The 57444-nt window shown below is 63.9% G+C and carries 53 protein-coding genes (2 of these 53 only partly in view); 23 read left to right on the top strand and 30 right to left on the bottom strand.

Annotated elements, in window-relative coordinates; all coding sequences use genetic code 11:
* Nucleotides 1-980: the final stretch of a hopanoid transporter HpnN gene (gene hpnN / locus BG57_RS10795; RefSeq protein ID WP_035962898.1), read on the top strand. Its footprint begins 1681 nt before the window's first position; only the last 980 of its 2661 coding nucleotides appear in the window; its start codon lies beyond the left edge, outside the window; it ends in the stop codon at nt 978-980.
* Entirely contained in the window at nt 977-1972 is a 996-nt protein-coding gene (locus tag BG57_RS10790) for an MlaA family lipoprotein (protein WP_081850869.1), read from the top strand. The genes hpnN and BG57_RS10790 overlap by 4 nt, the downstream gene beginning before the upstream one ends.
* 48 nt (nt 1973-2020) lie before the next feature.
* On the opposite strand, the gene BG57_RS10785 is transcribed toward BG57_RS10790, so the two are convergent.
* The 12 genes from BG57_RS10785 to BG57_RS10730 form a co-directional block, all read right to left on the bottom strand.
* Complete coding sequence (locus BG57_RS10785; protein WP_035962896.1) at nt 2021-2491, bottom strand: acyl-CoA thioesterase; 471 nt, start codon at nt 2489-2491, stop codon at nt 2021-2023.
* A 103-nt stretch (nt 2492-2594) separates the two neighbouring features.
* On the bottom strand, nt 2595-3251 hold the full coding sequence (locus BG57_RS10780; RefSeq protein ID WP_081850872.1) for a phosphorylase: 657 nt from the start codon (nt 3249-3251) through the stop codon (nt 2595-2597).
* Between the two features lie 53 nt (nt 3252-3304).
* Entirely contained in the window at nt 3305-5284 is a 1980-nt protein-coding gene (shc, locus tag BG57_RS10775) for a squalene--hopene cyclase (protein WP_035963054.1), read from the bottom strand.
* Nucleotides 5284-5925 (bottom strand): FAD-dependent oxidoreductase, encoded by a 642-nt coding sequence (locus BG57_RS10770; RefSeq protein ID WP_052005713.1) that lies wholly within the window; start codon nt 5923-5925, stop codon nt 5284-5286. The genes shc and BG57_RS10770 overlap by 1 nt, the downstream gene beginning before the upstream one ends.
* Nucleotides 5925-6773, bottom strand: a complete 849-nt coding sequence (hpnD, locus tag BG57_RS10765) for a presqualene diphosphate synthase HpnD (RefSeq protein WP_035962893.1) — start codon at nt 6771-6773, stop codon at nt 5925-5927. Before hpnD ends, BG57_RS10770 begins: the two co-directional genes overlap by 1 nt.
* A gap of 461 nt (nt 6774-7234) precedes the next feature.
* A complete protein-coding gene (locus BG57_RS10760) occupies nt 7235-8086 on the bottom strand; it encodes a hypothetical protein (protein WP_035962892.1) in 852 nt (283 codons plus the stop codon).
* Between the two features lie 4 nt (nt 8087-8090).
* Nucleotides 8091-9038: a hypothetical protein gene (locus tag BG57_RS10755; RefSeq protein ID WP_152562560.1), complete on the bottom strand. Its 948-nt coding sequence runs from the start codon at nt 9036-9038 to the stop codon at nt 8091-8093.
* Complete coding sequence (locus BG57_RS10750; RefSeq protein ID WP_081850871.1) at nt 9035-12088, bottom strand: type VI secretion system Vgr family protein; 3054 nt, start codon at nt 12086-12088, stop codon at nt 9035-9037. The genes BG57_RS10755 and BG57_RS10750 overlap by 4 nt, the downstream gene beginning before the upstream one ends.
* Nucleotides 12089-12093: 5 nt before the next feature.
* Complete coding sequence (locus tag BG57_RS10745) at nt 12094-12345, bottom strand: PAAR domain-containing protein (RefSeq protein WP_035962890.1); 252 nt, start codon at nt 12343-12345, stop codon at nt 12094-12096.
* Nucleotides 12346-13696: 1351 nt separating this feature from the next.
* A complete protein-coding gene (locus BG57_RS10740) occupies nt 13697-14638 on the bottom strand; it encodes a sensor domain-containing diguanylate cyclase (RefSeq protein ID WP_035962889.1) in 942 nt (313 codons plus the stop codon).
* Between the two features lie 11 nt (nt 14639-14649).
* Nucleotides 14650-15273, bottom strand: a complete 624-nt coding sequence (locus BG57_RS10735) for a chemotaxis protein CheC (protein ID WP_035962888.1) — start codon at nt 15271-15273, stop codon at nt 14650-14652.
* Nucleotides 15266-15634 (bottom strand): response regulator, encoded by a 369-nt coding sequence (locus BG57_RS10730; protein ID WP_035962887.1) that lies wholly within the window; start codon nt 15632-15634, stop codon nt 15266-15268. Before BG57_RS10730 ends, BG57_RS10735 begins: the two co-directional genes overlap by 8 nt.
* Before the next feature lie 602 nt (nt 15635-16236).
* On the opposite strand from BG57_RS10730, the gene BG57_RS10725 reads away from it, so the two are divergent.
* Together BG57_RS10725 and BG57_RS10720 are read left to right on the top strand one after the other, a co-directional pair.
* Entirely contained in the window at nt 16237-18486 is a 2250-nt protein-coding gene (locus tag BG57_RS10725; RefSeq protein ID WP_035962885.1) for a hybrid sensor histidine kinase/response regulator, read from the top strand.
* Nucleotides 18487-18652: 166 nt separating this feature from the next.
* Complete coding sequence (locus tag BG57_RS10720; RefSeq protein ID WP_035963050.1) at nt 18653-20086, top strand: hypothetical protein; 1434 nt, start codon at nt 18653-18655, stop codon at nt 20084-20086.
* A gap of 56 nt (nt 20087-20142) precedes the next feature.
* On the opposite strand, the gene BG57_RS10715 is transcribed toward BG57_RS10720, so the two are convergent.
* From BG57_RS10715 to BG57_RS10705, 3 genes are all read right to left on the bottom strand, one after another.
* Nucleotides 20143-20697: an NADPH-dependent FMN reductase gene (locus BG57_RS10715; protein ID WP_035962884.1), complete on the bottom strand. Its 555-nt coding sequence runs from the start codon at nt 20695-20697 to the stop codon at nt 20143-20145.
* Between the two features lie 317 nt (nt 20698-21014).
* Nucleotides 21015-21152 (bottom strand): hypothetical protein, encoded by a 138-nt coding sequence (locus BG57_RS33340; RefSeq protein WP_167569255.1) that lies wholly within the window; start codon nt 21150-21152, stop codon nt 21015-21017.
* Nucleotides 21153-21282: 130 nt separating this feature from the next.
* Entirely contained in the window at nt 21283-22245 is a 963-nt protein-coding gene (locus BG57_RS10705; RefSeq protein ID WP_152562559.1) for an AEC family transporter, read from the bottom strand.
* A 436-nt stretch (nt 22246-22681) separates the two neighbouring features.
* Between BG57_RS10705 and BG57_RS10700 the strand changes: the two genes are divergently transcribed.
* Nucleotides 22682-23251: a lipocalin family protein gene (locus BG57_RS10700; protein WP_035962882.1), complete on the top strand. Its 570-nt coding sequence runs from the start codon at nt 22682-22684 to the stop codon at nt 23249-23251.
* Between the two features lie 387 nt (nt 23252-23638).
* On the opposite strand, the gene BG57_RS10695 is transcribed toward BG57_RS10700, so the two are convergent.
* Nucleotides 23639-25081: a sigma-54 interaction domain-containing protein gene (locus BG57_RS10695; RefSeq protein WP_035962881.1), complete on the bottom strand. Its 1443-nt coding sequence runs from the start codon at nt 25079-25081 to the stop codon at nt 23639-23641.
* 265 nt (nt 25082-25346) lie between these two features.
* On the opposite strand from BG57_RS10695, the gene BG57_RS10690 reads away from it, so the two are divergent.
* From BG57_RS10690 to BG57_RS10675, 4 genes are all read left to right on the top strand, one after another.
* Nucleotides 25347-26747, top strand: coding sequence for a GntP family permease (locus BG57_RS10690; RefSeq protein WP_035962880.1), 1401 nt, complete (start codon nt 25347-25349; stop codon nt 26745-26747).
* Between the two features lie 26 nt (nt 26748-26773).
* Nucleotides 26774-27565: a 3-hydroxybutyrate dehydrogenase gene (locus BG57_RS10685; protein WP_035962878.1), complete on the top strand. Its 792-nt coding sequence runs from the start codon at nt 26774-26776 to the stop codon at nt 27563-27565.
* Nucleotides 27566-27941: 376 nt separating this feature from the next.
* Nucleotides 27942-29519 carry a methyl-accepting chemotaxis protein gene (locus BG57_RS10680; RefSeq protein ID WP_035963047.1) on the top strand — a complete coding sequence of 526 codons (1578 nt, stop codon included), beginning with the start codon at nt 27942-27944 and terminating at the stop codon, nt 29517-29519.
* Nucleotides 29520-29581: 62 nt separating this feature from the next.
* The gene (locus BG57_RS10675; protein ID WP_035962877.1) at nt 29582-29815 is read left to right on the top strand and encodes a hypothetical protein; all 234 of its coding nucleotides are present in this window, start codon (nt 29582-29584) and stop codon (nt 29813-29815) included.
* 76 nt (nt 29816-29891) lie between these two features.
* Here the strand turns inward: BG57_RS10675 and BG57_RS10670 are convergent, their stop codons facing one another.
* The gene (locus tag BG57_RS10670) at nt 29892-31904 is read right to left on the bottom strand and encodes an AI-2E family transporter (protein ID WP_229754032.1); all 2013 of its coding nucleotides are present in this window, start codon (nt 31902-31904) and stop codon (nt 29892-29894) included.
* Here BG57_RS10670 and BG57_RS32970 point away from each other — a divergent pair.
* The 7 genes from BG57_RS32970 to zwf all read left to right on the top strand — a co-directional run bounded on the left by BG57_RS32970 (nt 31903) and on the right by zwf (nt 38052).
* The gene (locus BG57_RS32970) at nt 31903-32052 is read left to right on the top strand and encodes a hypothetical protein (RefSeq protein ID WP_160174722.1); all 150 of its coding nucleotides are present in this window, start codon (nt 31903-31905) and stop codon (nt 32050-32052) included. The two genes, BG57_RS10670 and BG57_RS32970, sit on opposite strands and share 2 nt — an antisense overlap.
* 18 nt (nt 32053-32070) lie before the next feature.
* Nucleotides 32071-32253 carry a DUF1289 domain-containing protein gene (locus BG57_RS10665; RefSeq protein WP_035962875.1) on the top strand — a complete coding sequence of 61 codons (183 nt, stop codon included), beginning with the start codon at nt 32071-32073 and terminating at the stop codon, nt 32251-32253.
* A 67-nt stretch (nt 32254-32320) separates the two neighbouring features.
* Complete coding sequence (locus tag BG57_RS10660; RefSeq protein ID WP_052005725.1) at nt 32321-32587, top strand: hypothetical protein; 267 nt, start codon at nt 32321-32323, stop codon at nt 32585-32587.
* Between the two features lie 128 nt (nt 32588-32715).
* Entirely contained in the window at nt 32716-33336 is a 621-nt protein-coding gene (locus BG57_RS10655) for a glutathione S-transferase family protein (protein WP_035962872.1), read from the top strand.
* Between the two features lie 24 nt (nt 33337-33360).
* Entirely contained in the window at nt 33361-35412 is a 2052-nt protein-coding gene (locus BG57_RS10650; protein WP_035962871.1) for a 2Fe-2S iron-sulfur cluster-binding protein, read from the top strand.
* 80 nt (nt 35413-35492) lie between these two features.
* A complete protein-coding gene (locus BG57_RS10645) occupies nt 35493-36392 on the top strand; it encodes a LysR family transcriptional regulator (RefSeq protein WP_035963044.1) in 900 nt (299 codons plus the stop codon).
* 184 nt (nt 36393-36576) lie between these two features.
* Entirely contained in the window at nt 36577-38052 is a 1476-nt protein-coding gene (zwf, locus tag BG57_RS10640) for a glucose-6-phosphate dehydrogenase (RefSeq protein ID WP_035963042.1), read from the top strand.
* 1 nt (nt 38053) lies between these two features.
* Here the strand turns inward: zwf and BG57_RS10635 are convergent, their stop codons facing one another.
* Nucleotides 38054-39307: an FUSC family protein gene (locus tag BG57_RS10635; RefSeq protein ID WP_081850868.1), complete on the bottom strand. Its 1254-nt coding sequence runs from the start codon at nt 39305-39307 to the stop codon at nt 38054-38056.
* A gap of 176 nt (nt 39308-39483) precedes the next feature.
* Between BG57_RS10635 and wrbA the strand changes: the two genes are divergently transcribed.
* Nucleotides 39484-40086 carry an NAD(P)H:quinone oxidoreductase gene (gene wrbA / locus BG57_RS10630; protein ID WP_035962870.1) on the top strand — a complete coding sequence of 201 codons (603 nt, stop codon included), beginning with the start codon at nt 39484-39486 and terminating at the stop codon, nt 40084-40086.
* A 344-nt stretch (nt 40087-40430) separates the two neighbouring features.
* Here the strand turns inward: wrbA and BG57_RS10625 are convergent, their stop codons facing one another.
* Nucleotides 40431-41201, bottom strand: a complete 771-nt coding sequence (locus BG57_RS10625; RefSeq protein ID WP_035963040.1) for an IclR family transcriptional regulator domain-containing protein — start codon at nt 41199-41201, stop codon at nt 40431-40433.
* 247 nt (nt 41202-41448) lie between these two features.
* Here BG57_RS10625 and BG57_RS10620 point away from each other — a divergent pair, with 247 nt between their 5' ends.
* From BG57_RS10620 to BG57_RS10610, 3 genes are all read left to right on the top strand, one after another.
* The gene (locus BG57_RS10620; protein WP_035962868.1) at nt 41449-42855 is read left to right on the top strand and encodes an MFS transporter; all 1407 of its coding nucleotides are present in this window, start codon (nt 41449-41451) and stop codon (nt 42853-42855) included.
* Nucleotides 42856-43051: 196 nt separating this feature from the next.
* A complete protein-coding gene (locus BG57_RS10615) occupies nt 43052-43345 on the top strand; it encodes a hypothetical protein (protein WP_035962866.1) in 294 nt (97 codons plus the stop codon).
* A gap of 98 nt (nt 43346-43443) precedes the next feature.
* Nucleotides 43444-44358 (top strand): LysR family transcriptional regulator, encoded by a 915-nt coding sequence (locus BG57_RS10610; RefSeq protein ID WP_035962865.1) that lies wholly within the window; start codon nt 43444-43446, stop codon nt 44356-44358.
* A gap of 8 nt (nt 44359-44366) precedes the next feature.
* On the opposite strand, the gene BG57_RS10605 is transcribed toward BG57_RS10610, so the two are convergent.
* The 4 genes from BG57_RS10605 to BG57_RS10590 form a co-directional block, all read right to left on the bottom strand.
* Nucleotides 44367-44579, bottom strand: a complete 213-nt coding sequence (locus tag BG57_RS10605) for a hypothetical protein (protein WP_035962864.1) — start codon at nt 44577-44579, stop codon at nt 44367-44369.
* A 10-nt stretch (nt 44580-44589) separates the two neighbouring features.
* Nucleotides 44590-45966, bottom strand: a complete 1377-nt coding sequence (locus BG57_RS10600; protein ID WP_035962863.1) for an ATP-binding protein — start codon at nt 45964-45966, stop codon at nt 44590-44592.
* Nucleotides 45963-46625 carry a response regulator gene (locus BG57_RS10595; protein WP_035962861.1) on the bottom strand — a complete coding sequence of 221 codons (663 nt, stop codon included), beginning with the start codon at nt 46623-46625 and terminating at the stop codon, nt 45963-45965. The genes BG57_RS10600 and BG57_RS10595 overlap by 4 nt, the downstream gene beginning before the upstream one ends.
* A 326-nt stretch (nt 46626-46951) precedes the next feature.
* Entirely contained in the window at nt 46952-47338 is a 387-nt protein-coding gene (locus BG57_RS10590) for a YkvA family protein (RefSeq protein ID WP_035963039.1), read from the bottom strand.
* A gap of 194 nt (nt 47339-47532) precedes the next feature.
* Between BG57_RS10590 and BG57_RS10585 the strand changes: the two genes are divergently transcribed.
* Nucleotides 47533-48528 carry an SDR family oxidoreductase gene (locus BG57_RS10585; RefSeq protein ID WP_035962860.1) on the top strand — a complete coding sequence of 332 codons (996 nt, stop codon included), beginning with the start codon at nt 47533-47535 and terminating at the stop codon, nt 48526-48528.
* On the opposite strand, the gene BG57_RS10580 is transcribed toward BG57_RS10585, so the two are convergent.
* From BG57_RS10580 to BG57_RS10555, 6 genes are all read right to left on the bottom strand, one after another.
* Entirely contained in the window at nt 48529-48858 is a 330-nt protein-coding gene (locus BG57_RS10580) for a GlpM family protein (protein ID WP_035962859.1), read from the bottom strand.
* 135 nt (nt 48859-48993) lie between these two features.
* Nucleotides 48994-49944: an NAD(P)-dependent oxidoreductase gene (locus tag BG57_RS10575; protein ID WP_052005711.1), complete on the bottom strand. Its 951-nt coding sequence runs from the start codon at nt 49942-49944 to the stop codon at nt 48994-48996.
* 14 nt (nt 49945-49958) lie between these two features.
* Nucleotides 49959-51194, bottom strand: coding sequence for an alpha-hydroxy acid oxidase (locus tag BG57_RS10570; protein ID WP_035962857.1), 1236 nt, complete (start codon nt 51192-51194; stop codon nt 49959-49961).
* A gap of 61 nt (nt 51195-51255) precedes the next feature.
* Nucleotides 51256-52551 carry an MFS transporter gene (locus tag BG57_RS10565; protein ID WP_035962856.1) on the bottom strand — a complete coding sequence of 432 codons (1296 nt, stop codon included), beginning with the start codon at nt 52549-52551 and terminating at the stop codon, nt 51256-51258.
* Nucleotides 52552-52616: 65 nt separating this feature from the next.
* Nucleotides 52617-53540: a dihydrodipicolinate synthase family protein gene (locus BG57_RS10560; RefSeq protein ID WP_035962854.1), complete on the bottom strand. Its 924-nt coding sequence runs from the start codon at nt 53538-53540 to the stop codon at nt 52617-52619.
* Nucleotides 53541-53595: 55 nt separating this feature from the next.
* The gene (locus BG57_RS10555) at nt 53596-55179 is read right to left on the bottom strand and encodes a UxaA family hydrolase (RefSeq protein ID WP_035962853.1); all 1584 of its coding nucleotides are present in this window, start codon (nt 55177-55179) and stop codon (nt 53596-53598) included.
* 116 nt (nt 55180-55295) lie between these two features.
* On the opposite strand from BG57_RS10555, the gene BG57_RS10550 reads away from it, so the two are divergent.
* A complete protein-coding gene (locus tag BG57_RS10550) occupies nt 55296-56225 on the top strand; it encodes a LysR family transcriptional regulator (RefSeq protein ID WP_420912086.1) in 930 nt (309 codons plus the stop codon).
* Between the two features lie 36 nt (nt 56226-56261).
* Here the strand turns inward: BG57_RS10550 and BG57_RS10545 are convergent, their stop codons facing one another.
* The gene (locus BG57_RS10545; protein ID WP_035963036.1) at nt 56262-56792 is read right to left on the bottom strand and encodes a hypothetical protein; all 531 of its coding nucleotides are present in this window, start codon (nt 56790-56792) and stop codon (nt 56262-56264) included.
* A gap of 180 nt (nt 56793-56972) precedes the next feature.
* Between BG57_RS10545 and BG57_RS10540 the strand changes: the two genes are divergently transcribed.
* Nucleotides 56973-57444: the 5' portion of a YceI family protein gene (locus tag BG57_RS10540; protein WP_035963034.1), read on the top strand. The gene runs 161 nt beyond the window's last position; 472 of the gene's 633 nt are visible here — the first part of the coding sequence; the start codon lies at nt 56973-56975; its stop codon lies off the right edge, out of view.

The raw sequence follows: 57444 nt of genomic DNA, 5'->3' as shown, positions 1-57444 counted from the left end.
CGCTCGATCAGCCGGTCGCGTCGCCCGTAACGGACGCGGTGCGCGTCGCGACCTTGAAGCGCGTGTCGAACCAGCTATCGCTTGCCGCCGACGAGCATCCCGGCGCGGGCGCCGCCGAAGCAAAGCACTTGTCGCAGACGCTTGCCAGGCTCGCCCAGGCCGATGCCGCCGCCCGCGATCGCGCCGAGCACGCGATGGCCGAGCCGCTGCGTCTCGCGCTCGCGCAACTGCGCGCGCTGCTGCAGCCGACGGAGATCACCCGCGAGACGCTGCCGCCTTCGATGGTCGAGAACTGGGTCACGGCCAACGGGCAGGCGCTCGTCAACGTGTCGCCGAAGGCCCCGCCCGGCGTCGACCGGAACGACGACACCCTGCTCGCCCGTTTCGCCGATGCCGTGGTCAAGGCGGAGCCGAACGCGATCGGCGGGCCGATCTCCGTGCGTCATTCGGCGGAGGTCATCATCAAGGCGTTCGAGCATGCCGCGCTCTATTCGCTCATCGCGATCACCGTGCTGCTGTGGATCGCCCTTCGCCGTTTCGGCGATGTTTTGCGAACTTTGGTACCGTTGCTCGTCTCGGCCGTCGTGACGCTGGAGTTGTGCGTCGTGTTCCGCATGCCGCTCAACTTCGCGAACATCATCGCGTTGCCGTTGATGCTGGGCGTCGGCGTCGCGTTCAAGATTTACTTCGTGATGGCGTGGCGGTCGGGGCAGACGCGCCTGCTGCAATCGAGCCTCACGCACGCCGTGATGTTCAGCGCGGCGACCACCGCCACCGCGTTCGGCAGTCTCTGGTTCTCGCATCACCCCGGCACGTCCAGCATGGGACGGCTGCTCGCGCTGTCGCTCTTCTGCACGCTGATTGGCGCGGTGGTCTTTCAGCCGGTGCTGATGGGCAAGCCGCGCAAGGTGCGCGCGGCGGAGCGGGCAAAGCTGCGCGCGAGCCAGCGACACGACAACCTAAGAGGAATTGAAGAATGAGAATGGCCTCAGCGGCGCCTGCCGCTGCCGCGCTGCGCAAGGTGACGACGGGCGCTGTCATCGCAGGCGCGCTTCTGATGACGGGATGTGCAACCGGCCCTGATCGCAATCCGCGCGATCCGCTGGAACCGATGAACCGCACCATCTTCAAGATCAACGACGGGCTCGACACGTACGTCGCGCGGCCCGTCGCGCAGTTTTACGTCGACTGGACGCCGAGTCCGTTCCGTACGGCAGTCAGCAACTTCTTCTCGAATCTGGGCGACTTCAGCAACTTCGCGAACAACCTGCTGCAACTGAAGATCACCGATGCGACGCAGGACTTGATGCGTATCGCGATGAACTCGGTGTTCGGGATCGGCGGGTTGATCGACATTGCATCGCCGGCGGGGCTGCCGAAGCATCATCAGGACTTCGGACTGACGCTCGGGCACTACGGCATGCCGTCGGGGCCGTATCTCGTGCTGCCGCTGCTCGGGCCGAGTTCGGTACGCGATTCGACGACGTGGCTCGTCGACTGGCGCGTGAATCCGGTGAGCTACGCCGGTTCGGAGATTCGCTGGCCGCTGTACGGCGTGAACTTCGTGAGCGCGCGGGCCGATCTGCTGGGCGCGACCGACCTGCTTTCGCAGGCTGCGCTCGACAAGTACGCGTTCGTGCGCGACGCCTACACGCAGCGCCGCCAATATCTGCTGACGGGCGGCGGTTCGTCCGCGACACTGCCCGACTACGGCGACGAAGGCGTCAGCGCGCCGGAGGGCGCGAGTGCGCCGGGCGCGACGGGCGGCGGCAGCAGCGAGCAAGGCTTGCCGACTTATGTCGATCCGGGCGCGGCGGCGTCGCCGGCCGGAGGCATCGGGCCGAAGTCGCCCGCGCCGGGCGCGGGGGAAAGTTCGACGCAGGCTCCGGCCACGAGTAAAGGAGCGCCATCGCCCAGTTCCAGCGAAGGCCAGGGTTTGCCGAAATACGAGGACCCGGCGGAGAACAAGTAGGCTTGTCGGTGAAACTGAAACGGGCGCTCAGGCGCCCGTTTTTATTTCTCAATGCGCTTCCGCGACTTCTTCGCGAGTCAGGTCGTCGCTGGAAACGGTCGGCGCTTCCACCGCGCGCTGATCGCGTCGATAGGCTTCGAACAGTTCATCGGCATAAAGAATCTGCGTGCGGCCATGCGGCTCCGGCTCGCCCTGCTCGTTCAGATTGACGAAAACCATCTTCTCGACGGTCAGAATGCTCTTGCGCGTGATCTTGTTGCGCACTTCCGCGCGCAGCGTGATCGACGTACGGCCGAAGTGCGTAGCGGTAATGCCCAGTTCGATGATGTCGCCCTGACGCGCCGAACTGACGAAGTTGATTTCCGACATGAACTTCGTGACGACGCGCTGGTTGCCCAGTTGCGAGATGGCGTAAATGGCCGCTTCTTCGTCGATCCAGCGCAGCAGGCTGCCGCCGAACAGAGTGCCGTTTGGGTTCAGGTCTTCCGGCTTGACCCACTTGCGAGTGTGAAAATTCATTTGCGTTGTCCTTGCGTTCCCGTGGCGACGCATCCACCGCGTCATCACCTAGGGTTTTCCCTGATTATACCGAATTGAGGGTTAACCCGCAGAATGCAAGGCTCTAGGCGAAGGAAAGCGCCCCTGCTGTCTCCATTGCCTGCCGCGCCAGCACGAGCGTCGTGCGGGCCGCGCGCGCATCGCCCGCGAGCTTGAGCAGCGCGCCTAACTGCGACGGCTGGCGCGCAAGTTCGCGGAGAATCGGGCCGATGGCCGTGGTGCCATTGTCGCGCAAGCCCGCGGTCGCGGCGGGCGGCAGCGTGCGCCATGCGGGATCGACGACCGCGCGGCATACGGCGAACGGAAGCCCGCGCGCCGTCGCGATAGCCCCGGCGATATGCGATTCCATATCGACGGCGAGCGCGCCCGTCGACGAATGCAGCGAGCGCTTGTCGGCCTCGCTTTTGACAGGCGCGGTGACGCCCGCCATCGGGCCGCGCCGCGTGATGCGCGCGAGCGGCGTGCCGGCGAACGCCTCGACGATGCGCGCGCTCCACGCGTCATCCGTCCGCAGCGTGCCGAACGGGCCGCAGACGCTTTGCGCGACGATGAGCGCGCCCGGCTCCAGATCCGGCGCGAGCCCGCCCGCCGTTCCGAAACTGATGATGCCCGAGCACCCGCGCGCCACCGCATCCGACAACGCGCGCTCCAGCCAGTCCGACCGCGCCGCGAACACGACATCGACGCCGCGTCCGCGCACGATTTTGGCCTCGAACGCCATGCCCGTCACCGCGACGACGGGCACGCCGTCCGCCCGTCGCGCGCGCGGCGTGTTCACATGCCCACCGCGACGCGCGTCTGACCTTCGCGCGTCAGGTTGCGATAGCGCGCGAGCGCCCAAAGCGGGAAGAACTTGCGATAGCCGTGGTATCGCAGATAGAAGACGCGCGGAAAGCCCGTTGCCGTGAAGCGGGCTTCGTCCCACAGGCCGTCTTTGGTCTGCGTCCGCACGAGATAGGCGATGCCCCGCGCGACCGCCGGATGCTCGACGAGCCCCGCCGCCATCAGCCCGAGCAGCGCCCACGCCGTCTGCGAAGCGGTGCTCGACGCCTGCTCGTAGCCCCGATAGTCGAGCTTGTAGCTGTCGCCGTCCTCGCCCCAGCCGCCGTCGGCGTTCTGGATGCCGATAAGCCACTCCGCGCCGCGCTTGACGCGGGCATCCGTCGGCGCGACGCCGGCTGCGTTCAGCGCGCACAGCGCCGACCACGTGCCGTAGATGTAGTTCATGCCCCAACGCCCGTACCAGCTACCGTCGCGCTCCTGATCCCGCACGACGTACTCCAGCGCGCGGCGCGCGGGCTCGCTATTGGAGGGCGTCTCGCCGAGCTGCGCGAGCATCGAAAGGCAGCGGGCGGAGACATCGACGGTCGGCGGATCGAGCAGCGCGCCGTGATCCGAGAACGGGATGTTGTTCAGATAGAACTGCGTGTTTTCCGGCTCGAACGCGCCCCAGCCGCCGTCACTGCTTTGCATGCCGACGACCCATTCGCGCGCCCGCGAGATCGCCTCGCCGTACATCGCCGTGCCGTTCTCGCGATCGGCGCGCTCCATCGCCATCGCGACGACGGCGGTGTCGTCGACATCCGGGTAATGCGGATTGGCGAACTGGAACGCCCAGCCGCCGGGCCGCACGTTCGGGCGGCGCAGGAACCAGTCGCCGCGCACGTCGAGAATCTGCAGCGGCCGCAGCCACTCGAGACCACGCGCCACCGCCGCCCGCGCCTTCGGCATGCCGGTTTCGAGCAGCGCGTGCGACGCAAGCGACGTATCCCACACCGGCGAAAGGCACGGCTGGCAATACGCTTCGCCATCCTCGGATTCGTCGCTGACGAGCAGCTTGTCGATCGACTTGCGCGCGATGGCGCGATGCGGATGCTCGGGCGGATAGCCAAGCACGTCGTACATCATCACGGAGTTGGCCATCGCCGGGAAAATCGCGCCGAGGCCGTCTTCGCCGTTGAGACGCTCATCGACGAAACGCACGGCTTCCGCAATCGCACGTTCGCGGCCCGCCTTCGGGAAAGCGCCGTCGGTGGCGCGCAGGATCGAATCGACCACGCGGAAGAACGCGAACCAGCCACGGCTCTGATGCCCTGCGCGGTGCGGCATGCCCGTGTTGACGGGCGAATCGCGAAAAACTTCGTCGATTCGCACGCCGCGCGGGTTGCGCGCCTTCGGGCGCTTCGCGTTGAGCACGAGCAGCGGCACGATGACCGTGCGCGCCCAGTACGACACCTTCGACAAGTGGAACGGGAACCACACCGGCAGGCGCATGATTTCGACCGGCATCATCGGCACCGCGCGCCAGGACACCACGCCGAACAGCGCAAGCAGGATGCGCGTGAAGACGTTCGCCTTCTCCGCGCCGCCGGCGGCAAGAATCGCGCGGCGGGCGCGCTGCATGTGTTCGGCGTCGGGGGAATCGCCGATCATCTTCAACGCGAAGTACGCCTTCACGGAAGCGGACACGTCCATCGCGCCGTCGGTGAAGAGCGGCCAGCCGCCGTCGTCGAGCTGGATGCGCCGCAGATAGCGGCCGATTTTCGCTTCCAGCGCGATGTCAGCGGTTTCGCCGAGATAGTGGACGAGCAGCACGTATTCCGCCGGAATCGTGGCGTCGGCCTCGAGTTCATACAGCCAGTAGCCGTCGGGATGTTGCGCCGCGAGCATCGCGTCGGTGGCTTCGGTGACGGCGTGGTCCAGCGCGGCGTTCGATACCGGCGCGCCCACGGCCGACAGGGATAAATCGTTCATCAGCATTCCATCGATGGGTTCATCAGCACATCCGTGGCCTGTTGGCCTGAGCGGACAGCGCCTTCGATCGTCGCGGGCAGGCCGGTCGCCGTCCGGTCGCCCGCGAGCGTGAAGTTGGGCCGGCGCGTGCGCGTCGCGGCCCGCAAGCCTTGCTGCGACGGCACGGCGGCGAGCGACGCCTGCTCTTCGACGGCGACTTGCCACGGCGGCATCGGCGCTTCCGGCAGGCGCATCGCCTTCGCGGCTGCGCGCCAGACGCTCGCCGCAATGGCTTCGTGCGGCGTCGCGAGCAGGCGATCTGCATTGGCGATGGTGGCGGTGAGCCGGCCATCGCTCGCCTGGAGCCAGTGCGACGCGCCGTTCAGGAAGAACGTCAGCCGCGCGGAGCCGGCGAACGCGATCGGCACATCGACCGCGAAATGCACGGTCACGATGGCGGCGACCGCCGGCGTCATGGCGAGCACGGTTTCATCGCCCGGCTCGACCGATACAGACTCGTCCGCGTCGTCGAAAGCGAGGGAGCTTACCTGTTCCTTTGAATCCGTGCCGGATAAGCCGATTGCCGCGACGCACGCGCCGCGCCGTTGCGCCAGGACTGCGGACGCGAGGCCGGCGCCGGCCAAGAACACCAGCCCGGACATTAGAGGAGGTTGCGCGCCACGATCCACAGCAGACGCGCACGCGGCGTGCGCACGCGCGTGCGCGGCAGGTCGAAGCCGCGTTTGAGATTGGCGTCGAGCACGGTCCGGTACGCCGCCGACATGATGCGCGGCGCGCGCACTTCGTGGCGCGGCGAGGCGGCCATGATGATGTCGGACTGCGCGTAGTGGCCTTTCGCGCGTTCGGCGAGCACGGCGCAGACGCGCGGCAGGCGCGCATCGCCGACGATGGTGGCGGGATCGCTCGTGGAGATGCCTTCGCGCGCGAGCAGTTCGCGCGGGAGATAGACGCGGCCGATGGCGGCGTCTTCGTCGATATCGCGCAAAATGTTGGTCAGTTGCAGCGCACGGCCCAGGTGATGCGCGAGACGCCGGCCGGCGTCCTCGTGCATCCCGAAGATTCTCACCGATAGCCGTCCGACTGCGCTTGCGACGCGATCGCAGTAGAGGTCGAGCGTGGCTTCGTCGGGCGCGACGATGTCGCAGGCGGCGTCCATCGCCATGCCGTCGATGACGGCCTGGAAGTCGTCGCGCGAGAGTTGGAACGCGTGGATATGGCGGGTGAGCGGTTCGAGCGAGCGCGGGGGCGCGCCGCGATAGCAGGCGTCGATGTCTTCGCGCCAGCGTTCGAGTGCGAGCGCCCGTTCCCGTCGCGGCAGCGAGCCTTCGTCGGCGATGTCGTCGACGGCGCGGCAGAAGGCGTAGATCTGGTACATCGCGTCTCGCTGGGCAGCCGGGAGGATGCGCATTGCGAGATAGAACGAACTTCCCGACGATGCCTTTGCGGCGTCGGTGGTGGATTCGTCGGCGATGATGTTGGAAACGGCCAAGACGGACTCCGCTGTGGCGCCCCCAAGGGCAAGATTTAAGGTTTCGAAGGTTCGCGCAGAGCCGACCGGGATGGCCGGCGTGGGCCGGCTTGCACCCAAGAATGGCTGCGCCGGAAGCGGCAAAGAGTATAGCAATTGTTCGCGGGGGGTGAGGTGCTGCTTGGCAGGGTTTCAGGTTTGTTATGCGCGGAGTTGGCTTCTGATTGTCGTTGAGCCTGTGTTTGTCTCGGTCTATTGCGCTGCCACTCCCCCGCTGAGCGCGAACGTTCTGGAAGCCTCCTGGTTCGACGCCACCCACAGACGCCCGCTGCCTCTCTAGAGCAAACACTTCATATGCTGTTCCTCACGGCCACAGGCGGGCCGCTGGTAATGGGTCTATGATCGCGCGCTTTTCGGCTTTGGTATTGAGCGGGATGGAAGAATTATCCCGGAGCATATTGGCGACCGCGCCCATGGCGCTCCTATTGCGATGTTTCGTCATGGTATGGGCCGTGCCACATCCATTGCGCATCGACAAATCGCGCCCCGTCCGGTGCGGAACGGTTCGGCCCGAAGCCCGCTTGCGGGAACAACGTGTTTTGCCGAACCACCTGCTTGTCAATCTGGCCTTCTGCTGCCCATCCTTCCCACCATCCCGTCTCAGGACACAGCATGCCGGTGCGCAGCCTCATGTAGCCGTATTGTTTGCGCTTGGCGAAGTTGCGTTTCTCTAGCTCTTCGGGCGTAAGGTACTCGCGGATAACTTCGATCGAACGGAAGTACGTTGTGGTATCGATGTTCGATTGCCCCGGTTCATCGGGATTGGCGCGGTAAATGAGGGTCGCCCGCACGTCAAAGGGTGAGTCGTCGGGTAGAGGAAGACGCAAATTCAGCCGGACCACATCAGGGTCTTCTCGCAGGCCGGGGATCGGGCGCACCTCATAAATAAGGTTTTCTTTGCGCACGCCGTCAATCAGTTCTCCGCGCTGGACGCGATGGAGCTTTAGCCGTTGCTCGATATCTTGGCGCGGAATCGTTGCAGACTTCCAAGATACTGGTTCGACTCGGAAGCGCCTACTATCGCCGCTATCGGAGTCATCGCTTTCCCCACCAAAATCGAACAAAGCACCAATAAGGCCATCCTCTTTATAGTAGAAGGTTATATTTGAACCTATGCGCCTAAGAGATAACTTGCCGAGCGTCGCTTCAACCTGCTGAATCGACAGCGTTCCAGCCACCCAATTCGTACCGATCTCTGCGACCCTCAGAAGGGTCGATACTTGCTCCGCCGTCAGCGGTGTTTGGGGGCGTTGCTTAATATGTTCTACGGGCATTGGTTTAGCTTCCCGTTCCGGTTGGTCGAATTGATACGGCGGGGCCTGAAGCGTTGCCGTTGGTGGCAGCGCTGAGCTTGCGGTTGTTATAAGCGGCTGCGTACTGACGGCTGCACTGATTAGCCAATAAGCCGTCCGGCGCATGACCATCGCTCCAATATGCACCCGCAACCGCGCCACAGTAGAAAGCGTCATCTTCCCAAGGCTTCGAGTTGTATGCCATTGCGGTTCTATCTTCCGCCATATCTTCGACGTCAATTGCTGTGCTTTCCGGCCCTGCATTGATAAGCAATTGCTCAGCCTGTTTCTTCGCAAGCTCATATTCCTTTTGCATGGATCGCGCGTCGTTAGCATAGTCGAGATAGGCTCCCTGTTTTTCAAACAAAAAAAGATGCCACGCATACATGCCCACCGCCATCTGCTTGATCGTCAAGAGATTGGCTTGGTCATCAGGTAATGGTTGCTTCGCCGCTAGCGCGGCTTTGCTGGTCAAGGGAGAGTCAGTTCCAGCAAAGGATTGCGGCCACCGCGCAATGTTGGGTGTTTGCTCGAAGTCTGCGGGCCGTTGCTGAACCATCGCAAAAATCCAGAAGTGCTGCTGACAATGGCGGGTTTCATGATACATAGTGTCAATGCAATCCATAGGGTCCTTTCGAACCTTATAGGCGCGATCGGCCTGGGCGTCGCCGCTTGACAGAAATAATGATCCGAAGGCCGCAGTGTTTATACTGATTGTCCACTTCCTTGGTTCAAAAACACCTTTGGCATCTCCGGTAAGTCGGTCGTTGGTTACGATGACAGTAGGCATAGCCTTATTCGGAAGAGCGAAGGCGCTCGCCTGTGATGCGCTCAGGGCATTGAACAGCACCGGACGAATAACGTTCGCCAGGCTATCAAGATCATCAGGTTGTATTTCTTCAATCTTTCCCACCATCGACGGCGTGACCGTCAATTCGGCTTTTCCCTTCCCGAAGTAGTTGGATCCCCATTGGACTTTCTCAAGCAACGCATCTGCAATGTTTTCGCAAATTGTTCAGCTACCGGGAACGCCAGTCGCTTCCAGTTGTTCGTATCTTTCGTGCTGTAGCGCATACCCCAGTTATACGAATGGCAAACGGCGAAATAGAGGCTATGCCCGGCGTTGGTTGTCCCGCTGTCTTGCGACTCCAATTCCCTATCGTTTAGCTTGGTCTTGACGGGCTTTTTTTGTACCACCACGACAGGCATACGCGCATCAGCAGGCTGCGTCAGCATGGCTGTCAGAATCGATGACGGGTTCCCAGTGCCATCGTTGTGCAGAATCTCCACAACGGCGGACTGAATCGAATCCGAGAGAACTAACGCGGTCGCCCCCTTGTCGTCTGATTTTCCTGCGATGACCTGTCCATCATCCAGCGTAATGCGATAAGGTTGGTCGGGTATGCCAAGGCCAGAAACGGGATCGACTAGCACAAACGGCTCCGCAACCTTCGCGTCCGCGACGTCGGTCAACGGCTGTTTCACCGGCTTGTCCTGTGGCGCGTCTGTTGCGTGGCTAGCCGCATGAACAAGGAACTCGCCCCCAGTGAAGCCGCGTAGTCCGGAAAGGCTGATTTCGACCACAGAGCCACCGCCGTTCAAACGAATTCCTTTGGCCGCCGTCAGATTGATCCAGCCATCCGCGCTCACGATATCCGCATCCTTGCGCGCGACAATCTCGACACCGTCGCTCTGCGCCTCCAGCCGTATCTTTCCCGCCGCAGCGACAAGCCGCATTCCGGCCTTATGCACGAAGAGCGAGAACGTGTTCACCACGCTCGCGAACATCGATCCGGCCGCCGCGATACTGACATTGCGTCCGCTCGTTACTGCAAAGTGTTGATTGCTTGCAATGTGCGTGCTGCCCGCCGCCGTGGTCTGAATCCCCGCAGCACTGGCGAGCGTCAGATGAGGCGCGGCAAACTCAGGATAGCCGCCGCTGTACGGGCTTCCCTTGCCCGTGCCGCGAAGCTCATCGTTGGCCGACTTGATCGCGCGCGTGGCATCGTTTTGGTTGTGCGTGGCGTCTTGCGCACCGTGCTGCTGCGCCGACTCCGACAGGTTCTCGTGAATGTCGCGCGCCTGCGTGAGCCGTGCAATCGTCTCGCCCATATCCAGCGCGTGATTCTGCGCGTTCGATCGGGCTTCCGTCGTGACGAGCAGCCCTTTGGCTGCACGCGCGACGCCGTGCGCGTCGGTGCGCAACTCGAACCCTTCGCCGCGCGCCTCCTGCCTTCCCTCATTGCCATCGATGCGCGTGTTGAATCCTAGCGTCAAGCTGGATTTTGCATGATCGCTCGCAAGCTGCGCCTGCATCTGGCCATTGGTATCGTCCAGCACGACGTGGTTCGATGCCATGCTCTCGCCCAAGCTCTGACTGCGGATTCCAATCAACGCGTCATTGCGGGGAAGTTCCCACGGCGGCATGTTCCAGCGGTCAACGACAAACCCTGATACGTACGGCCTGTCGGGATCACCGTGGACGTGGGAGACAATCACCATCTGTCCGGCGCGTCCGGGCGCGACCACGCCCATTTGCCCGCCCTGCCATTGCGAAGCGACGCGCACCCAGATCGAAGTCGCACCGTCGTAACGGGCTTCGCGATCCCAGTCGTACTGAATGCGAACACGATTCTTGTCATCGATCCACGTCTCATAGTGCTGGTTCGGGTGATGTTCCGGCGAGACGATCACCGCGTATTCATCATCGACGTGGGGGCGTGGCGTGACTTGGGGAAGCCGGTAGTACTCGGTGTCCGGTTGCAACTCGAACGTGGTGTTGACCGCGTACTGACGCCATGAACCTGAAGAAGTGCCGACTTCGGTCATCTCCAGTTCGCACATCAGCACGACATAGTCACGATTGGCCTTCGTCTGCGGGTAGCCTGCCAGCGTGAACGAGCGGCCCGGCTGGAGTCCGCGCAGATGCCCCTTGCCATGTGCACGCAGTCCCATGCAGCGCGCGGCCTGAAGTTTCACGCGCGCAAGGTGTCGACCTTCTTCGCGCGCATCGTTGGCCGGGCTATTGTCGGCTTCGGGTTGCGCAAATTCGGCGGGCGCGTAGATCTCGATGCCACGTTTGGCGGTGCCTTTCGTGTCCTCGTATTCCTCGCGCAACCCCGCGTTGCTCTTTCTGAGGCGCGGCTTCATGTAATCGTGATCGTTGACGGTCGCCTTGCCGGCCGTCAACGTGTAGGTCAGCGACAGTTCGCTGATGTGCTCCTCATCGATTCGCCCCCCCGTGTGATAGCGCAGCGTTTCATAAGCGACGCCATGAGGATGGAAACCGCCCAGCGTGTCGGAAACGACGAGTGTGTGACCCTTCTTGTCGTGTTCGAACCAGAAGAATAGGCCCCATTCCTCCATTAGCCGAAGCGCCAGATTCCAGTCCGATTCCCACGCCTGCCGGATGAAATCGCGCGGCGAGTAATGCTTCTTGCCTCCCGTCGGGCCAGCGATGCGCCAGTCGATGACGCCATACCTGCCCAGCAGCTTTTGAAGCACATCCGTAACGTCGCCGCTGAAAATGCGCGAGTTCTTGTTTTGCGTCGCCGTCCATACCGAAGGGCGCAGCACGAATTCGTAGACTGCGGCGCGGTCCTCGGTGCAGATGATCCGCGCCGAGACGATACGCCCGCCGATGTAGCGTGTGTCGGCGCCGACGTTGGCTGAACCCGTAGCGCCTTGCTGACCGGCGCGGAACGTGCCGATTCCGGTCACTTCTATCGCAACCGTGCCGTTCGTGCCGACGATTTCTTGCAGGTCGATTTGCGCCGCATCGGTCGGGTTCCGCAGGAAGTCGGGACGCCCGACCTGAGCAAGCACGGTGTATTCGAACAGTTCACCGACCGCTTCCCGTCCGCGAATACTGCGCACGGTAAGCATGGGTTCGCGAAGTTCTTCTCCGCCATATCCCCGACCGACGATTTCCGGCAGGGCCGGACTTTTGAACGTGATGGTGTGAGTTTCGACAGACCATGCCATACGCGTCAAGCTCTGATGATCGTCGCGCCGCACGCGGTCTTGTCGCCGATCAATGCGACCTTGACGCCTTTATGCGTGCGTGTTCCGGTAGCAATGATGGGATACGTCCCGCCGCACTTCCGGCACTCGGTCACATGCCCGTCGAGCGCCGTAGCGATGCCCATATGCTGAAGTTCGGTAGCGGCCTGAATGACCGTTCCGCCGTGGTCCGTTGCGTCGCCGAGGCACGCAACCTCGCGGCCTGTTCTATCCCGCATGGTTGGTTATCCTTATGTAGTACGAGTCAAAACTGCGCGAAAAGGCTACGCCAAGATGGAGCATCACCGCCACGGTAGGCACAAAATGTCACTGTCCTATGACTTCAGAGAGGGAATCGTCGTATCCCTCGGCTGATCAGCGCGTGGTTGCGTCGAGTAAAGCCTGTTTGCCACTTAAGTTGCAACGCGCGCGCTGGATTCGGGACCCGCGCGCCTTCTTTGATTTCCGGCGCACAGTGCTTCGTTTCGTTAATGGATGGGAACCGGCGGGAGAGCCGAACGGCTCGCCGGTATAATTACGTGCCCGGTCTTCCCGTGCTGTCGCTCTTTCCGCCCTTCGTGTGAGAGCGAGGAGCGCGGCTTCTCAACTCGCCGGGGCGCGAACTTGCCAGAACAAGGGTTTTCGGTAGTCGAGACTGGCAACGACGGCCCAACACCAGCAGGATCGAAGCCGTAACGTGTGCTCAGCGTTTCGCCGGTCGATTCCCTCGTTGAGCAGGACGCTCGCCGGAATGTCGAACGGACTTGGAAACTGAGGAGAAGCATGCCCCTTGACTGGCCTCGATCCTCTGCATCCTTCACGCGAGCATAAAACGAGATCGTTCCCGCGCGCGTCAGATTACCGCCAAGCCGGGCGACAAATTCAGCCCTGGTCCACGCTAAACGCGTACGTGGCACAAGTACCTTCCGCATTGACCTCGACAGGACATTCTCCCAACGCCGTTTGTAACGGCATTGAAAAAACGGCATAGCGCATTCATTTGTCTGCGCAGCGCATGCCGCGCTGGCTAAATCAGGCGCTCACGGCCCTATAGTCGACGTATCGATAATCGCAAGGGCTCAATGCCGCTCAATTAGCTAGCGGCGTCCGGCACCCTATGGCGCGCGCCGTTGCGACACTGTTGGAAGCAATTGATTTATCAATTGGTTGTACGAGTGAGACTATCGTGTCGCGTTCATTCCACAAAGTGAGCACCCAGCGAGAAAACCGTTCAACGCCGTGAATCGGACGAACGACACCGGGCTTTATCGTCTGAATTACAATCAAGGAAGCGCGCTAGAATATTTGTGTATGGCAAAGACGCGCGGAGGACATAAGCGGATATGGGTTTCGGCGATTCCGCCTGCTTGTGAAGTGAACGGCGTGCGACGTTCCAGTGACACAGAGTCTTTTTTCGAGGTTCGTCAGCGCGGAGGCGAGATCGGGGGTAGCGATTGGAATATCGCTTCAGTCCCCTTCGTTCGAGATTCGGTGGTTACTTTTCTTGCATGGGATGGGAGTAAGGCGTTATAGCGCCAGTCGGTCGACAGCTAAGACCGCCGCAAAACCAAGCCCCAGCGATAAAAAAACTCACCGAAACCCGATCGCCCGATTCCTCCCCTGCCGCTTGGCCGCATACAAAGCAGCATCAGCCTCATTGATAAGCGCCTCATACGACGTAGTCACCCCGCGCTTCGCGCAAGCCGCCCCGACGCTAGCGGTGACCGGCACCCGCGCCCCCTGCACATCGATAGGCGTCTCGCAGATAGCACATCGCACTTTCTCAGCGACGATCATCGCATCGTCGAAACTGGTACAGGGAAGGAGCAGCGCGAACTCCTCGCCGCCGAAGCGCCCGAACACATCCTGCACCCGCACCGCCGCAGCGACGCGCTCCGCCATCAGCCGCAGCACCGTGTCGCCCACGAGATGCCCCAGCTCGTCATTGATCCGCTTGAAGTGATCCAGATCGAACAGCAGCATCGACAAATCACCGTCATACCGCTGCCAGCGGGAAAACTCGTCGCTCAGACGCAGATCGAAATAGCGCCGGTTTGCAATGCCCGTCAACCCGTCGCGATCCGCGAATTCCTGCAGCTTCGCCACCGCCTCGTCGCGGGCGCGCTGCATCATGCTCGCGTGGGTCGCATCGGAAATCGTCACACACACCGCGCACACCTCGCCGTCCTGCGCGAGCGGCATGAACGTGCAGTCCTGCTGCATGAAATCGACGCCGCCCGTGATCGGCCGGTCGTGATCGAACTTGAAGAGATATGGCCGCTGCTCCCACGAACTGAACGCGAAACTGCCAAGCTGAAACACGCTCTCGACCTTGCGCGTCAGCCACACGCGCGGCAACTCCGGGAAGCTCGCGAAAATGGACTTGCCGGTGACCTGCTCGGCCGTCTTGCCGCTGTGATCCGCCATGAAGCGATTCCACATCAGCACGTTCAGATCGCGATCGAGCACGAAGATGCCGAAGCCCACGCGCTCGATCACCAGTTCGCTCAGCACATGCCGTAGTTCTTCCATGGCGATGCGGCTCAGAGACTCGACAGCAGCGCATCGAGCGCGTCACGCAAATGCTGGATCGCATCTTCCGCCATCAGCATCACGAGATGCGCGCGGAAGCTGTGATCTTCCAGTGCGAAGTTCACTTCGAGCAAGAGCGCCGTTTTCCAAGCGAGCATCGCCGGCTGAAAAACATCGTCGAGCGCGAGCTCCAGGCCCAGCATGCCCGGCGGCGAAAAGATCGGCGCACGCCCAAGCTGCTCGAGAATGCACGACACACATGCGCCCATCAGCACCGTCGCGACATCGAAGATGAGCTCCGTGCGCGTGGTTGTCTCGTAGGTGGACTTGGTGTACGGATCGTCGACGAGCGCGCAAAGCTGATCCACGCTGCCGCTCTTGCACAACACGATCGCCTCGCCCTTGATATCCGAGCGGAAGCCCTGACGCACGGCGGTGACGGCATCGGTGATGCCGGTCATCTCGCGCAACGCCTGCGACGCCTGCGCCACGCCGACGACGCGCACGCGCGGCACCGACAACTCGATGAACGTCCCGAGCAGCTTCGACAGGCGCGTAGCGGCCTGGCCCATCGCCATGTTGGCGACTTCCTGCAGCGCGTCGCGCTGGTCTTCGTTGAGGGCGGGGTCAACCATGGAGTCCGTACTCCTTCAAAACGGGACGCAGCGCTTCGGGCGTCACGGGCTTCGGCAGGAAGGCGATCGCGCCGAGCGCCCGTACACGTTCCTGAGCCATCGGCTGGACATCGGCGGAAACGACGATCACGAACGTGTTCAAATCCTCGTGCTGGAGGGCGTCGAGCACCTGATAGCCGGTCATGTCGGGCATCGTCAGGTCGAGGAACATCACCGAGGCGCGGCCTGCGCGATACAGCTCGAGCGCCTCCCGCCCGTTCGTCGCGTAGGAAATGTCGACGTTCCAGTCCTCGGGCAGCGCGCGCGTCAGCACCTTGCGGGCGAGCAGGGAATCATCGGCAATGACAATCGGCAAAGGCATGGTCGGTCGGGTCAATGAGCTTCGGGCCGAGAGCCGTCATGACAGACACGGCATGCTCTCGCATGTATTTACGGCGCCGTTGCAGCGATCTTTAGGGTGGCGGGGTTTCGACCGCTAAATCAGGCGGCCCCGGCGCCGCGGCCCGTGAGTAACCACATTTGCTTCGTGCCGTCGCGCAACCGGCCCATCCCGCCATCGTCCGTGGCGCGGAGTTTCCAACACTTTTGCGCATCGGGTGTCTCGGCAAGACACTCCTTTGGCGTATAAATCAGAGGATTCCATTGTCGGCTTAAGACGATAGGGAAGCAACTCATCCAGCCGCCAAGTCGGGTGCAATCCCCTCAAAAGCGCTGATTTTTAAAAACTTCCTAACTTGCGAATCCCGGCACCGTCGTATTCCATCCTTCTGTGTACGTTTGCGCTTCCGATAAACTCGCTAACTCGCCGCACGCACGCCCGTTCGATATCCTGCTGCGGCGGTCCCTGCGTCGGTACGGTTCGTGCATGCAATCGACCTTTACCCGCGTGCGGCCGTCCTCGTCGCCGTCGCAAGGAAAGAACGACACGCCTCACAAGTAAAGTTTTCCACTTCGCTGCCAAACATGACGCTGCAACGTGAGGAACCCGACACCGAGCTCGCCTCGGGGCACAGGCAGGAAGAGCCGCCTTTTCCGGTCGTTCCCGAGAGAAACTTCGCGGCGCAACGCCTGACGCTCTATGCGCTGCTCATCGCGGCCGTCGTGCTTCCGTGCGTCTACGTGGCGATCACCGCGATTTCCGACTATCGCGCCCGCGAAGCCAGCGCATCGGAACTCGTCGCCCGCAATGCGCGCGTGGCGGAAGAGCACGCGCTCAAAGTCTTCGATCTCAACGTGACGCTGAACGAGCGCATCGTCGATCTGCTCGACGATCTCGAAGCCAACGCAATCCATCAGCAGGACGTCATCATCCACGAGCGGCTGGCGGAGATGATCGGCAGCTATCCCCAGGTCGCGGCGGCATCCGTTTTCGGGCCCGACGGCAAACTGCTCGCGACGAGCCGCGGCTGGCCCACGCCCGATGTGTCCGTCGGCGATCGCGAGGACTTCAAAAGCCTGCGCGACAGCAGGGACGCCGAGCAGATTTCGCGGGTCATGCCCGGAAGCGTCGTCAAGGAGCGCGTGTTCAACACGGCGATTGCGCGCCGCGCGACCGACGGCCGCTTCCGGGGAATGGTGACGATCGCGCTGCGGCCGCCCTACTTCAACGCGTTCTATCGCGAATTGCTCGGCGACAGTGCGACCATCTCGCTCGGCCTCGCCCGCGCGGACGGCGAAGTGCTCGCGTGGTTTCCCGACCGGCCGTCGACCTCCACGGCGCTCACCGCGAACTCGCCGCTGCGGGCCGCCTACAAGGCGGGCGCGCGCAGCGGCGTCGTCAAGATGGTGTCGGGCTTCGATAACGAATTGAAAATCGTCGCGTTCCGGCGAGTCGGCGCGTATCCGGTCTACGTGTCGAGCGGCTATCCGATCTCGACGATCTGGGAGCAGTGGTATCGGCACCTGAGCGTGCTCGCGCTGTCGATACTCGCGCCGTGCGTCGTGCTGTGGGGCGTGATCGGGCAGTCGCTGCGGCGGCTCGCGATCGAAGAGGAAGCGTGGGAGCGCTGGCAGGCGGAAGCGTCGATGCGCCGCTCGATCGAATCCGCGTACCGGCAGGCGCGCAAGATGGAAGCGCTCGGCAATCTGGTAGGCAGCGTCGCGCACGACTTCAACAACCTGCTGATGATCGTCTCCACCAATGTGCAGATCGCGCGGCGGCGAGGCCCGGTCGGCCTCGACCGCGAGCTGTCCGCGATGGAGCGCGCGCTGAAGAGCGGTCAGTCCTTGACGCGCCAGTTGCTCGGCGTCGCGCGCAAGCAGCCGTTGAGGAGCGAGGTCATCGCGTTCGGTCAGTGGGTGTCGGCGGTGCGCGAACTGCTGCGCGCGTCGCTCGGCGCGAAGGTCGCGCTGAACGTCGAAGTATCGCCGGACGTGGGGACGGTCCGGGTCGATCCCGCCGAACTCGAACTCGCGCTCATCAACGTCGCGGTCAATGCGCGCGACGCGATGCCCAACGGCGGCGCCTTCACCGTGCGCGCGGACAACGTGCGCTTCCGTCACGAAGACGGCTTTCCGCTGACCGGCGAGTTCGTGCAGATCACGCTCCAGGACACCGGCGTCGGCATGCGTCCGGAGGTGCTCGGGCGCGCGTTCGAGCCGCTTTTCACGACGAAGCCCAAAGGCATGGGCACCGGGCTCGGCCTGCCGCAGGTCTTCGCGTTCTGCGAGCGGGCGGGCGGCCTCGCGACCATCGACAGCGCGGTCGGCGCGGGCACCGCCGTGCGCCTCTATCTGCCGCGCACAGCTGCGGCCGGCGCAGCCGAGAGCAGCGCGGACCCGGCCGCCGCGACCGTCCCGGAAGCGGATGGCCTGCGCGTGCTGCTGGTCGAAGACAACGAGGAAGTCGCGGCAGGAACCGAGGCGCTTCTGACGATGATGGGCCACCAGGTCACCTACGTCTTCAACGCCGATACCGCGATGACGCTGCTCGAATCGTCGCGCGACGCCGCCTCGCCGTCGGGCTTTCCGTTCGACGTGATCCTCTCCGACATCCACATGCCGGGGCAACTGAACGGCATCGACCTTGCCGAGCGCATCCAGCGCTTCGAGCCGCGCGTCCCGGTGATTCTCGTCACCGGTTACGCGGAAGAACTCGACCGCGCACGGCAGGTCGACGCGCGCGTGCTGTCGAAACCCTTCGACATCGCGCTGCTCGATTCGCTTTTGCGCGGCATCCGCGAAGGACAGGCCGCGCGCCCCGTGGATCGCTGATCGCTGTTTTGCAGCCGGCCTTGTAAAAGCGGCGGCGTCGCGCGTCGAGCGCAGCGCCGTGCGCAGCACGCCTCGCGATCCGGCACGGCAGTTGCGTCATCACACGCACGTGCGGCAACCGACAGTTGCCGATCCCCGGAACACCGCGAGAAGCGAGGAGGCGACCATGCGACACACCGTCATCGGAGTATTCGATACCTACGACCAGGCCGAAGATGCGCGCTCGGCGCTGATCAGCGCGGGCTTCGCGCGCACCGACATCGAGTTGCAGGCGAACCCGAAACGCGACGACGCCGCGGTGCCGTCCGACATGCCCGACGCCCAGACGCACTCGGAGCCGGGCGTGCTCGCGAACATCGAGCGCTTCTTCAGCATGCTGTTCGGCGGGCGCGATCATCCGCCCGAAGTCGCGCATTATTCCGAAGCCGTGCGGCGCGGCGCGGTGCTCGTCGCCGTCGATACGGTCAGCCATGAGCAGGCCGAAATCGCCCGCGTGACGCTGTCGGATCGCGGCGCGATCGACATCGACGAACGCGCCGCGAGCTGGTCGACGCTCTCGCACGGTGCAAGCACGACGCCCGCCGCAAGCGACAGCCGCGATCATTCGATCCTCGACGAACTCGGTCTCGGACTGGGCAGCGGCGTGCCGGGCAAGGCGCCGGTGAACGAGCCGCGTGTCGACACCGCGCCGCGCGCCCGGGCTTATCCGCGTGCGGATGTCGGCGATCCTGCCGTGGCGCCGCTTTCCGATCCGCTGGTCGATCCCGTCGGCGCGCCGCGCGTCGATGTTCCCGCCCGCACCGATCCCGCGACGCTCACTTCGCGCGACTACGTGAGCGATCCCGCCGACGATGCGCTGATGCCGAGCGCGCGCCCGCAGCGCGACAGGGCGGAGCCGTCGAGCGTCCAGTACGAGCAGGTCGAAACGAAGACGACTGTCCGCACCGCCAGCGACCCGCTGGCAGGCCGCGATCCGGTGACCGGACGCGATCCGCTGGCGACCACGGGCATCGATCCGCTTGCCGGGACGCCCGCCGATCCGCTGGCGTCGGGTGCCGAAGTGGGCGCGGACGCGCGCGAGTTGCCCGGTGCGAGCAAGCGCGATCCGCTGCCCGGCGTGCATGTCGATCCGGACACGGACTGGCGTTCAATCGATACCATCGAGCCGCTCAGCCCGCTCGACGAACCCGCGAAGCCGCAGCAGTTGAACATGCAGAATCAGGCGCAATCGCAGTCGATGCCGGCGATGGGCGCGTCGGGCGATCCCATCGGCACGTCGGCGGCGTCGCAGGCGGCCGTGCCGCTCGGCCCGCGCAGGACGCCGAACGAATACATGGAGTACGAGGAAGACTTCCGCGCCGATTACGACGCGAAGTATGCGGCGACCGGCGAGCCGTACGAGGACTATCAGGGCGCGTATCGCTACGGCGCGACGCTCGGCAACGACGACCGCTTCCGCAGCCGCGCATGGGACGATCAGATGGAGTATGAAATGCGCCGCGAATGGGCGACGCGGCATCCGGAAGGCGACACGTGGGATCGATTCAAGGCGGCGGTCCGTCACGGCTGGGATCGCGTGACGGGGCAGCACCACGTCTGATGCGCGCGATTGCTTCCTGACGACACGGCCCGCTCGCGCGGGCCGTTTTTATTGCGTCAGGCGGCGGCGTGGTCGCGCACCCACGCGGCGTACTTGTCCATGAAGCCCTGCAGATACTTGCGCGTGTCTTCGCTGACGATGTTCCCGTTCGCGTCGATGCGCTTCTCGTCGTGCTTGATGTACATCTCCGGCTGGCCGAGCAACGCGATATCGAGATACGCGCAGACGCCCCGCAGATGCGACTGTGCGATCGCCGTGCCGATCGCCCCCGGCGACGTGCCGATGACCGCGCCCGGCTTGCCGCCCCATGCGCTGTGTCCCCACGGGCGGGAGCCCCAGTCGAGGGCGTTTTTCAGGACGCCCGGAATGGAGCGGTTGTACTCGGGTGTGACGAACAGCAGGCCATCGGCTTCCGAGATTTTTTGCTTGAGCGTGCGCGCGGACTCCGGAAAGTCGCTGTCGTATTCCTGGCTGTAGAGCGGCAGGCTGCCGATATCGACGTGCTCGAACGTGAAGTCGTCCGGTGCGAGCGTTTCGAGTGCATGCGCGAGCTGTCTGTTGAACGAATCGCGTCGCAGGCTTCCTACGACCACCGCGATCTTGTAGGCCATGACCTGATCCCCCGTCGATGAGAGTGAGTGAGCCGGCGGGCTTCTGCCGGTCGCGAGGACACATCATATTCGGATCGACGGCGAAGCGTCATGCGTCGGCGCAGCGTGGCGATTGAACCAATTTTGTGATGAATCGCGCAGTCCAGTTCGTGCCGCGTCACTACACGGTTTGCGCTCAGCTATCCCCAAGTTTATCCACAGATTCTGTGGATAAGTCGGGGACTTGAACGGCAGGACGGCGGGTTTCGATTCATGGATGAAACAATGCGAGGCGTTGTTGCTTCAGAGGATGCCTCCTGGCCGCCATAACGCCGGCTTTACTGCCCGAAAAACACATTACATTGCGACGCCGGCCCCTGGCAGGACGAAGCCTGCTGGGCGTCCGCTGCCTGCGCCGCGCCGGCGGCAGCGAAAAGAGCGATAGACGCAGCGAGGATAGAAAGAATGCGCTTCATGAGACATCTCCTGAGGTTCGTTTGCCGATCGGACGCGATCGATGAGCGAACTTTATCCATGAGGCGTCTGTTGAAAAAGCGCTTTCCCCTGAAGTAATTCTTGTCGTCAACGTAATAATCCAGCGCGCGCTCAGAGCATGACCGCAAGACACAGCGTGACGGTGACGAGCGACAGCACGGTCGAAAACAGTATCGTGCTCGAAGTCACGCTGCCATCTCGCCGATAAAACTCCGCGAGCATGAACGGGCCAGTGCCGGTCGGCAGCGCGCTCAGTATCACCGCTGTCTTAGCCCACAGCCCCGGCAGCTTGAACACGTGAACGGCAAGCCACCAGGTCAGAAGCGGCTGCGCAACTAGCTTCAAGGCGACGAGCACGCCCGTGGTCCTGACGTTGTGCGCTTCGCTCTTGCCGCCGAGAAACAGCCCGAGCGCGACCAGCGCGCAAGGACTCGCTGCTCCGCCCAGCAACTTGATGAGCGCCTCGCCCCCCTGCGGCAGGACCAGTCCCGACGCGTTGAACAACGCGCCCGCAACCGGCGCGATCAACAACGGATTTTTGCAGAGCGATTTCGCCACGCGCCACACCGTCGCGCCGATGTGCCGCTGCGTTTGCAAGCCGAGTTCGATCAGGACGATCGCCACGCCGAACAGCACGCACACCGTCAAGATCGTCGCGATGACGGCCGGCGCGAGGCTCTCCTTGCCGAACGCCAGGAGGCAAAGCGGCAAGCCGACGAAGCCCGTGTTCGGGTAGGCCGCGTTGAGTCCGTCGATGCTGGCGTCGGCGAGGGGCCGCGATTGCATCAGCCGCACGCCGAGCGTCAACGCGAACACGACCGCCGATCCGATCCCGAACACCGCAATGAACGCGGGCTGATCGAGCATGGCGAGCGGCGTTCTCGCCATCGTGTCGAAGAGCAGCGCGGGCAAGGCGAGATAGACGACGAACCGGTTCAGTTCCGATGCCGCAGCCGGTCCAAGCTTGCCGAGCTTGCGGCACGCAAAGCCGGCGAAGACGAGGCCGAAGACCGGCAGGATGATCGAGAAAAGCGGGGCGAGCAGAGCGGGCAGCCCGGAAACCAGCGATGACATGTGAGGCGTTTGGGGAACGCGAAAGGAGCCAAAGCATACCCGCGATCGCAAAGGTGAGACAGTTCGGGAGCCGCGCGACGGTGAGACGGTCGGCACGGCGTGGCTCACGGATGGACTATCTTGAAGGCGCGCTGGGGCGCGAGAAGGAATGCAAGCCTCTGATACTTAAGGCTTTGCTGAAGTGCACGCGGTATCGCCCGGATGTGACGCCGCACCGCCTAAGAGTAGTCGTTCTGGTTTGCGGTGAGAACATTCGGGAGTCAAACAGTTCGCGCTGAATCGAAGTGCATACCAGCAAAAAAGTGCTTGCAGACCAATGGGTTACGAACCGCAATCCGGTTCTACACGATGCCATCGCCCCCGCAAAGGTGAGGGTTTTCAGGAGTTCCGGAACGGACCTTGCTCCCTCCGATGTCCCATTCATCCGCAAACAGCAATGAAATTCAGAAAACCTTGGACGTACGGCGCGGCGGCGCTGGTCATGATCGCGGGCATCGGCGCATTGGCCGCGTGTGCAGTGCAGGGCGCCACGCGAAGCGGTAACGACCACGTGCCGGAACCGTCGAAGGCCGTCGATCTCGATCGCTATCTCGGCCAATGGTTCGAATTCGCGCGTTACGAGAACCGCTTCGAGCGCAATTGCGAGGCCGTCACCGCGAACTACGCGCGTCGTGAGGACGGACTGATCTCCGTCGTCAATGCGTGCCGCGAGGGCGGACTGTCCGGGAAATATCGCGCAGCGGAAGGACGCGCGAAAGTCGTCACCGGCTCGAACGGTACGAAGCTGAAGGTGTCGTTCTTCGGTCCGTTCTATGTCGGCGACTACTGGATTCTCGATCACGCCGACGACTACACGTGGTCGATCGTCGGCGAGCCAACGGGCCGTTATCTTTGGATTCTCACGCGCGAGGCGCGTCCTTCGGCGGAGTTGCGCCGCACCCTGCTCGCGCGCGCGAGTGCACTCGGCTACGACGTCACGATGCTGCGGGAAACACAGCACGACTGAAGCGCGCCGCCGTTCATCGGGCGTTCCGCGTCAGTTCGCCTTGCACGCCAGCAGCAGCGCGTTCTGATTATTTTCGCTGGACTGCTCGAGCACGTCGTAACCGCCCGGGCACGCGACCTTCGCGTTATCCGTGCAAAGACGCCAGCCGCCATAGGCCGGACACGTGACGAGTTGCGTGGGCCGGCCATCGGCAGAAAAAAGTGGCGGTGAACTGCTGCACCGCCGAGCGCCGACACCCCCGCCGCGAGCAGCGCGATTGAGCCGATTCCTTTGCCGATCTTCATCCCGCACCCCTTGTTTTCCGGTCGTTATTCTTGGTTCCCGATGGATTGCGCGAGTATGCCACGCGATGCTTTCTCATCCATGCGATCGTGCGCGCCGCCGATGTCACACCGCAATGCCGAGCGCCGCGATCTTCTTGTACAGCGTCGCGCGCCCGATGCCGATGCGCTGCGCCGCATCCGCGACACGCCCGCCGCTTGCGCGCAACGCATCTGAGAGGAAGCGCCGCTCGAAGTCGTTCATCGCTTCGGCGTACGGCATCGGCGGCATCGGCGGCGCGCCGTCGTCGGGCGCGGGCAGCGTCGCGGGCTTTGAATCGATGAAAGGCGCGAGCGCCCGCGCATCGATATGCTCGCTCTCCGACAGCATCAGCGCGCGCTCGAGCGTGTTGCGCAATTCGCGGACGTTGCCGGGCCACGCGCAGGCCGTGAGCAGGCGCAGCGCGTCGTCGTGCAGCACGAACTGGCTGATGTGACCGGTGCGCGCTTCGCCCGACAGCTCCTCGAGGATTGCGTATGCGAGCGCCTCGATGTCGCCGAGACGCTCGCGCAAAGGCGGCGCGTGGATCGTCAGCACGTTCAGGCGATAGAACAAATCCGCGCGGAACCGCCCCGCCGCGACCAGCGCGGGCAAATCGGCAGACGTCGCCGCGATGATCCGCACATCCGCGCGCACGATGCGATTCGATCCGAGCGGCTCGAACTCCTTGTCCTGAAGCACGCGCAGCAGCTTGCCCTGCAAAGGCAGCGGCATGTCGCCGATTTCGTCGAGAAAGAGCGTGCCGCCGTCCGCCAGTTCGAACTTGCCGACGCGCCCCTTGCGCTCCGCGCCGGTGTAGGCGCCCGGCGCCGCGCCGAAGAATTCGACTTCCAGCAGCGTGTCCGGGATCGCCGCGACGTTCACGGTGACGAGCGGCTTGGCGGCGCGCGTCGATGCGCCGTGGATCGCGTGCGCGAGCAGTTCCTTGCCCGTGCCGGTTTCGCCGAGCAGCAGCACGGGCGAATCGACGAGTGCCGCGCGCCGCGCCTGCCGCTTCACTTCAAGACTCGCCGGACTCGTGCCGACGAAGCTCGCGAACGTGTACTTCGCGCGCCGCGCCTGCGCGAGCGACTGGCGCGTCGCGATCAATTCCTGCTGCACGCGCGAGTAGTGCGCGAAAAGCGGCGTCAGCGCCTTCATCTCATCGAAGAGCGCGAAGCCGATCGCACCGACCGTCGCGCCCTGATCGTCCTTTAGCGGCAGCCGGGTGACGACGAGCGGCTCGCGATCCGTTTCGAGCACATCGAGCAGAATCGGCTTGCCCGTCGCGACGACTTCGCGCATGAGGCTGTTCGGAATAACGGCTTCGCAATCGAGGCCGATGGCGTCGGTCGGATCGGAGAAACCGAAGCGCGCCGCATACCGCTTGTTGATCCAGACGACGCGGGAGTCCGCATCGACGATGAAAGTGCCTTCGCTCAAATTTTCGAAGGTCTTGAATAGCGATTCCATTGCGCGCCGCATGACGTCGCTATAGTCCGCCGGCACGTTGATCCAGTCGTTGCGCATGAGCGCATGTCTCCGTTTTTCTCGTATCGGCGACAGCGTATCTCATTTTGGAGACGATATGCAGTGCGGGTTGACGGGCTTCGGCGCTGCTCGTCGTCTCGATCCGTAGACTTTTTCGCTCAACGGAGACGCTTCAAGCGCCTGTCGATACGCGCATCCCAGTGCCCACGGACGTTGGCACGGAATCTGCAACTTCCCGCCCGCCGTAAGCGCCGTCACAAGGCGCACCGGAAACATTGCAAAGAACAAACATTATGGAGACTCAATGTCGTTCCTCATCGTACTCGCCGCCCTGGCGTTTCTGATGCTGGCCGCCTATCGCGGATACAGCGTCATCCTTTTCGCGCCGATCGCCGCCCTCGCGGCCGTCCTCCTCACCGATCCCGCCGCCGTCGCGCCGGTGTTCTCGGGCATCTTCATGGAGAAGATGGTCGGCTTCGTGAAGCTCTACTTCCCCGTGTTCCTGCTCGGCGCGGTTTTCGGCAAGGTGATCGAACTGTCGGGATTCTCCGAGTCGATCGTCGCGGCCGCGATCCGCTACATCGGCAAATCGCGGGTGAATGCGGTGATCGTCGCGGTGTGCGCGCTGCTCACCTATGGCGGCGTGTCGCTGTTCGTCGTCGTGTTCGCGGTCTATCCGTTCGCGGCGGAGATGTATCGGCAAAGCAATATCCCGAAGCGGCTGATGCCCGGCGCGATCGCGCTCGGCGCGTTCTCCTTCACGATGGATTCGCTTCCCGGCACACCGCAGATTCAGAACATCATCCCGACGACCTTCTTCAAGACGACCGGCTGGGCCGCGCCGTGGCTGGGCGTGATCGGTTCGGCGTTCATCATCGTCGTGGGCCTGAGCTTTCTCGAATGGCGCCGACGCTCGACGATGGCCAAGGGCGAAGGCTATGGCACCTCGCTCGTGAACGAGCCGGAACGCGTCGAGTCGACGAATCTGCCGAATCCGCTGCTCGCGATTGCGCCGCTGGTGCTCGTTGGCGTCGCGAACTTCGCGCTCACGCGCTGGATTCCGCTGTGGTACGGCGCGAGCTATACCGTGGCGCCTGAAGCACTGCCGGGCGTGCATACGCCGGTGACGACGGCCATCAAGCCGGTTATCGCGATCTGGGCTGTCGAAGGCGCGCTGCTGCTGGGTATTCTGCTCGTGCTGGTGACGGCGTTTCCGCGCGTGAAGGAACGCTTCGCGCCGGGCACGCGTGCGGCGGTCGCGGGCGCGCTGCTCGCCGCGATGAACACTGCGTCGGAGTATGGCTTCGGCGGTGTGATCGCTGCATTGCCGGGCTTCCTCGTGGTATCGGATGCGCTCAAGAGCATTCCGAATCCGCTCGTCAATGCGGCAATTTCGGTCAGTTCGCTGGCGGGCATCACGGGATCGGCGTCGGGCGGGATGAGTATCGCGCTGGCGGCGATGTCGGATGTGTTCATCAAGGGCGCGGAAGCGGCGCATATTCCGCTGGAAGTGCTGCATCGCGTGGTCGCGATGGCGAGCGGCGGCATGGACACGCTGCCGCACAACGGCGCGGTGATCACGCTGCTTGCGGTGACGGGGCTGACGCATCGCGAGTCTTATCGCGATATCTTCGCCGTGACGATCATCAAGACGCTGGCTGTGTTCTTCGTGATCGGCGTGTATTACGCGACCGGCATCGTCTGATAACCCAAATAAATGGATAAGCGCTCATGACTCAATCCGCATCTAAAACGCTTGCCGGCAAGACGGCGCTCGTGACCGGCTCGACGAGCGGCATCGGCTTAGGCATTGCCACGGCGCTCGCGCACGCGGGCGCGAATCTCGTGCTGAACGGCTTCGGCGACGTGAGCGGCGCGCTCGCGCAGATCGAAGCGACTGGCGCGCAGGCGGTTCATCATCCCGCCGACATGACGAAGCCTGACGAGATCGAAGCGATGATCGCCTTCGCCAACGAGCGCTTCGGCGCGGTCGACGTGCTCGTGAACAACGCGGGCATTCAGCATGTCGCGACGATCGACGAGTTTCCGGTGGATCGCTGGGACGCGATCATCGCGATCAATCTGAGTTCGGCGTTCCATACGATGCGTGTCGCGCTTCCCGCGATGCGTGCGCGCAACTGGGGACGCGTGATTAACATTGCGTCGGTGCATGGACTGGTGGGATCGGCGGGCAAGTCGGCGTATGTCGCGGCGAAGCACGGCATTCTCGGGCTCACGAAGGTGGCGGCGCTGGAGAATGCGCGCACTGGCGTGACCGTCAATGCGATCTGTCCGGGATTCGTGCTGACGCCGCTCGTGCAGAAGCAGATCGACGATCTGGCGGCGCGTGAATCGCTTTCGGCGGATGCGGCGCGGGCGAAGTTGCTCGGGGAGAAGCAGCCGTCGGCGCAGTTCGTGACGCCGGAGCAGATCGGCGATATGACCGTGTTTCTATGTTCCGATGCGGCGAGCGAGATGCGCGGGTCGGCGTTGCAGATCGATGGAGGGTGGAGCGCGCAGTGATTCTGCGCTGGGGCGCGCGGCGTTTGTTTGCATGTTGCTGCGCAAGCTTGCGGGTTGCTGTCGGTTGTCTTATGTGTCGCTGAACTTGTGTTCATGTCGGTCTATTGCTCGCCCCGGGAGAGGCGAACTAATAGACCGACGCGATAAGAATCACCACATCGCGCACGTGCCGACGCGATAACAGTTGGAATGAAGAACGTCAGCCCGTCTCGCCAACGCGCCAGCCCGCAACGAGGAAAACAGGCGATACGCAAGCAGCGCCGAGAACGCTGAGTCATTCCGCCGCATTCCCCTAAATTTTGTAGGGAAATCTGCCGTTATGTCCATGAATGCGAAAGCGCGTCACCGCGCGATATCAAAAAAGCAAAAGGACATCATGCGCAACAGCCAGCCCGTCACCCAGCACGAATTCGACTACCCCGCCTCGGAGATGCTCGTCTCCGCGACCGATCTGTCCGGCAACATCCAGTACTGCAACCCGGCCTTCGTATCGGTCTCGGGCTACTCGCGCGACGAACTCATCGGCCAGCCGCACAACACCATCCGCCATCCGGACATGCCGCGCGAAGCGTTCGCCGATCTCTGGTCGACCATTCGCGCCGGCCGCTCGTGGACCGCGCTCGTCAAGAACCGCCGCAAGAACGGCGATCACTACTGGGTCCGCGCCAACGTCACGCCCGTGATGGAGCACGGCAAGGCCGTCGGCTATCTCAGCGTGCGCGTCAAGCCGAGCCGCGCTGAAATCAACGAAGCCGAAGCCCTCTACGCGACCATGCGCAACGGCAATTCACAGCATCGGCTCGTGGCCGGCGCGCTCGTGCGACTCGGCATCGCGGGCAAGCTCGCCGCCATCGCCCGCATGCCGGTCAGCGCGCGCGTCGCGATGGGCTTCGCCGCCATGCCGGCCGTCACGCTGATCGCGGCGCTGGCCGCCTGGCGCGGCGCGCCGCCGATGCCGTTCTGGATCGCGTTCGGCGCGGGCGCGGCGGTCAGCATCGCGGGATGGCTCGCACTCTCGCGTCAACTCGATACCCCCGTCCGTACGATGTCCGGCTTCGCCGCACGCATGGCCGCCGGCGACCTTACCGCCGACATCCCCGACGCGCGCCACGACGATCTCGGCGAAGTGCAGCGCGCGCTCGGCCAGCTCAAGGCGAATCTCGCCGCCATCGTGTTCGACGTGCGCGGCCAGATCGGCGGCGTGCTCGACGCCGCTCGCGAAATCTCCAGCGGCAACACGGATCTCTCGCGCCGCACCGAGTTGCAGGCGGCTTCGCTCGAACAGACAGCCGCGACGATGGACCAGCTCACCACAACCGTTCAGGGCAACGCGGACGCCACCGTGCGCGCCCTCGAAGTCGTCAAGGAAGCGCAAGCCGCGGCGGACGACGGCGGGCGCATCGCAAGCCAGGTCGAGCAGACGATGGAGCGGATCACGGCGGCCTCGCGTCGTATCGCGGACATCACCGATGTGATCGACGGCATCGCGTTCCAGACCAACATCCTCGCGCTCAACGCGGCCGTCGAAGCGGCGCGCGCAGGCGAGGCGGGCCGCTCGTTCGCGGTCGTCGCGACCGAAGTGCGCGGGCTCGCCCAGCGATGCGCGGCATCGGCGAAGGAAATCGAGAACGTGGTGGCGACGAGCGTCGCGCAGATCGCGGAAGGGACGAACCTCGTGTCGCGCACGACGAGCCAGATGCGCGCGATCGACGAAGCGGTCAACCGCGTATCGGCGATCATCATGGAAGTGGCGAAGGCGAGCGGCGAACAGGCCGACGGCATCGCGCAGGTGAATCAGGCAGTCGCCCATCTGGACGATTCGACGCAGCAGAACGCCGCGCTCGTCGAGCAGGCTGCGGCCACGGCGAAGCGTCTTGCTGAACGCGCCGTCGTGCTGGACGAAGCGGTGCGTCTCTTCACCGTCGAGCCGGCGCGCGAGCGGACCACGGCGTAGCCCGCGGGCGCGGCAACGGGCACTCTTGGTACTATCAGGACATTGCCAACGAGGAGTGCCCGATGACCGCTGAAAACAATCGCGTGGAAGAAGCGCGAGCGATGGAACGTATCGTCAATGCGACGAAGCAGGTACAGACCGCGTTCCTCGGATTGCAGAAGCAGTTCCCGCCCGAAGGCGACGGCCGGCCATCGCAGATGGCGCTGCAAACATTCGACGCCGCGCTGCAAGAACTCGAAGAAGCGCAAGCGGCGTTCGACACCATGCTCAACGATCTGTTCGACGGGAATCGCTGAGCGGGTCACGGCCCGCTTTCCCGCGCACACGTGGCGCGTCGCCAGCTACGGCCGTCACGGCTGACAGCGTTACCGCTCACGCATTGCGCAACGCCGCGACATCCGCCCGCACGTTGCTTTGCGCGGGCTCGGCGGGTTCGGCGGGCAACGCACCCGGCGCCGTCCACGACACCGCGTCCGTGGATTGCCGACGCGCGGCGGCCACGCACGCATCGACCAGTTCCTTGAACGACACCGCCGCCGAACTGGTCCGCACGAGCACTTCGCCTTGCAGCGGACTTTCCGGAAACACCAGCCCGACGATCAGTTCCGCCGACGGCGCGCGCTGATGCAGCCGGCGCAAAAGGTTGCGCAGATACGGCGGCGATTCGGCTGCATCGAAAGACACGACGCAGATGATCGTCACGCCCGACAAGTCCACTTCGCCGAAGCGGCCACGCGAAAATCCCTCGTAGCCCGCCAGATCCGCGCCCAGCCCATGCTTGCGAAACAGCTGCACGGCGATGGTCGCGGCGAGATCGTCGAGTTCGCTTCGACCCGCGATGCACAGCACCGACGCGGTGTGTCCTTCCGCAGCCGCATCGAAGCGCTCGGGCGGCGTTTCGGAGGCGATCTTCACGGCCTCGTCCGACGACATCGGGCTAGCAGGCGGCTCCTCCTTGCGCGGCCCGGACGGCACCGTATCCTCCGTGTCCTCCAGCCCCTCGATGATGTCGAGCGCCGATTCGTTGATGCGCTTCAACTGGTCCGCCGTCACCACGCCGCGCTGCACGTCGTTGTGGGCGAGGCGCAGCCCTTCGAGCGCGACTTCGTCGTAATAGGCGATCAGCGAACGCTCCTTCAGCAGCGATTCCGCCTGCACGAGCGCCTCGTCGGGATCGTTCGCCAATAGTCGCTGATAGAAATTCTCGGCGGGCGTGAGCGCGGGTCGATCGCCGAACAAAACGTCGAGAAATTCGAGCCGATCGACGTGACGCCCGAGAATCACGAGACAAAGCGTGAGCGGCGTCGACAGCACGAGGCCGATCGGCCCCCAGATCCAGCTCCAGAAAATCGCCGCGACGATCACCGCGAACGGCGAAAGCCCCGTGCTATGCCCGTACAGCAGCGGCTCGACGATTTGCCCCGCCGTGATGTCGGTGATGGCGAAGAGCACGACGGTCCAGATCAGCATCGTCCAGCCGGGGCCGACGGCCGCCGCGAACACCACCGCGACGATCGCGGCGATCCACGTCCCGACGTAAGGCACGAAGCGCAGCAGCGTCGTCATCACGCCGAACAGCAGCGCGCCCGGCACGCCGATGATCGCGAGCCCGATCGAAATGACGATCCCGACGCCCACGTTGATGCCCAGTTGCGCGAGGAAATAACGCGAGAGGCGGCGCGCGGCTTCGTCCATCGCGGTGGTGGCGCGGTGCAGGTCGCGCGAGCCGAAAAGACGAATCAGGCGGTCGCGCAGATCCTCTCGCTGCAACAGGATGAACACCGCGACCACGAGCACGATGCCGGTCGTCTCCAGCGGGCTGATCACCGGCGACAGGAAACGCTGCGCAAGTTCGAGCGGCGTCGGCGTCGGCTCGTGAACTTCGACAGGCATCGGCTGGTCGATCGGCGACGCGGCCGGATTGTTCTCGTCGGTGCGCGGCTCCTGCTCCCGTGCGGGCGACACGCGCTTCAGCGCACGCGACGCGCGCCCGAGAAACTCGTCGGCGCGGCCCACGGTCAGGCGCTGGATGTTGTCGACCTTGCGTTCGACGGCCACCTGATATTTCGGCAGATCGCCCGCGAGTTGCGCAACCTGCGCACCGATCAGCGCGCCCACCGCCGTCAGCACCGACAACGCGACGACGACCGCGACGATCACCGACGGCACCTGCCCGAAGCGCAGCCGGCGCAGGAAATCGACGAACGGCGCAAGCAGAAAGCTCAACAGGATGGCGAGGATGATCGGGATCATCACCGCGCGCCCGAAGTAAAGCGCGCATATGACGACGACGCCCGTCAGCAGCGACGCCAGTGCGCGCAGGCCCGGCGCGTCGGGCGGCAGGACTTTGGCGGGGGGCCGGCGCGGACCGGGAAGCTGGGGCATGGAGATTGCACTCTTCGAAGTAGTCAAGCGTAGAAGCAAGGCTCGTGCCGGTGAGTTTATCCGGGAGCGTGCCGCATCTATCGCGATCATCGACACAATCAGTTGGATGCGCCTGCATCCGCATGGGAAAGTGGTTGTCCTTCGTTAAAGCCGAGGCAAGACAAGTATGGGCGTCGATTCACCGTGCATTAGCATCTGCAAGTTCGATGAGAAGACCGGCTTCTGCATCGGCTGCCTGCGCACGAAGGAAGAGTGCAGGAAATGGAAGAAGATGAAGGACAAGCATCGCGTGCGGATCATCGACGACCGTGCCGCGCGCAAGGCGAAGCTTAAGAAGCACAAGAAATAGGCATCGGGGAAAGAGTTCGAAGGAGTCGATGATGCGAGCAATGGCTTTTCTATGCGGCCTGTCGATCATGGCCGCCTCTCCCGCTCATGCGCAGTTGCATCCGAGCCCCGAAGCGGACATGAACGCGCCGCACAACAGCACGCGTCTCATGCCCGGCGCTCCGCTCGGCAGCGAGTATCCGACGCACGGTAACGCGCAAGCCGGCGAACTCAATCTGAATCCGGCCGACCCGCGCGCCCAGTTGTCCAACGGCTTGCCGAACAACGCGAACAGCGGCGGATATGGTTCGCCGCTCGCGGGCAACAAGACAAACGTGCCGCCGCGCGGCGACTAAACGCGACGCCACTGTTCTCGCAACGAGAACAGTTATTTGAATTTCGCTGGTATTCACCTCGAAACGGCAAGAACCGATACTGCTTCACAGAGGCCGGGACGTCTCCCGGCCGTATCCGGGGTATTGCCATGAAGCTCTATCACCATCCGCTGTCGGGGCATTCGCATCGCGCGCGCCTCTTTCTGCATCTGTTGAACATCGAGCATGACGAAGAGCAGGTCGACCTCGCGGCGGGCGCGCACAAGTCGCCCGAGTTTTTGCGCATCAATCGCTTTGGTCAGGTGCCGGTGCTCGTCGATGGCGAGCGTACCATCGCCGATTCGAACGCGATCCTCGTCTATCTCGCGAAGCGCGCCGGCGCAACGCAATGGCTCCCCGACACGCCCGAAGGCGCCGCCGCCGTGCAGCGCTGGCTGTCGGTGGCGGCGGGGCAAGTCGCGTTCGGCCCCGCTGCGGCGCGGCTCATCACCGTGTTCGGCAGCAAGTTCGACGCGAACGAAGTGATCGCCCGCGCGCATGCCGTGCTCAAGGTGATCGATGGCGAGTTGCAGGATCGCGAGTGGATCGCGGATATCGGCGCTGCGCATCCCACCATCGCGGATGTCGCGCTTTACAGCTATATCGCCAGCGCGCCGGAAGGCAATGTCGATCTGTCCGGCTATCGCAACGTGAACGCGTGGCTGCGGCGCATCGAAGCGTTGCCCGGCTTCGTGCCGTTCCAGAAGACGGCCGCCGGTCTCGCCGCCTGACACCCGCGCCCGGAGCTTACGATCATGTCCACACCGTCTTCGATCCCGGCGACGCCCTGGCATCGCGGCGAGATCGCGCTGCAAAAGGCCGCGGGCGCCTACGACCGCATGCGTGCGCTCGGCCAGCGCGTCGTGCGGGACTACATGCCGGAGCAGCATCGGCAGTTTTTCGCGCAGTTGCCGTTCGTCGTCGCCGGCACGGTCGATGATCACGGCGACGCCTGGGCGACCTTTCTGACCGGCCGTCCCGGCTTCATGCAAACGCCCGATGCCACGACGCTGTCCGTCGCGCACGCACCCGATCCGCTCGATCCCGCCGACGCCGGTCTGCGCGACGGCGCATCGGTCGGCATGCTCGGCATCGAACTGCACACGCGCCGCCGCAATCGCGTGAACGGCGTGATTCATCGTCACGGCGATGCGTTCGACCTGCGCGTCGAGCAGAGCTTCGGCAATTGCCCGCAATACATTCAGCTCCGCGACTTCACGTTCGTGCGAGACGAGCCGCCGACGGCGCAACCCATCGCGCTCGATGCAAACTCGCCTCGCATGCGGTCGATGATCGAGCGCGCCGATACGTTCTTCGTCGCGTCGTACTTCGACCGCGAGGACGGGCATCGTCAGGTGGATGTGTCGCATCGCGGCGGCAAGGCGGGTTTCGTGCGCGTATCCCGCGACGGCGACGGCGCGCTCACCATTCCCGACTTCGCGGGCAATCTCTTCTTCAACACGCTCGGCAACATTTCGGTGAACGGCAAGGCCGGCCTGGTGTTCGCGGACTTCGCGACGGGCGACGTGCTGCAACTCACGGGCGACGCGCAAGTGCTGACGGATTCGCCTGAAATCGCCGCGTTCCAGGGCGCGGAACGCCTGTGGCGTTTCACGCCGCGCCGCGTCGTGCTGCGCGAAGATGCGCTGCCGCTGCGCTGGGCTTTTCGCGACGAAGGCTGGTCACCGAATTCGCTGATGACCGGCGACTGGAGCGAAGCGGCGCAACGCATCAAGGCAGCGGCGCTCGCGGATGCGTGGCGGCCGTATCGCGTGAGCCGGATCGTCGATGAAAGCGATGTGATCCGCTCGTTCTGGCTCGAACCCGCCGATGGCGCGGGCATCGTGCCGCACGCCGCCGGCCAGCACTTGCCGGTGCGCGTGACGCTGCCCGACGCCGCGAAGCCGGCCGTGCGGACTTACACGCTGTCGGTCGCGCCGGGCGATGGCGTCGTGCGGATCAGTGTGAAGCGCGAAGGCCGCGTGTCGGCGCATCTGCACGATACGCTGAAAGTGGGCGACATCATCGAGGCGCGCGCGCCCGCAGGCAGCTTCACGATCGATGCGTTCGAAACGCGCCCCGCCGTGTTGCTGGCCGCCGGCGTCGGCATCACGCCGATGCTCGCGATGCTGCGTCACATCGTCTATGAAGGATTGCGCACGCGGCGGGTTCGCCCGACGTGGCTGATCGCATCGGCGCGCACGCTCGCGAGCCGCGCGTTCGCCGCTGAAATCGACGCGCTTGCGCGAAGCGCGGGCGGCGCGGTGCACGTGCTCCGCGTGCTGAGCGACAGCCAGGGCGCGGAACTCACGCGCGATTACGACGTGTCGGGGCGCATCGATATCGACATGTTGACGAGCCGTCTGCCGTTCAACGATTACGACTTCTATCTGTGCGGGCCGGGCGCGTTCATGCAGTCGCTTTACGACGGCCTGCGCGCGCTGAACGTCGCGGATGCGCGCATTCATGCCGAGGCGTTCGGACCGGCATCGTTGAATCGCGATGTCGAGCATCAGCCGATGCGTCCGCCCGCGCAGCAAGCGGTCACGGTTCGCTTCGCGAAGTCGAATCGCGAAGCGCAATGGAAGCCTGAAGGCGGCAGTCTGCTCGAACTCGCTGAAGCGTCGGGCGTCGATGCGGAATCGAACTGCCGCGGCGGCACGTGCGGCACATGCAGGACCCGCATCGTCAAGGGCGCGGTGACCTACGCGAAAGCGCCCGCGTACGAAGTCGAAGACAACGAAGCGCTGATCTGTTGCGCGATGCCCGCCGCCGACACCGAAGGCGCACTGGAACTCGATCTCTGAAGCGCCGCGCCGCGATTGCGACCGATGCCCGCATGCCCGAGAATGCACGGCAACTCATCCGCCCGCTTCCCGCATCCTACATGGACCGCTTTCAGGCAATGTCGACCTTCGTCACGGTGGTCGAAACCGGCGGCTTTGCCTCCGCCGCGCGCAAGCTCGATGTATCACCTTCGGTCGTGAGCCGCGTCGTCACCGAGCTGGAGGAACGGCTCGGGGTGCGGCTGTTGACACGAACCACGCGCGTCGTGCGTCTCACCGATGCCGGCAACGGCTTCTTCGAAGACTGCCGGCGCATTCTCGGCGAAGTCGACAGCGCCGAACTCGCCGCGCGAGGCACGCACGCCGCGCCGCGCGGCGTGCTTTCGCTGACCGCGCCCGTGCTGTTCGGCAGGCTGCACGTGACGCCGATCGTGCTCGACTATCTCTCGCGCTATCCCGAAGCCGATGCGAACTGCTGGTTCATCGACCGCGTGGTGAATCTCGTCGATGAGGGCATCGACGTGGCCGTGCGCATCGCGCAACTGCCGGACTCGTCGTTGCAGGCGATTCCGGTCGGGCGCGTGCGGCGCGTGCTGTGCGCTTCGCCCGGCTATCTCGCGAAGCATGGCGCACCGGTGCATCCCGACGATCTCGAACGGCATACGATCATCGCATCGACGGGATCGTCGACGCCGCCCGAATGGCGGCTCCACGACGGCGAGCGCCAGATTCTCGTACACACGCATCCGCGCTTCATGACGACGACGAACGATTCGGCCATCGACGCCGCGCTCGCGGACTTCGGCATCGCACGGCTGCTGTCGTATCAGGTCGCGCAGCATGTGAGCGAAGGACGGCTCGTCATCGTGCTGCCCGAGTATCAGCCGCCGCCGCTGCCGATTCATCTCGTGCATCGCGAAGGCCGCCACGTCACGCAGAAGGTGCGCGCGTTTCTCGATCTCGCGGTCGCCACGCTGCGCGCGGATGATTCGTTGCGCTGATCGCGCTAAACAGACGCGGCGGCGCGTGGCTGCGGGAATCTTTGCGTGAATCGAACGTCCGTTAGCGCACGGGCCGTGCAAAATGACGGCAAACCATGCAACATAGCTCTCTTCAGCGCGTTGCATCGGGCATCGTTTCCGCTCGATGCAACCGGCTCTTCCGAACCTCAACGGCTCACGCACCATGACGAATTCGACTTCTCCCTCGAACGAACGCCCGCTCGACATGATCATCTTCGGCGGCGGCGGAGACCTGGCCGCGCGCAAGCTGCTGCCCGCGCTCTACATGGCGCACACGCACTGCAACCTGCCCGCCGATACGCGCATTCTCGCCATCGGCCGCAAGGACTGGACGCGCGAAGATTATCTGAAGAATTTCATGGAAAAGCAGTCGCGTCCGTTCATCGACGAGAACGCTTTCGACGCGCAGTCGTGGGACAAATTTCTCGCGCTGTTCGACTACGTCCGCGTCGATGTCGAGAACCCGGACGACTTCCGCAGGCTCGCGGAAGCATCGCGTGACGGCGCGCAGCGCGTGTTCTATCTGTCGACGTCGCCGGAACTGTTCACGACCATCTGCGACAACCTCGCGGCCGCGGGCATCGTCGACGATCATGCGCGCGTCGTGCTGGAAAAGCCGCTCGGTCACGATCTCGCCTCGGCGCGCGCCATCAACGATGCAGTCGGCAAGCGTTTCAAGGAAGAGCAGATCTATCGCATCGACCATTATCTCGGCAAGGAAACGGTGCAGAACCTGATGGTGCTGCGCTTCGGCAATGCGATCTTCGGGCCGCTGTGGCAGTCGCCGTATATCAAGAGCGTGCAGATCACGGTGTCGGAGACGGTCGGCGTCGGCAGCCGCGCGGGCTTCTACGATCACACCGGCGCGCTGCGCGACATGGTGCAGAACCACTTGCTGCAACTGCTGTGCATCGTTGCGATGGAACCGCCCGTCTCGCTCGATCCCGACGCCGTGCGCGACGAAAAGCTCAAGGTGCTGAAATCGCTGCGCCCGATGACCGTGTCGGACATCGCCCGCGACACCGTGCGCGGCCAGTATGCGGCGGGCGCGGTCGGCGGCGAGCCGGTGAAGGGCTATCTGCAGGAAGAGAACGTGCCCGCCGACAGCCGCGCTGAGACGTTCGTCGCGTTGCGCGCGCATATCAACAACTGGCGCTGGGCCAACGTGCCGTTCTTTCTGCGCACCGGCAAGCGCATGCAGACGCGCAAGTCGGAAATCGTGATCGATTTCGCGGACCTGCCGTTCTCCATCATCCCGAGCGGGCCGCGCAATTACGGCAACCGTCTCATCATCACGCTGCAGCCGGAAGAGTCCATCCAGTTGCAAATGCTCGCTAAAGAACCCGGCAGCGGCATGCAGATGCTGCCCGTGAACCTCAATCTCGACTTGCAGCAGGCGATGACCCAGCGCCGCGCGGAAGCGTATGAGCGCCTGTTGATCGATGTCATTCGCGGACGTCTCACGCATTTCATGCGCCGCGACGAACTCGAAGCGGCGTGGGCGTGGGTCGAACCGATTCTCAACGGCTGGAAGGAACTGGGCGACAAGCCGCGTGGTTACACGGCGGGCACGTTCGGGCCGGCGGCTTCGTCGGCGCTGATGGCGCGGGAAAACCTGGCCTGGGCAGAAGAGGCCTGATTCACGCCGCGCGGCGGCGGGATATCGCGGTTCCGGCGGCCATCACGGCAGCCAGCACCGCGATGCCGCTCACGATGCCCGCGAGCCGCAAGAGCGCGGGCATCGGGTCGGACGACCATTCATGGTCCTGCACGAACACCATGATGAACGCGATGGTGAACTGCCGTCCCACATAGCTCGCGCCTTGCGAGCCCGTCTGCACGTGACAGCCGATCCACACGCCCGCGCATAGCGCGAGCATGCACGCGAGGGCGTTATCGCCGATCAGCGGCAACAGCGCGAGACTGAGCGCGCCCGCGAGCAGGCAGCCGGCGAAGCGCTGGACCATGCGCGCGGCGATCGGCTTGCGCGTCGGCTGACCGAGCGACGACGCGGGCAGGATCAACACGGCGATGGCCGTCACCATCGCCTGAGGGAAGCCCGGCAGGTCGTACGCATACGCCAGCGAAGCGAGAATCACGACGGACCACGCGGCGTGCCATGCAATGCGCCTGTGCCGCGCCTCGGCCGATGCTTCGAGCCGCGCCGCGTCGGAGCGCACGAGCGCGGTCTTGTGGCTCGCGCCATCCACGCGATCCGCCGTCGATGCGGCCAGCGCGCCGGGCATCGGCGCAACGCCGCGTGACTTCCGGTAGTGCTGCACGCCCGCGTGGAAGAGCGCGGAGACGGCCACGCACGCCAGCGTCCCGACGATCACTTCGGCCACGCGCAGCAGCGCGAACGATGCCGTCGCCGATGCCGACGCCAGCCGGTGCGCCTCGAACGTCACCATCAGCGATGTGACCGCGCCGAGCACCCACGCATAGCCGGCATCGGAGACGAGCGCCCGATACACCGACACGCCCGCGATCATCCCGAGCAAGGGCACGACGAGCCACGGCGTATCGCCGATGAGCGGTCCTGCGGTTGCGCCGAGCAGCGCGCCCGCAATCGTGCCGAGCACGCGATGCACGCCGCGTTGCGCGCACGCCGAGAATTTCGAGTGCATCACCGCGAATCCGCTGATCGCGGCCCACCAGACATGCGTGAGATCGAAGACGTGCGCCAGTGCGACCGCAAGCGCGACGGACAGCATCGCCTGCGTGCCGAAACGCGCGCGTGACGACGACGGCCGAATCGCGACGAGTTCGCGCCCGAGCGCGCTGAACGCGTCGCGCAGGATGCCGCCGAGCGCGCCGAGGCTGGCTGCGGCGCGACGGTTGATGCGGCGCGCGCTGCGGTTGGCCCTGCTGTCGGCGGGCTGATCGTTGGGCATCGTTCGTGCGGTTGTCGTGCGTCACATTCGAGCGTAGCCGCGTATCGGCGATGACGCAAAGAAACGCATCGGAACAGTTGTTAAAGCGCGAAAGGCGTTTTCTGCAGCACTCCGAAGCCGATGCTATCGTCTGCGTTCGCGCTCGACCTCGACCCATCCCGACACAAGGACATCTCATGGCGAAAGTGCTGGTTCTCTACTACTCGATGTATGGCCACGTCGAAAAGATGGCGCAGGCCGTCGCCGAAGGAGCGGGCGGCGTGGCGGGCGTCGAGGTGACGGTCAAGCGCGTGCCGGAAACGATTCCGGCCGATCAGGCTTCGGTGATCGGCGTGAAGCTGGATCAGCAAGCGCCGGTCGCCAGCATCGACGAACTCGGGAACTACGACGCCATCGTCTTCGGCACCCCGACGCGCTTCGGCAACATGGCCGGCCAGATGCGAACGTTCCTCGACCAGACCGGCGGGCTGTGGGTGAAAGGCGCGCTGATCGGCAAGGTCGGCAGCGTGTTCACATCGACGGCGTCGCAACACGGCGGTCAGGAAACCACGATCACCTCGTTCCACACGACGCTGCTGCATCACGGCATGGTGATCGTCGGCGTGCCGTATGCGTGCCCCGCGCTGACCAACATGCAAGAGATCACCGGCGGCACGCCCTACGGCGCGACGACGATCGTCGGCCCCGACGGCAAGCGTCAGCCGACGGACAACGAACTCGAAATCGCCCGCTATCAGGGCAAACATGTGGCCGAGCTTGCGGTAAAGATCGCGGGTTGATCGCGGCTGTAGGCTCGTGGCGAACAGGTCGGGCGATGGCTGTTGGTGTTGCGCCCACTATCGCTCGCGCGGACGCCGATGCAACCGTGCGTGTGCCGCTGGCATGGTCGCTGCATGGTTCAGGGCGTCACATCTCGTCAGCCTGCCACTGCAAGACGTGACCGGACCGGTTGCCTCGTGCGCCGGTCCGTTCTTATCGGCCTAGCCGATATTCGCTCGAATTGTTCGGCAAACTAACGAGTTGTTCGATGACGCTTTGCGGCTGAATGAACGGCTTGTCGCGCCCCTGAAAACCCTCACCTTTGCCCGGCTCCCGTAAGTCCTCACCACTCGCCGGACCGACATCAAATAACGTTCAGCATTGCGAGCGCGGTCTCCTGCAACGGCTGCAGCACGCGGGCGAGCGCCGCCTCGTGCGTCTCCTTCCCGATCGGCATGTTCACCGACAACGCCGCCACCACCTGGCCGTGACGATTCTTGATCGGCACCGCCACGCCGCGCACGCCAACCTGCAACTGCTGTTCGATCGCGACGAAACCATCCACGCGCGCCTGGCGGATCTTCTCGTGGAGCTTCTCCTTGTTGGTCAGCGTGAGCGGCGTGAACGGCTTGAACTCGGTCGCGTCGAGCCAATGGCGGACGGCATCCTCGTCCGGCTTGTAGGCGAGCATCACGAGCCCGCCCGACATCAGCGCAGCCGGCACCCGCGCGCCCAGCACGAAGCCCGTGGTCATCACGCGCGTGGAGCCGTTACGCGCGATGATGACGAGATCCCATTCATCGAGCACGCTCACATAGACGGATTCGTGGATCGTCGCGCTCAATTGCTGGAGATACGGCTGCACGATGCGCGGCAGCCGCGCCGAATCGAAATACGACCAGCCGACGCGCAACACGCGCGGCGTCAGGTTGAAGAGCTTGCCGTCGGTCTGTACGTAACCTAGATGCGCGAGCGTCAGCAGATAGCGGCGCGCCGCCGTGCGCGTCATGCCGGTGCGCGCCGCCGCCTGCGTCGGCGTCATGCGGGCGTGCTGGTCGTCGAAGGCTTCGAGAATCGCCAGACCCTTCTCCAGCCCGGCGATCCAGTCGCGCTTGTCGAGTGCGGGCTTGTTCATTGTCAAACCTTGCATTTAGCTAGTGCTAACCCCCAAAGCGGTCGATTATCGGACACGCGCGTACGATAATCGCGCATAATCTATCACAAATCGTTGCCGGAGAAGGGCCGCGCCCCTATTCTCCAATCACCCGGAGCGACGCGCTCGCCACCGCTCTTTGCCTCGTGCATCGGCGGGATGACGAATCAGAAGAACGAGACAGGCGGCACGCGAGTTCAATCGATTAACCCATTGTTCGGAGACACATATGGCTAGCCTTAAGGAAGAAGCGCACGGCGGCCGCCAGGCGAAGAAGGCAACGGCGAGCGGCTGGATCGGCTCGGCGCTGGAGTACTACGACTTCTTCATTTACGCGCAGGCGGCGGCGCTGATCTTTCCACAGTTGTTCTTCCCGTCGGGCAATCCGAAGGTGGCGATCGTCGCATCGCTCGCGACCTATGGCGTCGGTTATGTGGCGCGTCCTATCGGCGCGTTCGTGCTCGGGCACCTTGGCGACACCCACGGCCGCAAGAACGTGCTGCTGATCTGCATGTTCCTGATGGGCTTCTCGACGATGGCGGTCGGTCTTCTGCCGACGTACCACCAGATCGGCATGGCCGCACCGGCGATGCTCGTCCTGCTCCGTCTGATCCAGGGCTTCGCGGTGGCTGGCGAAATTTCCGGCGCGAGTTCGATGATTCTCGAGCACGCACCGTCCGGACGGCGCGGCTACTATGCGAGCTTCACGCTGCAGGGCGTGCAGGCCGGCCAGATTCTCGCGGCCGCCGTGTTCCTGCCGCTCGCGGCGTTCATGCCCGAGGAGATGTTCAACTCATGGGGCTGGCGCGTGCCGTTCCTGCTGTCGGCGTTCGTGCTGGTCGCGGGTTACATCATCCGTCGCGAAGTGCATGAAACGCCGGCGTTCACCGCGGAAGGCGCTCAGGGCGAACTGCCGAAGTCGCCGATCAAGGAAGCGTTCGCCAACAGCACGCCCGACATGGTCCGCGTGGTCTGCATGGCGCTGATGAACGTCATTCCCGTGGTCACGACGATTTTCGGGGCGGCGTACGCGGTGCAGGCTTCGTATGGCATCGGCTTTCACAAGAGCGTGTATCTGTGGATTCCGGTTGCCGGCAACATCCTGGCGGTGCTGGTGATTCCGTTTATCGGCAATCTGTCGGATCGCGTCGGACGCCGCATTCCGATGATCACCGGTTCGCTGCTCGCGGGTCTGCTCTCGTTTGCGTATCTCTACGCGATCAGCATCCACAACGTGCCGCTGGCGATCGTGATGTCGCTCCTGATGTGGGGCGTCGTCTATCAGGGATACAACGCGATTTTCCCGAGCTTCTTCCCCGAACTGTTCCCGACCCGCTCGCGTGTTTCGGCGATGGCGATTGCGCAGAACATCGGCACGACGATCACCGCGCTGCTGCCCGCGCTGTTCGCCACCGTTGCGCCGCCGGGATCGACGAATATTCCGCTGACCATCGGGGCGCTGGCTTTCAGCGTGACGATCATCGCGTCGATCGCCGCGTGGTCTGCGCGGGAAACGTATCGCGTGCGTCTGGAAGATCTCGGCAAGAAGGATGCGGTGCCGATGAGCGAGCAGGAGTATGAGCGCATCCGCGCAAATTCGATGGCGGAGCGCCGCGACGCGAAGGCCCATGCCTGACGCGCGCTGATAGCTGAGTGTTGGAAGCACGGGCCCTTCGGGGCCCGTTTCTTTTGTGGTGCGGCGCTCGCTTCGATATCGCATCGAACGCGTATTGACGATCTTCGACGATGAACTAATATCGACTCATCCGAACGGCCCCTGCCCGCGATGCATCGGGTCCATGTGTTTCAGTGCTTAACTCAGGAGACGAGTCATGCCTGTCAAACTTGTCAACAGTGAGATATCGTGGAACCAGTCGAGGAACCAAGGCCTCGTCGTCCTTCAGTTTCAGAGCGGGCAACGAACCGGTATCAAAGTTTTATCGCTGGCTGAACTGGCAGGCTGGGCCGCGATCATCTCGAGCGGCCAGGTATTCGGTACGCCGGATGGCTGGCTCGTCGGCCTCGATGCCAGCAGCGCGATAAGAAGCGACAGCGAAGGCGAGGGAACTGAAGTCCCATTTCCGGTAGCCTCCGTCGTTCCCGATTCCGAGTTTCATCTGGCGTAACGCGACACCGCGCGGGCCCGACCGCAGCGCCCATTCCGCGCATCGCTGCGTTTCGCGCGCTACCATCACCGTCATTCATCGATGACGATCAAGCGCGCATGCCCGCCCCCACCACGCATCTTCTCCCCGCCCTCAATATCTTCACCGCGATCGTCGATACCGGCACGTTCGCCGCCGCCGCAGAAAAGCTCGGCATGTCCCCGCCCGGCGTGAGCCGCGCGATCACGCGTCTCGAAGCGAAACTCAAAATCCGGCTCTTCGACCGCACCACGCGAACCGTCTCCCTGACTGACGATGGCCGACGCTTCTACGGCCAGGTCATGCCGCATCTCCTCGGCATCGAAGAAGCCGCAGCGACTGCATCGAGCAGCACGACAGCCGTGCGGGGACGCTTGCGCGTCAATGTCGATCCGATCTTTTCGCGGCTCGTGCTCGGCCCGCAACTCGAAGCGTTCATGCAGGCGCATCCCGAACTCGATCTCGAACTCATCACGCGCGACCGGCTCGGCGACATGATCGCCGATGGCTTCGATCTCGCCGTGCGCTTCGGCGAGCCGCGCAACTCGAGCCTCGTCGCGCGCAAGCTGCTCGACACGCCGGTGCATACCGTCGCCGCGCCGTCCTACATCGCTCGATGCGGCCGGCCCGCGACGCCGCAATCGCTCGCCACCGACGCGCACACCTGCATCGAATTCCGCGATCCCGAGACGGGGCGGCCGTTTGCGTGGGAGTTTCATCGCAAGAAGAAGCGGCTGACGGTCGAAACGCGCGGGCACCTGACGCTCAACGATCCCGGCACGCTGCTGAGCGCGTGTCTGTCCGGCTATGGCGTCGCGCAGATACTGGAGCTGGGGCACGAGCACCTGCTGGCCGAAGGAAAGCTCGTCGATCTCTTTCCCGACTGGCCGGACGAACGATTTCCGCTCTATGCGTTTCATCCGTCGCGGCATCATCCGCCCGCTAAAACAAGGGCTTTTCTCGATTTCGCGATCGCGCTGACGAACCAGCGCTGAAGGCCGCGCTACCGCGCGCACGCATCGGGCCGCGCCTTCGCGCCACGGCGATCCTGCGGAACCTTGCAATTGTCGACGCGCTGCTCGTCGCTGGCCTTGTCGCCGAGGCGCTCCTTCAGCGTCTTTGCTTCCGACGCCGCGGGCACGCTGGCGGCATCGTCGGCGCGTGCGACGTTGGCCGATAAAATGAGGATGGCGAAGTAATAAGCGAGGCACTTCATGGCACGATCATCACCGCATTGCGAGGGCCGCGCTTCCCGCTTCTTGCGCTTTCATTTCCACTGCGCGCAATCCACGCAACGATACCGCGAGGCCGCCTGCATCGCGATTCGTTACCGCGAACGCCGCATGATGTCGTTGCGCGACCCGCAGCGCGATGGCGAGTCCAAGCCCGCTGCCCTGCCCTTGCGTGCCGACGCATCGATAGAAGCGGTCGCACGCGCGGTCGATCTCTTCGGCCGGAATGCCGGGGCCGGTGTCGAGCACGGTAAGCGCGATGCCGTCGCTCTCGCGCCGCAGCGTCACATCGACGCGTCCGCCGTACGGCGTATGACGGATCGCGTTGTCGAGCAGATTGTTGACGAGCACCGCGAGCGCGTGCATGTCGCCGCATATCGTGTAGGTGTCGTACTCGTCGTGCGCTTCTTCGAGCACGAGACCGAGGTCGATCGACTTCGCCTCCGCGATCAGCGAAAAGTCCGCGACGCGCGTTTCGCAAAGCGTGCGCAGGCTCATCGGCGCGATGGCCGCCTCGCGCGCCGCATCCTCCCGCGCCATGCTGAGCAATTGCTGCGCGAGATGGATCAGCCGGTTCAGCCGGCCGTCGATTTTAGCGAGCGTGGCGCTATCGACCTTCAGCGATCCATCGCTGATTGCGCCCTGGATCTGCAGCTTCAGCGCGGTCAGCGGCGTGCGCAGCTCGTGCGCCGCATCGGCGACGAAGATGCGCTGCGCCTCCGATGCATCGTTCAGCCGCGCGAGCAGGCCGTTCAGTTCGTCGACGAGCGGACGAAGTTCATCGGGCATCGGCGTGGCGACCGCTACCGGTTCGCGCGATTCGTGGGAGCGCGCGGCGATCGACGAGGACAGCCATCGGACCGGCGCGAGTCCGCGCGCGACCACCACGAGCACGATCACGACGATCGCCGGTATCAGCAAGACGAGCGGCCAGATGATGCGCAACGCAAGCTCGATCGCCATGTCGTCGCGTACGTAGTAAGGTTGCGCCACCTGCACGAAGCGATCCGGCAGCGCGACGCCGAACGCGCGCCACCGATACCCCTCGCGCTCCGCCGACTGAAAGCCGTCGCCGAAGCGCGGCAACGCGGGCTCGTGCGGCGAGTGATAGACGAGACGCCCGGAAGCGTCCCAGATGTCGATGACCAACCGGTCATCCGCGATGCCGTGCAGTTCGTGCGTACGCCCTTCGGCGGCATGGGCGGCGGGAATGTTGTCGGGCAGCGAGAGCGCGACCGTACGCAATTCGTAATCGAAGAGTTCGCCCGCTTCGAGCCGCGCCGCGCGGAAAATGCCGTAGCCCGCGATCAGGCAAGCGAGCGCCAGCCCGCAGATGAGCCAGCCGAGCAGCCAGCGGCGAATCGAGTTCATCCGATCCTCTTCAGCCGGTAACCGACGCCGCGCACCGTCACAATTTCATCCGGCCCGATCTTGCGCCGCAAGCTGTGCACATGGACTTCGATCGCATTGCTGCCCACTTCGTCGCCCCAGCCATACAGTTTTTCTTCGAGTTCGCGGCGGCGGAACACGCGCGACGGCTCTTCGATCAACGCCTGCAACAACGCGAATTCGCGCGGCACGAGGTTGAGCGGCGCGCCGCTCTTGGCGGCTTCGTGCGCGGCGGGATCGAGCGTCAGTTCGCCATGCGCATAGACGAGTTGCTTGTGCCCCGTGCGACGTCTGAGCAGGGCGCGCACGCGGGCGGCCAGCTCGTCGAGATCGAAGGGCTTCATCAGATAGTCGTCGGCGCCGGCGTCGAGGCCGCGAATGCGATCGTCGATGGCGTCGCGCGCGGTGAGGATCATCACGGGCGCATCGCCGCCGTTCTTGCGGTAGACGCCGAGCACGTCGAGGCCGTGGCGCTTCGGCAAGGTCAGATCGAGCAGCACGAGATCGTAAACACCGTTCGCAAGCGAGAGCTCGGCCGCCCGGCCATCCTGCGCCCAGTCGACCGTATAGCTCGCACGACGCAGCGCGGCCAGCACCGTCTCCGCGATCATCTCGTCGTCCTCCACCAATAGCAGACGCATGCGGGTCTCCAGGGCTTGCGTGTCGCCGCCGATTGTCCTCGACGCTTGCTTAAGCGCGGCTTAACGCGAGCGTGCGGCTTCGGAGCCGGAGCCTTGATTTGGCGCCCCCCGCAGCACGCGCTTAAGCGTTGCATAAGTTTTCAGGCCGCACTATACCGCCACGGACATTGCTCTGCTTCGAGGCCAGCGCGTCGCGGCACACGCGGCCTCTTCGATGCATCCACGCGGTCGGGCGTGACTCGGAACGCGCCCGGTCCGACTTGCACCCGGCTTCGGCCGGGTTTTTTTCGTCGATAGAGGCGTGACCGGCAGTTCGCGTCGAACGTTCAGCTCTTCAGCCAGAACCACGCCGCGAACGCAATCGCCAGCCACATGGCCACGATCACCGCCGCTCCCGCATAACTCTTTGGCTTCGCGCGCTGTTCCGCCATCCACGCGTCGGCCCGCCTCCGGCTCTCATCGACGACTCCCGCGGGCAGGAGCCGGATCGCAAGCCAGATCAAGCCCGGAAGCAGGAGCGCATCGTCGAGATAGCCCAGCACGGGGATGAAGTCAGGTATCAGGTCGACAGGACTCAGCGCGTAGCCGACCACGAAAACGCAAAGCAGCCTGACGGCGAGAGGCGTGTCCGGATGGCGATACGCAAACCAAAGGGTCATCGCATCGCGCTTGATGCGTCTTGCCCACGTTCGAATCGTTTGAAAGAGGTTCATCGAGGGCAACATCGGCCGGTCCGCGATGCATGCATGTTACCCCTCGAGGTGAGACTTTTCGGGATCGGCACGAAAGACCCGCCCCGCCAAAGGCTTCGCACCGTGCCAAAGGTGAGCATTTTCGGGACTTCGCTTTGCGCGGCACGACGGTTGCATCTCACGGGCGCACAGCCAACACGGAGTGAACGGACGCAATGAGGAAACCTCGCATCGTGGTCATCACCGGCGCGACGGCGGGCGTCGGACGTGCGACGGCGCTCGAATTCGCGCGACGGGGCGCGGACGTTGCGCTCATCGCGCGGGACCAAGCCGCCCTCGCCGATACCGCCGCCGACGTGCGCGCATGCGGCGTGCGCGCATTGCCGATTCCGCTCGATGTGAGCCATGCCGATGCCGTCGATGAAGCCGCGTCGCACATCGAAGCCACGCTCGGCCCGATCGACGTATGGATCAACAACGCGATGCTCACCTCGCTCGCCGCCGTCGCGGACATGCCCGAGCGCGACTTCGCGCGCATCACCGAAGTGACGTACCTCGGCTATGTGTGGGGCTCGATGGCCGCGTTGCGACGCATGACGCCGCGCAATCGCGGCGTGATCGTGCAAGTGGGATCGGCGCTCGCGTATCGGTCGATTCCGCTGCAGGCCGCCTATTGCGGCGCAAAGCACGCGATACGCGGCTTCACCGATTCATTGCGCTGCGAGCTGCGTCACGACAAGCGCCGCATCCACGTGACGATGGTGCAGATGCCCGCGATCAACACGCCGCAATTCGACTGGGCCAAGGCCGCAACGCCGCACGCGCCGCGTCCCGTTGCGCCGGTCTTTCAGCCCGAAGTCGCGGCGCGGGCGATCTACTGGGCGGCGACGCATCGGCGGCGGGAGGTGTGGGTCGGTTCGTCGTCGGTCAAGGCGATCGTGGCGAACCATTTTTTCCCCGGCCTGCTCGATGCGTACCTCGCCCGCACCGGTTACGACGGGCAACAGGACGAGCGGCTGCCCGGTGCGGGCCGGCCCGACAACTTGTGGGAACCGGTGACGGCGCTGCATCGCACGCGGGGACGGTTCGATGACGAAGCAACGGATGCGTGCCCGTCGCTATGGCTCGGGACGCATCGCGGCCTCATCGTGAGCGCAGGTGCGTTGCTCGGTGCGATGTGGCTTGCGCGCGGGCGCCGGCGCAAAGCGTGATTACATGAAGCGCGGAGCGAGAAAGATCGCGAGCGCCGCGATCAGCCATGCACCGAGTCCGCCGAGGATCGCGAGGCGGTAATCGACATAGTGAACCAGTACGTAGCACGTGCCGAGAAAAACGAGGTACGCGGGAATCGTCCGCGCACCGGAGAGACACGCAGTCCTGAAGCCGCCCGGCTGCCCTTTCGCGCCGACGGCCAGGAGCGCGATGATCGCGAACGTCGGCGCGAGCGGCAGGATGCCCGGCAGCACGTTTCCACGCTTCGAAGCCGTGACGATCAATGCGGTGACCAATCCACCGACGATGCCCTTCCACAATACGTCCATCGCAATTCCATCGAGTGCAAGCCCAAGTCGAGCGACGGATTATAGGAAAGCATCGCTTGACGCGCTTGCACGCTCAGGCTCAAGAAGACCAGCAGCGTCGCGCCGAAAATGCACTGACATCCCGCAGGCGGGCGATCAGCGCGAGTCGCCGTTCCCGGCACGCGACGGCGCCATGCCATTGAGTTGCGCGACCACATCGAACATGTGCGGCACGTACTCGTCGCCATGCCCGAGATTCGTCGCCAGCACGTAAATTTGCCGCACGGCTTCCGCGATGATCGCCGTCGACGACTGCGCCGACGCCAGTTGCGCATACGAACGCATATCCTTCGCGGCGTTGCGAATCGCGAACTGCTGGCCGCTGTCGTCGCCTTCGAGCAGATACGGAATGATGCGGTCGAAGGTCTTGCTGTGCGCGCCGCTCAAGCGGCAGACGGCCGCGAACTCGTGCAGATCGAGCTTCGCCTTCGCCGCCGTGCCGAACGCTTCGGCGAGGATCGCGCCGTTGGCCTGAGCGATGAAATTGTGAATCAGCTTCGCGCGATACCCCGAACCGTGCGCGCCCAAATGATGCACCGTCTCCGCATAAGCAGCCATCACGGGCCGCAGCAATTCGAGCGCGTCGGCGTCGCCGCCAACGAGTACGTTGAGCCGCCCCTCCCGAGCTTCCTTCGGAGTCCGATTGACTGGCGCATCAAGGAACGCCGCGCCCTTTGCGGCGAACGCGCGTGCGGCTTCGTCGGCGAATTCGGGATCGGCGGTCGTACTGTCGACGACGATCATTCCTTCATGCGCGCCCGCAAGCAAGCCGTTTTCCCTGAACACGACATCGCGCACTTGAGGCGTTCCCGTCACGCAGATGATGACGGCATCGACGTTCCGCGCGAGTTCGGCCGCGCTGCTCACTTCCTTCGCGCCCTGCGACACGAGGGCTTCGAGCGCCTCGCGGCTGCGATGGCCGAGCACGAAAAGCTCGAAGCCCTGCTTCAGCACTTGCCCGGCGATCGCGCTGCCCATCAAGCCGAGTCCGATCATGCCGACGCGTTCGACACGTTGCGCAAGGCGGATTGCGTTATTGGTTTCCATGATCCCTGTCCCGTTCATTGCAGTTCGAGTTCGACAGGCGCTGCCTGACGCGGCCGCGATGCGCTGCGTTGCGCGACGCGCGGCCACTCGATGTATCGCGCATCCAGTTCGGCGATGCTGCCCACGCCCAGCAATCCGATGACGCGATCCACTTCGGTCTTGAGAATCTCGATTGCGCGATCCACGCCCGCCCTTCCGCCTGCGCCCAGACCCCACGTCGTCGCGCGGCCCAGCAGCACCGCGTCGGCGCCGAGCGCCATCGCCTTGACGATGTCCGAGCCGCGGCGGAATCCGCCATCGAGCATGATGGCGAGACGCCCCTTCACTGCATCGACGACTTCGGGCAGGACTTCCATCGCCGCGACGGAGCCGTCGAGTTGCCGGCCGCCGTGATTGGACAGCACGATGCCATCCGCGCCGAGCGCGACGGCGCGCACGGCATCGTCCGGATGAATCAGCCCCTTGACGATGAGCTTCCCCGGCCAGCGGTCGCGCAGCCAGCGAATATCGTCCCATGACAGCGACGGATCGAGTTCCTTCGCCAGCGCCGATGCCGCGCCGCGCACGCTGTCCTGTCCCGGTGGCAGCAAATCGCCGAGATTGGCGAAGCGCGGCATGCCGTGCGGCCAGAGCACGTCCATCATCCAGCGCGGATGAGTGAGCACGTCCAGAGTGTTGCGCAGATCGAGCTTCAGCGGCCTCGCGTAGTTGCGCAAGTCCCACTCGCGCTTGCCGTAGATCGCGCTGTCGGTAGTCACGACGAGCGCTTCCACATTGGCATTCTTCGCGCGTTCGGCCAGTTTCGCGACGAAATCCCGCGTGCGATACATGTAGACCTGCATCCACACGCGCCCGCCGGCGCGCTCGACGACGCGTTCGAGCGCCACCGTCGACGCATTGCTCAGAATGTACGGGATTCCTGCAGCGGCAGCGGCGCTTGCCAGCGCGATATCGCCTTCGTGCGAAAGCAATCCGCTGAAGCCCGTCGGCCCGATCATGAACGGCGCATTGCTTCGGCGTCCGAACAGATGAATGCCGATATCGCGCTTCGATACATCGACCAGCGAGCGCGGCCGGAAAGCGATTCCCGCGAAGACATCGCGATTGCGGCGCAACGTGGACTCGTCCTCCGATCCGCCTTCGACGTATTCAAAACAGAAGTTGGGCACGCGCCGCTGCGCCATCCCGCGCAACTCTTCGATGCTGTGAGCACGGCGCGGATCATTACCCGTATAAAGACGACGTTGCACTTCACTTCTCCTGTCGACCGGTGCGGAACATCTCAACGTTTCGCACCGGTCACATGCCCGTTCAAACCGGCAGCTTGCGTTGATAGTCGATGCAGAGGACGCACAGCGACTGGAAAGCCGCCACGGCAACGAAGAACATCAGCGCGAGGAAATACGAGCCCGTCGTCTGCACGATGTAACCGATGAAGATCGGCACGAAGATGCCTGCGATATTGCCGACGAAGTTCATGATGCCGTTGAGCGTGCCGGTCCGTGCGCGGGTAGCGAGCATCGCGGGCGTCGCCCAGTTGCAGCCGCCGCACCAGCGCAGGAAGAACAGTGCCACGCACAGCAGGCCGACGACCATGACCGGTGCGCGGACATAAGCCACGCCCAGCATTGAAAGGCCGACCGCGACTGCACCGATGATCATCATCGTGCGATACACGCGATTCGCACTCGCGCCCGCCGACTTCCACTTGTCGGCAAGATTGCCGCCGATCACTTCGCCGACGAAACCGCAGAAGAAGATCAGGAACGTCGCGCCGCCCAGCGACTTCAGGTCGAAACCGTGCACCTTGAACAGATATGTCGGCAGCCAGGTCATCAGACCGAAGAAGATCAGGTTCGTGCAGGTGTGGCTCAGGCACATGCCCCACACCGAGCGGAACGCGAAGAAGCGGAACAGCGAGCCGCCCGGCGCAACGGTCGGCTCGGCCGCGTCTTCTTCAGCGTGAGCGCGCTCGATATACGCGATCTCTTCCTCGTTGATCGACGGATGCTCGCGCGGCGTGTTACGGATGTACCACCACGCCCAGATGCCGCACAGAATCGTGCCGACGCCCGCCACGACGAACGCCGCGCGCCACGAACCGAGCACCGCCATCAGCGTCGCTACCACGATCGCACCGACGCCCGAGCCGAGCGCGCTGCCGCCATCGAGCAGCGCGGCACCCCGCGTCTTTTCGTTCTTCGTGAGCCACAATGCGTTGAGCTTGCCGCCGCCCGGATAGATCGGCGCTTCGGTAACGCCGAGTCCGAGACGCGTCAGCAACAGCAGCACCCAGCCCGAGCTGAACGCGCCGAGCGCCTGAAAGAAGCCCCAACCGACCGTTGCCGCCGCGATGAGCGCGCGCGGCTTCAGCTTGTCGGCCAGCATGCCCGACGGCACCTGCATGAACAGATACGTCCAGAAAAACGAGCTCAGGATCAGGCCCTGACGCTCCGGCGACAGATCAAATTCCTGCGCGATCGCGGGCATTGCAACGGACAGCGCGGCCCGGTCGATGTAGTTGATCGATACCAGCGCCAGCAACAGAAGAAAGATCTTCCATCGGACGTTGGTCATTCGTACGGATTGCACGCTGGACACACTCATGGTCCGGTCTCCTAAATGCTTTTATATGAAATACGCGGATACAGTCGATCCGCGGTGCGAGGCGCTTATCGGCCCCAGCGCAACACGAGCGGATCGAGCCGGCGTGCGACTTCGAGCAAGCCTTCACGCGTCTTCGGATGGACGGGCGCGAACGGGTGACGCACTGCATCCGATCCGATGACGCCGCCTTCCTTCATCAGGATCTTGCAAGCGGCCAGCCCGCACTGGCGATTCTCGTAGTTGATGAGCGGAAGCCATTGCTGATAGAGCGACGCCGCGCTTTCCTTGTCACCGCTCACGTAGGCATCGACGATCTTGCGGATGCCGTCGGGATAGCCGCCGCCCGTCATCGAGCCGGTCGCACCTGCTTCGAGATCGGGATACAGCGTGATGGCCTCTTCCCCATCCCACGGACCGACGATGCTCTCGCCGCCCAGTTCGATCAGCTCGCGCAGCTTCGATGCGGCCTGCGCCGTCTCGATCTTGAAGTACGCGACGTTCTCGATCTCCCGCGCCATGCGGGCGAGGAACGGGGCGGACAGCGGCGTGCCGGCAACGGGCGCGTCCTGGATCATGATGGGAACGCCGATCGCGTCCGACACCTTGCCGTAGAACTCGTAGATGCCCTTCTCCGTCACGCGGATGGTCGCGCCGTGATACGGCGGCATGATCATCACCATCGCGGCGCCGGCGGCTTCTGCGGCGGCGCTGCGGCGCGCACAGACTTCCGAACTGAAATGCGTCGTCGTGACGATCACGGGCACGCGGCCCGCGACATGTTCGAGCACGGCGTGCATGAGCGTATCGCGTTCTTCATCGGACAACGCGAACTGCTCGGAGAAATTGGCGAGGATGCAGAGGCCGTTGGAGCCGGCATCGATCATGAAGTCGACGCAGCGTTTCTGTCCTTCGAGGTCGAGCTTGCCGTCTTCATCGAAGATGGTCGGCACGACAGGAAATACGCCGCGATAGGGTCCGGTATTTGACATGGTGATTGGTCGCAATGGTTGAGAGTGTGAAACGGCTTCGACGCCTGAATCGCGTTCAGGTGATCGCGCCGATCTGCCAGGGCACGAACTCGTTCTGCCCGTAGCCGTGAATTTCGCTGCGGCTGCGCTTGCCCGATGCGGTGTCGAGCATCAACTGGAATAACTCCGCGCCCATTTCTTCGATGGACCGCTGGCCGCTCAGAATCGGACCGCAGTTCAGGTCCATGTCTTCCTGCTGGCGATTCCACAATGCGTCGTTGGTGGCGATCTTGAGCGACGGCGTCGGCGCGCAGCCGTATGCCGATCCGCGCCCTGTCGTGAAGCAGATGAGATTGGCGCCGCCCGCGACCTGTCCTGTCGCGGAGATCGGGTCGTAGCCGGGCGTGTCCATGAAGACGAGGCCCTTCGCCGTCACCGGTTGTGCGTATTCATAGACTTCGACGAGATCGCTGTTGCCCGCTTTCGCGATGCCGCCGAGCGATTTCTCCAGCACGGTCGTCAAGCCGCCCGCCTTGTTGCCCGCCGACGGATTGTTGTTCATCGCAGCGCGGCTGCGCTCGCAATAGTCTTCCCACCAGTGGATGCGCGCGACGAGCTTTTCGCCGACTTCGCGGTTCACCGCGCGTCGCGTGAGCAGGTGTTCCGCACCGTAAATTTCAGGCGTTTCGGAGAGAATCGCGGTGCCGCCGTGCTTCACGAGCAGATCGACGGCTGCGCCCAGCGCGGGATTGGCCGAGATACCGGAGTAGCCATCGGACCCGCCGCATTGCAAGCCGACGATCAAGTGCGATGCCGGCACCGGCTCACGCTTGACGCGGTTCGCCGCCGCGAGCATGCCCTTCACCAGTTCGATGCCATGCGCGACGGTCTTCGCCGTGCCGCCCGTCTCCTGAATGTTGAAGGTCTTCAGAAACGATGCTTCGGTGAGACCTTGCGTCTCCATCATGCGAGCAATCTGGTTCGTCTCGCAGCCGAGGCCGATGACCAGCACACCCGCGAAATTCGGATGCACCGCATAGCCGCCGAGCGTGCGCTGCAACAGCGCGAGTCCTTCGCCTTCGGGATCGACCGCGCAGCCGACACCGTGCGTCAAGGCGACGACGCCATCGACGTTCGGATACGCCTCGAGGCTCGCGGGATTCGTGTCGCGGCGAAAGTGGTCGGCAATGGCGCGAGCGACCGTCGCCGAGCAATTCACCGACGTTAGGATACCGATGTAATTTCGCGTGGCGACACGGCCATCGTCGCGCACGATGCCGTCGAACGTGGCGGGCGTGTCCGCGTATTGCGTGGGGCGTGAGCTTTCGCAGTACGCGTAATCGCGATCGAACTCGCCCATCGCGATGTTATGAACGTGAACATGTTCGCCCGGCGCGATTGGCTTGCTCGCGAAGCCGATGATCTGGCCATAGCGCCGCACCGTCTGTCCTTGTTCGATGGCGCGCGTCGCGACTTTGTGACCAGGGGGAATGAGTCCGGATACCGTGACGCCCTCGTCGGGCAATGCCGTGCCGCCGACAAGCTGCTCGCGTGCGATGACGACGTCGTCGTCGCGATGAAGGCGAATCACCAGGGGTCGCGGCCGCGCTGCGGCCGGTTCGTCGAGCCGGCCGGCTTCGATTTGGCTTGCGTTCTGCATATTGTCACCCGTGTTCGGGCCGATCGTTTGTTGTCTCCGAAGCTGACTATACGTTTGCAGTCTGCAGCCTGTATATTGAATTGTTTCCATCCCCCGATAACTTTTTCTACTCGCTGATGAACACCGTCCAGACGCTGCTGTCGAGGCTCAGAATGAAGCAGTTGCAATTGCTGATTGCGCTCGATGAGCACAAGTCGCTGCACAAGGCGGCGGCTGTCATGGCGGTCACGCAATCGGCGGCGAGCAAGGCGCTGCACGAGCTCGAGACGATGTTCGATGCCGAGCTTTTCGAGCGATCGGCAAGCGGCATGATCCCGAATCAATACGGCCGGCGCGTGATTCAATACGCGCGTCTGCTGACGACCGATCTCACACTGCTTTGCCAGGACATCAACGAGATTCAGTCAGGACGCGGCGGCCGGCTCGCGATCGGCGCGATCATGGGCGCAATACCGGCAGTCGTCGTGCCTGCGCTCGAAGCGCTGCATGCGGAACTGCCGAACGTATCGATCGAAATCGTCGAAGACACGAGCGCGCGCATGTTGCTGCAACTCGATGACGGCCATCTCGATCTGATCATCGGCAGATCGGCGGTGAGTGCGCAGCCTTCGAAGTATCGATACGTCAAGCTGGCGGATGAACCGCTTTCGGTGGTCGTGGGATATCGGCATTCGGCCAGATCGAAAGGCCCGATCGAGATGCATGATCTTGCCCATTGCCGATGGGTAACTTACCCGAGCCAGATGCCGTTGCGTGAATTGCTGGAGCGGGAGATGGACCTTGCGGGCATGAGCATGCCGCCGAACACCATCTCGACGGCTTCCACGTTCGTTACCGTTGCGCTGCTCAACCAGAGCAAGGATCTTGTATCAGTACTACCAACTGATATTGCCGAGATGTTCGCGCAGCACAAGATGCTGCGCATTCTTCCTGTGAGCATGCGATCGCCTTCTCAGACCTTCGGCGTGGTGACGCGTCGAAGCGGCGTGCTGTCGCCGATGGCGGAGCGGTTTATCGAATTGTTGCGTGCGCGGGTGCCGCAGTAGGTTTCAATAGTTCGGCTTCCTGATCGATTGAAGATTTTAGAATCTCACCTTGACCTGGAAGCCGATTGTGAACGGCAGGTCGCTCGAAGGAATAGGCGGAATCAGAATCAGGTTGGCTCCTACACGCTTATACGCGAGCATCACCAGCGGTGCGGCAACGGGTCCGACCATGTGATCGTGTCCGATGCCCCAGCGGCCATAGTCGTACCCGGAGATGAGGCCGCCCATCGCGGCGAGCCGGAAAAATCCCCAATGCAGGAATTCGGGCGCCCATATGCCGCCGCCGTAGAACGAGGGCTTTGAAAGCGAGTTCCGGAAGTAGCCCGCCGTCACGGCCCATTGCGGAGCGATCCAGCATTCCGCGCCGATCCCGGGATTGAACTGCTCGAAATGCTTGTCGGGATGGAAGTGATGCGAGCCGATCATCGCGTCGACCCAGAGTCCATCGTCGCACAAGGCTGCGTCGGCGGATGGCGCCCACGACAGCGCGCTGAAAGCGAGCGACACCGCCACGGCGGGCCAGAGGCGGATCGGTCGAGAACGCGAAAGCGACTGCCAGAAGCGCATGGGTTTCTCCGCCATCGCGCAACGCTATGGCGCCTTTTTGAGATGAATTCGAGGCGAACTCTACCTGATCACGTCATCTTCGTGTGCGCTCGCGAAAATGGCGTGACGGTCGTTTCTGCGTGCAGTCCGTTTGTCGGCGAAACTGAGCGCATCGGTGGGCTGACTTTCAGGTATCGCGCGATGAAATCGACTATCTCTTTGCTAAGTATTCTGGCGTCGCTGGCGCTGGTTCTTTCTGGCTGCACGCCGTTGCAGGTCGTCACGCATCGGGTGTCCGCGAGCGAATCGACCGTGCCGGCGGGGGAGTATGCGCTCGATCCGCATCATTGGAACGTCAGCTTCGACGTCGACCATTTGCATTATTCGCGGTTCGTGATTCGCTTCGACAAGGCGACGGCACAGCTCGACTGGGGCGCTCGCGGCATGGACGACAGCACCGTGCGCGCGACGATCGATGCGTCGAGCGTCAATACGAACGTACCGCTGTTGGATCGCATGCTGAAGGGACCGGACATGTTCGACGTCGCGCGTTATCCGCAGATCGAGTTCGCCAGTGCGCGTTTTCAGCGGACCGGAGAGGATCGCGGCACGCTTACCGGCGACCTGACGATTCGCGGCGCAACGTATCCGGTGACGTTGAACGTAACTTTCA

It is taken from the genome of Caballeronia grimmiae, assembly GCF_000698555.1.
In the GTDB taxonomy this organism is placed as follows: domain Bacteria; phylum Pseudomonadota; class Gammaproteobacteria; order Burkholderiales; family Burkholderiaceae; genus Caballeronia; species Caballeronia grimmiae.
This window is presented reverse-complemented; position numbering and strand designations above follow the sequence as displayed.

Coding starts and splice junctions, on each gene's coding strand:
- BG57_RS10790 (WP_081850869.1), top strand. CDS start 977: ATGAGAATGGCCTCAGCGGCGCCTGCCGCTGCCGCGCTGCGCAAGGTG.
- BG57_RS10785 (WP_035962896.1), bottom strand. CDS start 2,491: ATGAATTTTCACACTCGCAAGTGGGTCAAGCCGGAAGACCTGAACCCA.
- BG57_RS10780 (WP_081850872.1), bottom strand. CDS start 3,251: ATGGCGTTCGAGGCCAAAATCGTGCGCGGACGCGGCGTCGATGTCGTG.
- shc (WP_035963054.1), bottom strand. CDS start 5,284: ATGAACGATTTATCCCTGTCGGCCGTGGGCGCGCCGGTATCGAACGCC.
- BG57_RS10770 (WP_052005713.1), bottom strand. CDS start 5,925: ATGTCCGGGCTGGTGTTCTTGGCCGGCGCCGGCCTCGCGTCCGCAGTC.
- BG57_RS10760 (WP_035962892.1), bottom strand. CDS start 8,086: ATGCCCGTAGAACATATTAAGCAACGCCCCCAAACACCGCTGACGGCG.
- BG57_RS10750 (WP_081850871.1), bottom strand. CDS start 12,088: ATGGCATGGTCTGTCGAAACTCACACCATCACGTTCAAAAGTCCGGCC.
- BG57_RS10745 (WP_035962890.1), bottom strand. CDS start 12,345: ATGCGGGATAGAACAGGCCGCGAGGTTGCGTGCCTCGGCGACGCAACG.
- BG57_RS10740 (WP_035962889.1), bottom strand. CDS start 14,638: ATGGAAGAACTACGGCATGTGCTGAGCGAACTGGTGATCGAGCGCGTG.
- BG57_RS10735 (WP_035962888.1), bottom strand. CDS start 15,273: ATGGTTGACCCCGCCCTCAACGAAGACCAGCGCGACGCGCTGCAGGAA.
- BG57_RS10730 (WP_035962887.1), bottom strand. CDS start 15,634: ATGCCTTTGCCGATTGTCATTGCCGATGATTCCCTGCTCGCCCGCAAG.
- BG57_RS10725 (WP_035962885.1), top strand. CDS start 16,237: ATGACGCTGCAACGTGAGGAACCCGACACCGAGCTCGCCTCGGGGCAC.
- BG57_RS10720 (WP_035963050.1), top strand. CDS start 18,653: ATGCGACACACCGTCATCGGAGTATTCGATACCTACGACCAGGCCGAA.
- BG57_RS10715 (WP_035962884.1), bottom strand. CDS start 20,697: ATGGCCTACAAGATCGCGGTGGTCGTAGGAAGCCTGCGACGCGATTCG.
- BG57_RS33340 (WP_167569255.1), bottom strand. CDS start 21,152: ATGAAGCGCATTCTTTCTATCCTCGCTGCGTCTATCGCTCTTTTCGCT.
- BG57_RS10705 (WP_152562559.1), bottom strand. CDS start 22,245: ATGTCATCGCTGGTTTCCGGGCTGCCCGCTCTGCTCGCCCCGCTTTTC.
- BG57_RS10700 (WP_035962882.1), top strand. CDS start 22,682: ATGAAATTCAGAAAACCTTGGACGTACGGCGCGGCGGCGCTGGTCATG.
- BG57_RS10695 (WP_035962881.1), bottom strand. CDS start 25,081: ATGCGCAACGACTGGATCAACGTGCCGGCGGACTATAGCGACGTCATG.
- BG57_RS10690 (WP_035962880.1), top strand. CDS start 25,347: ATGTCGTTCCTCATCGTACTCGCCGCCCTGGCGTTTCTGATGCTGGCC.
- BG57_RS10685 (WP_035962878.1), top strand. CDS start 26,774: ATGACTCAATCCGCATCTAAAACGCTTGCCGGCAAGACGGCGCTCGTG.
- BG57_RS10680 (WP_035963047.1), top strand. CDS start 27,942: ATGCGCAACAGCCAGCCCGTCACCCAGCACGAATTCGACTACCCCGCC.
- BG57_RS10675 (WP_035962877.1), top strand. CDS start 29,582: ATGACCGCTGAAAACAATCGCGTGGAAGAAGCGCGAGCGATGGAACGT.
- BG57_RS32970 (WP_160174722.1), top strand. CDS start 31,903: ATGGAGATTGCACTCTTCGAAGTAGTCAAGCGTAGAAGCAAGGCTCGT.
- BG57_RS10670 (WP_229754032.1), bottom strand. CDS start 31,904: ATGCCCCAGCTTCCCGGTCCGCGCCGGCCCCCCGCCAAAGTCCTGCCG.
- BG57_RS10665 (WP_035962875.1), top strand. CDS start 32,071: ATGGGCGTCGATTCACCGTGCATTAGCATCTGCAAGTTCGATGAGAAG.
- BG57_RS10660 (WP_052005725.1), top strand. CDS start 32,321: ATGGCCGCCTCTCCCGCTCATGCGCAGTTGCATCCGAGCCCCGAAGCG.
- BG57_RS10655 (WP_035962872.1), top strand. CDS start 32,716: ATGAAGCTCTATCACCATCCGCTGTCGGGGCATTCGCATCGCGCGCGC.
- BG57_RS10650 (WP_035962871.1), top strand. CDS start 33,361: ATGTCCACACCGTCTTCGATCCCGGCGACGCCCTGGCATCGCGGCGAG.
- BG57_RS10645 (WP_035963044.1), top strand. CDS start 35,493: ATGGACCGCTTTCAGGCAATGTCGACCTTCGTCACGGTGGTCGAAACC.
- zwf (WP_035963042.1), top strand. CDS start 36,577: ATGACGAATTCGACTTCTCCCTCGAACGAACGCCCGCTCGACATGATC.
- BG57_RS10635 (WP_081850868.1), bottom strand. CDS start 39,307: ATGCCCAACGATCAGCCCGCCGACAGCAGGGCCAACCGCAGCGCGCGC.
- wrbA (WP_035962870.1), top strand. CDS start 39,484: ATGGCGAAAGTGCTGGTTCTCTACTACTCGATGTATGGCCACGTCGAA.
- BG57_RS10625 (WP_035963040.1), bottom strand. CDS start 41,201: ATGAACAAGCCCGCACTCGACAAGCGCGACTGGATCGCCGGGCTGGAG.
- BG57_RS10620 (WP_035962868.1), top strand. CDS start 41,449: ATGGCTAGCCTTAAGGAAGAAGCGCACGGCGGCCGCCAGGCGAAGAAG.
- BG57_RS10615 (WP_035962866.1), top strand. CDS start 43,052: ATGCCTGTCAAACTTGTCAACAGTGAGATATCGTGGAACCAGTCGAGG.
- BG57_RS10610 (WP_035962865.1), top strand. CDS start 43,444: ATGCCCGCCCCCACCACGCATCTTCTCCCCGCCCTCAATATCTTCACC.
- BG57_RS10605 (WP_035962864.1), bottom strand. CDS start 44,579: ATGAAGTGCCTCGCTTATTACTTCGCCATCCTCATTTTATCGGCCAAC.
- BG57_RS10600 (WP_035962863.1), bottom strand. CDS start 45,966: ATGAACTCGATTCGCCGCTGGCTGCTCGGCTGGCTCATCTGCGGGCTG.
- BG57_RS10595 (WP_035962861.1), bottom strand. CDS start 46,625: ATGCGTCTGCTATTGGTGGAGGACGACGAGATGATCGCGGAGACGGTG.
- BG57_RS10590 (WP_035963039.1), bottom strand. CDS start 47,338: ATGAACCTCTTTCAAACGATTCGAACGTGGGCAAGACGCATCAAGCGC.
- BG57_RS10585 (WP_035962860.1), top strand. CDS start 47,533: ATGAGGAAACCTCGCATCGTGGTCATCACCGGCGCGACGGCGGGCGTC.
- BG57_RS10580 (WP_035962859.1), bottom strand. CDS start 48,858: ATGGACGTATTGTGGAAGGGCATCGTCGGTGGATTGGTCACCGCATTG.
- BG57_RS10575 (WP_052005711.1), bottom strand. CDS start 49,944: ATGGAAACCAATAACGCAATCCGCCTTGCGCAACGTGTCGAACGCGTC.
- BG57_RS10565 (WP_035962856.1), bottom strand. CDS start 52,551: ATGAGTGTGTCCAGCGTGCAATCCGTACGAATGACCAACGTCCGATGG.
- BG57_RS10560 (WP_035962854.1), bottom strand. CDS start 53,540: ATGTCAAATACCGGACCCTATCGCGGCGTATTTCCTGTCGTGCCGACC.
- BG57_RS10555 (WP_035962853.1), bottom strand. CDS start 55,179: ATGCAGAACGCAAGCCAAATCGAAGCCGGCCGGCTCGACGAACCGGCC.
- BG57_RS10550 (WP_420912086.1), top strand. CDS start 55,296: ATGAACACCGTCCAGACGCTGCTGTCGAGGCTCAGAATGAAGCAGTTG.
- BG57_RS10545 (WP_035963036.1), bottom strand. CDS start 56,792: ATGCGCTTCTGGCAGTCGCTTTCGCGTTCTCGACCGATCCGCCTCTGG.